48 protein-coding genes and 1 pseudogene (2 of these 49 cut by a window edge) are annotated in these 56247 nt (G+C 75.9%); 26 read left to right on the forward strand and 23 right to left on the reverse strand.

Going from position 1 to position 56247, the window contains the following annotated elements; genetic code table 11:
- Both mmuM and D459_RS37345 read left to right on the forward strand, forming a co-directional pair.
- Positions 1 to 532: the 3' portion of a homocysteine S-methyltransferase gene (mmuM, locus tag D459_RS0110915; RefSeq protein ID WP_017593044.1), read on the forward strand. The gene continues 362 nt to the left of window position 1, outside the view; 532 of the gene's 894 nt are visible here — the last part of the coding sequence; its start codon lies off the left edge, out of view; the stop codon is at positions 530 to 532.
- A gap of 257 nt (positions 533 to 789) precedes the next feature.
- Complete coding sequence (locus D459_RS37345) at positions 790 to 2853, forward strand: serine/threonine-protein kinase (protein ID WP_051065402.1); 2064 nt, start codon at positions 790 to 792, stop codon at positions 2851 to 2853.
- Positions 2854 to 2971: 118 nt separating this feature from the next.
- On the opposite strand, the gene D459_RS0110925 is transcribed toward D459_RS37345, so the two are convergent.
- The 3 genes from D459_RS0110925 to D459_RS0110935 form a co-directional block, all read right to left on the reverse strand.
- On the reverse strand, positions 2972 to 3889 hold the full coding sequence (locus D459_RS0110925; protein ID WP_017593045.1) for a LysR family transcriptional regulator: 918 nt from the start codon (positions 3887 to 3889) through the stop codon (positions 2972 to 2974).
- Between the two features lie 112 nt (positions 3890 to 4001).
- Positions 4002 to 4595 carry a DUF4291 domain-containing protein gene (locus D459_RS0110930; protein WP_017593046.1) on the reverse strand — a complete coding sequence of 198 codons (594 nt, stop codon included), beginning with the start codon at positions 4593 to 4595 and terminating at the stop codon, positions 4002 to 4004.
- A 141-nt stretch (positions 4596 to 4736) separates the two neighbouring features.
- Entirely contained in the window at positions 4737 to 5273 is a 537-nt protein-coding gene (locus D459_RS0110935) for a MarR family winged helix-turn-helix transcriptional regulator (RefSeq protein ID WP_017593047.1), read from the reverse strand.
- Between the two features lie 112 nt (positions 5274 to 5385).
- Between D459_RS0110935 and D459_RS0110940 the strand changes: the two genes are divergently transcribed.
- Entirely contained in the window at positions 5386 to 7656 is a 2271-nt protein-coding gene (locus tag D459_RS0110940) for an LLM class flavin-dependent oxidoreductase (protein WP_017593048.1), read from the forward strand.
- Positions 7657 to 7681: 25 nt separating this feature from the next.
- Here D459_RS0110940 and D459_RS0110945 read toward each other — a convergent pair whose 3' ends face one another.
- Positions 7682 to 8113 (reverse strand): hypothetical protein, encoded by a 432-nt coding sequence (locus tag D459_RS0110945; RefSeq protein ID WP_017593049.1) that lies wholly within the window; start codon positions 8111 to 8113, stop codon positions 7682 to 7684.
- Positions 8114 to 8512: 399 nt separating this feature from the next.
- Positions 8513 to 10021 carry an SIP domain-containing protein gene (locus D459_RS37350; RefSeq protein WP_017593050.1) on the reverse strand — a complete coding sequence of 503 codons (1509 nt, stop codon included), beginning with the start codon at positions 10019 to 10021 and terminating at the stop codon, positions 8513 to 8515.
- A 770-nt stretch (positions 10022 to 10791) separates the two neighbouring features.
- Here D459_RS37350 and D459_RS0110955 point away from each other — a divergent pair.
- Positions 10792 to 11619 carry a nitroreductase/quinone reductase family protein gene (locus tag D459_RS0110955; RefSeq protein ID WP_017593051.1) on the forward strand — a complete coding sequence of 276 codons (828 nt, stop codon included), beginning with the start codon at positions 10792 to 10794 and terminating at the stop codon, positions 11617 to 11619.
- A gap of 69 nt (positions 11620 to 11688) precedes the next feature.
- Here the strand turns inward: D459_RS0110955 and D459_RS0110960 are convergent, their stop codons facing one another.
- Entirely contained in the window at positions 11689 to 12213 is a 525-nt protein-coding gene (locus tag D459_RS0110960; protein WP_017593052.1) for a DUF1062 domain-containing protein, read from the reverse strand.
- 630 nt (positions 12214 to 12843) lie between these two features.
- Between D459_RS0110960 and D459_RS0110965 the strand changes: the two genes are divergently transcribed.
- Positions 12844 to 13578 (forward strand): PIG-L deacetylase family protein, encoded by a 735-nt coding sequence (locus D459_RS0110965; RefSeq protein WP_020380126.1) that lies wholly within the window; start codon positions 12844 to 12846, stop codon positions 13576 to 13578.
- Between the two features lie 51 nt (positions 13579 to 13629).
- Here the strand turns inward: D459_RS0110965 and D459_RS0110970 are convergent, their stop codons facing one another.
- The 3 genes from D459_RS0110970 to D459_RS0110980 all read right to left on the reverse strand — a co-directional run bounded on the left by D459_RS0110970 (position 13630) and on the right by D459_RS0110980 (position 17679).
- The gene (locus tag D459_RS0110970) at positions 13630 to 14805 is read right to left on the reverse strand and encodes an alpha-hydroxy-acid oxidizing protein (protein ID WP_017593054.1); all 1176 of its coding nucleotides are present in this window, start codon (positions 14803 to 14805) and stop codon (positions 13630 to 13632) included.
- An 88-nt stretch (positions 14806 to 14893) separates the two neighbouring features.
- Positions 14894 to 16222 (reverse strand): MFS transporter, encoded by a 1329-nt coding sequence (locus D459_RS0110975; protein ID WP_017593055.1) that lies wholly within the window; start codon positions 16220 to 16222, stop codon positions 14894 to 14896.
- Between the two features lie 200 nt (positions 16223 to 16422).
- A complete protein-coding gene (locus D459_RS0110980) occupies positions 16423 to 17679 on the reverse strand; it encodes an AI-2E family transporter (protein WP_017593056.1) in 1257 nt (418 codons plus the stop codon).
- Positions 17680 to 18083: 404 nt separating this feature from the next.
- Between D459_RS0110980 and D459_RS0110985 the strand changes: the two genes are divergently transcribed.
- The 5 genes from D459_RS0110985 (at position 18084) to fahA (ending at position 24190) form a co-directional block, all read left to right on the forward strand.
- Entirely contained in the window at positions 18084 to 19043 is a 960-nt protein-coding gene (locus tag D459_RS0110985) for an MBL fold metallo-hydrolase (protein ID WP_017593057.1), read from the forward strand.
- Between the two features lie 23 nt (positions 19044 to 19066).
- Entirely contained in the window at positions 19067 to 20752 is a 1686-nt protein-coding gene (locus D459_RS0110990) for an FAD-dependent monooxygenase (protein ID WP_017593058.1), read from the forward strand.
- The gene (locus D459_RS0110995) at positions 20727 to 21929 is read left to right on the forward strand and encodes a homogentisate 1,2-dioxygenase (RefSeq protein ID WP_017593059.1); all 1203 of its coding nucleotides are present in this window, start codon (positions 20727 to 20729) and stop codon (positions 21927 to 21929) included. The genes D459_RS0110990 and D459_RS0110995 overlap by 26 nt, the downstream gene beginning before the upstream one ends.
- Positions 21926 to 22807: a hypothetical protein gene (locus D459_RS0111000; protein WP_017593060.1), complete on the forward strand. Its 882-nt coding sequence runs from the start codon at positions 21926 to 21928 to the stop codon at positions 22805 to 22807. Before D459_RS0110995 ends, D459_RS0111000 begins: the two co-directional genes overlap by 4 nt.
- A gap of 159 nt (positions 22808 to 22966) precedes the next feature.
- A complete protein-coding gene (fahA, locus tag D459_RS0111005) occupies positions 22967 to 24190 on the forward strand; it encodes a fumarylacetoacetase (protein ID WP_017593061.1) in 1224 nt (407 codons plus the stop codon).
- Between the two features lie 102 nt (positions 24191 to 24292).
- Here the strand turns inward: fahA and D459_RS36870 are convergent.
- Together D459_RS36870 and D459_RS0111015 are read right to left on the reverse strand one after the other, a co-directional pair.
- Positions 24293 to 24643: pseudogene (locus D459_RS36870) on the reverse strand (SAM-dependent methyltransferase); the annotation flags it as partial.
- 204 nt (positions 24644 to 24847) lie between these two features.
- Positions 24848 to 25324, reverse strand: a complete 477-nt coding sequence (locus tag D459_RS0111015; protein ID WP_017593063.1) for a winged helix-turn-helix transcriptional regulator — start codon at positions 25322 to 25324, stop codon at positions 24848 to 24850.
- 161 nt (positions 25325 to 25485) lie between these two features.
- On the opposite strand from D459_RS0111015, the gene D459_RS0111020 reads away from it, so the two are divergent.
- Positions 25486 to 26136: an NAD(P)-dependent oxidoreductase gene (locus tag D459_RS0111020; protein ID WP_017593064.1), complete on the forward strand. Its 651-nt coding sequence runs from the start codon at positions 25486 to 25488 to the stop codon at positions 26134 to 26136.
- 249 nt (positions 26137 to 26385) lie between these two features.
- On the opposite strand, the gene D459_RS0111025 is transcribed toward D459_RS0111020, so the two are convergent.
- The 4 genes from D459_RS0111025 to D459_RS0111040 all read right to left on the reverse strand — a co-directional run bounded on the left by D459_RS0111025 (position 26386) and on the right by D459_RS0111040 (position 29923).
- On the reverse strand, positions 26386 to 26724 hold the full coding sequence (locus tag D459_RS0111025) for a DUF6204 family protein (RefSeq protein WP_017593065.1): 339 nt from the start codon (positions 26722 to 26724) through the stop codon (positions 26386 to 26388).
- Positions 26725 to 28380: 1656 nt separating this feature from the next.
- The gene (locus tag D459_RS0111030; RefSeq protein WP_017593066.1) at positions 28381 to 28914 is read right to left on the reverse strand and encodes a GNAT family N-acetyltransferase; all 534 of its coding nucleotides are present in this window, start codon (positions 28912 to 28914) and stop codon (positions 28381 to 28383) included.
- Positions 28915 to 29047: 133 nt separating this feature from the next.
- A complete protein-coding gene (locus D459_RS0111035; RefSeq protein ID WP_017593067.1) occupies positions 29048 to 29578 on the reverse strand; it encodes a GNAT family N-acetyltransferase in 531 nt (176 codons plus the stop codon).
- A 141-nt stretch (positions 29579 to 29719) separates the two neighbouring features.
- Positions 29720 to 29923: a cold-shock protein gene (locus tag D459_RS0111040; protein WP_017593068.1), complete on the reverse strand. Its 204-nt coding sequence runs from the start codon at positions 29921 to 29923 to the stop codon at positions 29720 to 29722.
- Between the two features lie 323 nt (positions 29924 to 30246).
- On the opposite strand from D459_RS0111040, the gene D459_RS0111045 reads away from it, so the two are divergent.
- On the forward strand, positions 30247 to 32550 hold the full coding sequence (locus tag D459_RS0111045) for an FdhF/YdeP family oxidoreductase (protein WP_017593069.1): 2304 nt from the start codon (positions 30247 to 30249) through the stop codon (positions 32548 to 32550).
- 63 nt (positions 32551 to 32613) lie between these two features.
- On the opposite strand, the gene D459_RS0111050 is transcribed toward D459_RS0111045, so the two are convergent.
- The 3 genes from D459_RS0111050 to D459_RS0111060 all read right to left on the reverse strand — a co-directional run bounded on the left by D459_RS0111050 (position 32614) and on the right by D459_RS0111060 (position 34424).
- Positions 32614 to 33150 (reverse strand): dihydrofolate reductase family protein, encoded by a 537-nt coding sequence (locus D459_RS0111050; protein WP_026120280.1) that lies wholly within the window; start codon positions 33148 to 33150, stop codon positions 32614 to 32616.
- A gap of 149 nt (positions 33151 to 33299) precedes the next feature.
- Positions 33300 to 33449: a hypothetical protein gene (locus tag D459_RS35830; RefSeq protein WP_017593071.1), complete on the reverse strand. Its 150-nt coding sequence runs from the start codon at positions 33447 to 33449 to the stop codon at positions 33300 to 33302.
- A gap of 93 nt (positions 33450 to 33542) precedes the next feature.
- Positions 33543 to 34424: a helix-turn-helix domain-containing protein gene (locus D459_RS0111060; protein ID WP_017593072.1), complete on the reverse strand. Its 882-nt coding sequence runs from the start codon at positions 34422 to 34424 to the stop codon at positions 33543 to 33545.
- A gap of 85 nt (positions 34425 to 34509) precedes the next feature.
- Here D459_RS0111060 and D459_RS0111065 point away from each other — a divergent pair, with 85 nt between their 5' ends.
- Entirely contained in the window at positions 34510 to 35484 is a 975-nt protein-coding gene (locus D459_RS0111065; RefSeq protein ID WP_017593073.1) for an alpha/beta fold hydrolase, read from the forward strand.
- A 46-nt stretch (positions 35485 to 35530) separates the two neighbouring features.
- On the opposite strand, the gene D459_RS34985 is transcribed toward D459_RS0111065, so the two are convergent.
- Both D459_RS34985 and D459_RS0111075 read right to left on the reverse strand, forming a co-directional pair.
- On the reverse strand, positions 35531 to 36112 hold the full coding sequence (locus tag D459_RS34985) for a hypothetical protein (RefSeq protein WP_152522947.1): 582 nt from the start codon (positions 36110 to 36112) through the stop codon (positions 35531 to 35533).
- A 113-nt stretch (positions 36113 to 36225) separates the two neighbouring features.
- Positions 36226 to 36441 carry an EF-hand domain-containing protein gene (locus D459_RS0111075; protein ID WP_017593074.1) on the reverse strand — a complete coding sequence of 72 codons (216 nt, stop codon included), beginning with the start codon at positions 36439 to 36441 and terminating at the stop codon, positions 36226 to 36228.
- 131 nt (positions 36442 to 36572) lie between these two features.
- Between D459_RS0111075 and D459_RS0111080 the strand changes: the two genes are divergently transcribed.
- From D459_RS0111080 to D459_RS31405, 6 genes are all read left to right on the forward strand, one after another.
- Entirely contained in the window at positions 36573 to 37394 is an 822-nt protein-coding gene (locus tag D459_RS0111080; RefSeq protein ID WP_026120283.1) for a hypothetical protein, read from the forward strand.
- Positions 37395 to 37587: 193 nt separating this feature from the next.
- Positions 37588 to 38646 carry a Swt1 family HEPN domain-containing protein gene (locus D459_RS35835; RefSeq protein WP_026120284.1) on the forward strand — a complete coding sequence of 353 codons (1059 nt, stop codon included), beginning with the start codon at positions 37588 to 37590 and terminating at the stop codon, positions 38644 to 38646.
- A complete protein-coding gene (locus tag D459_RS35390; RefSeq protein WP_152522948.1) occupies positions 38601 to 39479 on the forward strand; it encodes a right-handed parallel beta-helix repeat-containing protein in 879 nt (292 codons plus the stop codon). The genes D459_RS35835 and D459_RS35390 overlap by 46 nt, the downstream gene beginning before the upstream one ends.
- Positions 39480 to 40819: 1340 nt before the next feature.
- Positions 40820 to 42016 (forward strand): GNAT family N-acetyltransferase, encoded by a 1197-nt coding sequence (locus D459_RS31395; protein ID WP_017593077.1) that lies wholly within the window; start codon positions 40820 to 40822, stop codon positions 42014 to 42016.
- Entirely contained in the window at positions 41950 to 42777 is an 828-nt protein-coding gene (locus D459_RS35840; RefSeq protein WP_017593078.1) for a class I SAM-dependent methyltransferase, read from the forward strand. The genes D459_RS31395 and D459_RS35840 overlap by 67 nt, the downstream gene beginning before the upstream one ends.
- The gene (locus D459_RS31405; protein ID WP_017593079.1) at positions 42744 to 43793 is read left to right on the forward strand and encodes a phosphotransferase enzyme family protein; all 1050 of its coding nucleotides are present in this window, start codon (positions 42744 to 42746) and stop codon (positions 43791 to 43793) included. The genes D459_RS35840 and D459_RS31405 overlap by 34 nt, the downstream gene beginning before the upstream one ends.
- Here the strand turns inward: D459_RS31405 and D459_RS33605 are convergent.
- Entirely contained in the window at positions 43741 to 44475 is a 735-nt protein-coding gene (locus D459_RS33605) for a class I SAM-dependent methyltransferase (protein ID WP_017593080.1), read from the reverse strand. The two genes, D459_RS31405 and D459_RS33605, sit on opposite strands and share 53 nt — an antisense overlap.
- A gap of 271 nt (positions 44476 to 44746) precedes the next feature.
- Here D459_RS33605 and D459_RS31415 point away from each other — a divergent pair, with 271 nt between their 5' ends.
- From D459_RS31415 to D459_RS33610, 3 genes are all read left to right on the forward strand, one after another.
- Positions 44747 to 46126 carry a glycosyltransferase family 2 protein gene (locus D459_RS31415; protein ID WP_275041852.1) on the forward strand — a complete coding sequence of 460 codons (1380 nt, stop codon included), beginning with the start codon at positions 44747 to 44749 and terminating at the stop codon, positions 46124 to 46126.
- Positions 46127 to 46178: 52 nt separating this feature from the next.
- Positions 46179 to 47417, forward strand: coding sequence for a radical SAM protein (locus D459_RS0111120; RefSeq protein WP_017593082.1), 1239 nt, complete (start codon positions 46179 to 46181; stop codon positions 47415 to 47417).
- A gap of 91 nt (positions 47418 to 47508) precedes the next feature.
- Positions 47509 to 50247 carry a DegT/DnrJ/EryC1/StrS family aminotransferase gene (locus D459_RS33610; RefSeq protein ID WP_017593083.1) on the forward strand — a complete coding sequence of 913 codons (2739 nt, stop codon included), beginning with the start codon at positions 47509 to 47511 and terminating at the stop codon, positions 50245 to 50247.
- Between the two features lie 117 nt (positions 50248 to 50364).
- Here D459_RS33610 and D459_RS0111130 read toward each other — a convergent pair whose 3' ends face one another.
- Both D459_RS0111130 and D459_RS0111135 read right to left on the reverse strand, forming a co-directional pair.
- On the reverse strand, positions 50365 to 50793 hold the full coding sequence (locus D459_RS0111130; RefSeq protein ID WP_017593084.1) for a hypothetical protein: 429 nt from the start codon (positions 50791 to 50793) through the stop codon (positions 50365 to 50367).
- A 79-nt stretch (positions 50794 to 50872) separates the two neighbouring features.
- On the reverse strand, positions 50873 to 51907 hold the full coding sequence (locus D459_RS0111135) for a sugar-binding transcriptional regulator (protein WP_017593085.1): 1035 nt from the start codon (positions 51905 to 51907) through the stop codon (positions 50873 to 50875).
- 220 nt (positions 51908 to 52127) lie between these two features.
- Between D459_RS0111135 and D459_RS0111140 the strand changes: the two genes are divergently transcribed.
- The 4 genes from D459_RS0111140 to D459_RS0111155 form a co-directional block, all read left to right on the forward strand.
- Positions 52128 to 53132 carry a zinc-dependent alcohol dehydrogenase family protein gene (locus D459_RS0111140; protein ID WP_017593086.1) on the forward strand — a complete coding sequence of 335 codons (1005 nt, stop codon included), beginning with the start codon at positions 52128 to 52130 and terminating at the stop codon, positions 53130 to 53132.
- An 81-nt stretch (positions 53133 to 53213) separates the two neighbouring features.
- Positions 53214 to 54539: an ABC transporter substrate-binding protein gene (locus D459_RS0111145; protein WP_051065408.1), complete on the forward strand. Its 1326-nt coding sequence runs from the start codon at positions 53214 to 53216 to the stop codon at positions 54537 to 54539.
- A complete protein-coding gene (locus D459_RS0111150) occupies positions 54536 to 55501 on the forward strand; it encodes a carbohydrate ABC transporter permease (protein ID WP_017593088.1) in 966 nt (321 codons plus the stop codon). Before D459_RS0111145 ends, D459_RS0111150 begins: the two co-directional genes overlap by 4 nt.
- Positions 55498 to 56247, forward strand: the 5' portion of a protein-coding gene (locus D459_RS0111155) for a carbohydrate ABC transporter permease (RefSeq protein ID WP_017593089.1). It continues 147 nt past the right edge of the window; the window shows 750 of its 897 coding nt (coding positions 1-750); it begins with the start codon at positions 55498 to 55500; the stop codon falls past the right edge of the window. Before D459_RS0111150 ends, D459_RS0111155 begins: the two co-directional genes overlap by 4 nt.

Here is a 56247-nt window from a genome sequence, read left to right on the forward strand (position 1 = left end):
GTACACCGGCGACTACGGGCTGGGCGCCGGGGAGCTCGCCGACTGGCACCGGGACCGCTGGCACCTGCTCGCCGGCTCCGGCGCCGACCTGCTGGCGTGCGAGACGATCCCCTCCTGCGCGGAGGCGCGGGCGCTGGCCGAGCTGGTGCGCGAGACGCCGGGGGTGCGCGCCTGGGTGAGCTTCTCCGGCCGCGACGCCGGGCACATCAGCGACGGGACGCCGATCGCCGAGGCGGCGGCGGTGTTCGCCGGGCTGCCGCAGGTGGTCGCGGTGGGGGTGAACTGCACGGCGCCCGAGTACGTGCCGGGGCTGGTGCGCGGGGCGGTGCGGGGCAGCGGGCTGCCGGCGGTGGCCTACCCCAACTCCGGGGAGTCCTGGGACGCCGAGCGGCGGGAGTGGAACGGCCGCGGCGCCCCCGAGGAGTTCGGCCCCCGCGCGGAGGAGTGGGTGCGGGCCGGCGCGCGGCTGGTCGGCGGCTGCTGCCGGACCGGCCCCGAGCACATCCGCCGAATCCGCGAACGGATTGCGTGAAACGCAACGGAATGGCCCGGACCGGACGCGCGGCGGTTGTGCCGAGGGTGGCCGCCGGACCGCTCCGGTTTTTCCGGGAATTCCTTTTCTTTCGGCGCTGACCTGCTGGTTTCCCGGCTGTGAGGGGGTTGCGGAACACGCATGAGGCTGCTCGGGCGCCGCTTCGGCCATTAGGGTTGATTTCTGGGACGTGGCCATTGGGCGGTGCCGGCTCCGGCGGCGGGCGGAACCGGGCGCGGCAGCCGATAGGGGAGAGCATGACGAAGGAGCCCAGGCGACTCGGCGAATTCGTCCTCTACCGGGAGCTCGGCCGGGGCGGGTTCGGCACCGTGCACCTGGGCGTCGACCCCCGCGGGCGCCGGGCCGCGGTCAAGGAGCTCCACCCGCACATGGTCGGCGACCCCCGGGCGCGCGAGCTGTTCCGCCGCGAGGTGGTGGCGGCGCAGGGGGTGCGGGGCTTCTGCACCGCGGCGGTGCTGGCGGCCGACCCGGACGCGCCGCGCCCCTGGATCGCCTCGGAGTACGTGGAGGGGCCGACGCTGCGCTCGGCGGTGGAGCGGGAGGGGCCGCGCCGGGGCGCCGACCTGGAGCGGCTGGCGGTGCACACCGCGACCGCGCTGGCCGCGATCCACGCCGCCGGGGTGGTGCACCGGGACTTCAAGCCGGACAACATCATCCTCGGCGAGGACGGGCCGCGGGTGATCGACTTCGGGGTGGCGCGGTTGGCCGAGGTGGGCGCGGCCGGCACCGCCCCGGTGGGCACGGTCGGCTACATGTCCCCCGAGCAGCTGGAGGAGCAGCAGGGCGACCGCCCGGTCACCGGCAAGGCCGACGTCTTCGCGTGGGGCGCGACGATGGTCTTCGCGGGCACCGGGGCGGCGGCGTTCCCCGGCGACAACGAGTACGCCCGGATGCTCCGGGTGCTCAGCGGGGCGCCGGTGCTGGGCGGGCTGAGCGGGGAGCTGCGGGCGCTGGCCGCGGCCTGTCTGGCGAAGGACCCCGATCGGCGGCCGACCGCCCGGGCGCTGGTGGACATGCTGGTGGGGGCGGCCGCGCCGCCGGAGCCCCCGGTGGCGCCGGCGACGGTGCACACGGTGCCGGTGCGCCCGCCCGGCCCGGAGGGGACCGAGCCCGTCTCCACTCGGGCCGCGAAGGTGCCGTTCCAGGCGCCGCCGGACGGCGCGTCGGACGCGCCCGCGCAGCGGGCGCCGGCGCTCCTCGCCGCGGCGGGGCAACGGCTGCTGGACGGCGACGCCGAGGGCGCGGAGGGGCCGCTGCGCTCGGCGATCGCCGCGTTCGCCCGCGGCGGTGACGCGGGCCGGGCCGACTACGGCCGGATCCTCCTGGGCGACCTGCACAACGTGGCCGGACGGCACCCCGAGGCGTGGCGGCACCTGGAGGGGCTGCGCGCCCGGTTCGAGGCGACCGGGCAGCGGCTGCACCTGGCGCGCTGCCTGCGCGGTCTGGCGCTGCTGGACCACGGGACCCTGTGGGGCGAGCCGTCCCGCGGCCACCTGGCGGGGCTGGTGGGGCGGCGCCGGCAGGCGCCGGCGCGCGGGCGCCCGTGGGAGGTGCACGAGCGGGTGGCGCTGGCGGAGCGGTCGCTGGAGCTGTTCGCCGAGGCGGGCCAGGGGCGGGAGTGCGCCCGCACCCGGCTGGTGCTGGGGCAGGTGCTGAGCGAGGCGGGGGAGTCGGAGCGGGCGGTGGACGCCTTCTCCCAGGCGATCGGGGCCTACCAGGGACTGGGCCGGGAGGCCCGGTGGTGGGAGGCGCGGGCGCGGCGGATCGCCGGGCAGACCCGGTTCCACGCGGTGATGGCGGTGAACATGGCGGTGGGCATCCACACCGGCCCGGAGAAGGAGGGCTGGGAGCTGTCGCTGGTGCTGGCCAACGCGCGGCGGGCGGCCAAGCTGAGCGGGCAGGCCGGCGACCAGCGGGGGCGGATCTCGGCGCAGATCCTGCTGGCGCGGGTGGTGTGGGCGTCGCTGGGCCACGCCGACGTGGATGTCGGGCCGGCCCCGGCGTCGGGCACGGTGAGCGGTTCGCCCTCGGGCCCGTCCACGCCGGGGGCGGCGGCCCACTCGGCCTGGTACGACCGGATCACCACCTCCGGGGAGGTCAGCGGCCTGCTGGAGGCGAGCCGGGCGGAGGCCGAGGAGAACGGGCTGCCCGGCCTGGTGGCGGAGGCCGCGCTGTGGCAGGAGCGGTTCTTCGAGAAGAGCCCCGGCCTGTACGCCACGGGGTGGGAGATGAGCAAGCGGTCCCGCCCGGTCCCGTTCCGGGAGAGCGGCCTGGGGCGCGGGGACCGCTGCGCGGTGTGAGCCGGGCCGGTTCAGGGGCCTTCCGGGGTCCTGGCGCGTGCGGGCGGCCCGCCCCGGGCCGGCGGGACCGGCGGCCGCGCCCCGCCTCCGCCAGGGGCCGGGCGGCCGCCCGGGAGCCTCAGCCGAGACCGCCGCGGGACTCGCAGAAGCGGAGGAACTCCCGGGCGCGGTGGTTCAGGCTCATGTGCCGGGGCCACGCCAGCAGCACCGGTTCGGCGCGGATGGGGTCGGCGATCTCCTTGACCACGACCCGCAGGCCCTCGTGGGTGCGGTCGTGGGCGGGCCGCTGGACCAGGATGCCGTAGCCCATGCCGCGGCCGATCAGGGCGCGCGCGGTCTCGTAGGTGGTGGGCCGGTGCCGGACCCGGGGGACGACGCCGAAGCGGTGGAAGAGCGAGAGGGTGTGGTGGGCGCTGGGAGCGGTGTCGAGCAGGACCATGGGCTCCTCGGCCAGGTCGCGCAGGGACACCTCGGGCAGGTCGGCGGCGGGGTGGCCGGCGGGCAGCAGCACGTGCGGCCGCACCGAGAACAGCACGGTGCGCGCCATCTCCGGCATGACGTCCATGTCGTAGACGACGGCGAGGTCCAGTTCGCCGCGGAGCAGCCGGCGCTGCAGAACGTCCTGGGTGTCCTCGGCGAAGTCGACGGTGACCTCGGGGTGCAGGGCGGCGAACCCCTGGAGCAGCGGTGGCAGCACGGCGGGGGCGAGGGTGACGTAGCAGCCCAGGGAGAGCACCCCGGTGAGGGTGCCGGCCCCGCTGGCCTCGGCCTCCAGGTCCTCGGCCTCGCGCAGCAGCCGGCGGGCCCGGACGAGCAGGCTCGACCCCGACGGGGTGAGGGTGATGCCGTGCGCCTTGCGCCGCACGCACAGCTGCACCTTGAGCGCGCGCTCCAGGTCGTTGAGGGCCAGGGAGACGGCGGGCTGGGAGATGCGCAGCCGCGCCGCGGCCTCGCTGAGGGTGCCCGCTTCGGCGATCGCGACGAAGTAGGCGAGCTGCCGGAGCGAGAAGCGCGGCGGCGCCGGGGGTTCGGCCATCCTGCTCACCGGGTCTTTCCGAGTGCTCGGTGCATGCGGGCGGCGGCCGCCGCCCGGGGTCCCCTGAGCCTGCCATGCCGGGCCGGAGGGCGCCGCGCCGGGGCGGCCGCGCTCACCGGCGCAGGTGGTCCAGGAGCCCGTCCGGCTCGGGGTAGGGGGTCTCTTCGGGGAGGAGCCGGCGGGCGGCCTCCAGGTCGCCGTCGCGCACATGCCGGTGGATCTCGCGGGCGAGGGCGGTCGCGTCGGTGATGGAGACCGTCCACTCGTCGGCGTAGCGGCGGGCGGCCTCGCCGGCGAGCCCGAGCTGCAGCGAGCGGTGGGGGAGGGGCCGGAGGAGCAGGTCGCGTTCGGGGTCCCACTGGACGCGGGCCGGGGCCCGGTGCAGTCGCCGCCTCCAGTCGTCCCGGTCGGCGTGCAGCCCGGGCGCGTAGTGGGACAGGCAGGCGCGCTCCAGCGCCCACTCGAAGCCCTCGCGGGTGATCTCGACCGCGAGGACGGTCTCCTGCCTCTCCTTGGTGGTCCACCCGCACCGGTACATCATCCAGAGGAAGGACGGCTTGATCCAGGTCATCCGGTCCCGCTTCCAGGCGGCGGGGAAGGCGCCCTCCCGGGCCGCGGGCAGGCCGATCTCCGGGGCGTAGGCCTGGTAGACGGTGACGGTGGTGTCGGTGCGGCGGGCGCGGATGCGGTGTTCGGGTTCTGTCACGGGGACAGTGTGCGGATTCGGCCCGGCGTGCGCCACCGGATAACCGGCCGCCGCCCGGCGGCGGGGCTCCCTCTCGGGGGTCCTAGGGTCCGCGCCTCGGTCGTTGCCGCAGGCGGGGAGGTCCTCGGTGCTCCTCGGTCCTCAGGGGGCGCCGGGGCCCAGGCCGTCGGCGGCGAGGACGGAGCGGATGGCGGCGCAGGGGTCGATGTGCGGGGAGTCGGCCCGGACGTAGAGGGCGGCGCGGTGGGCCAGGTCGCCCAGGAGGGCCTGCTCGTCGTCGCCGAGGGCGGCCAGGACGGCCTGCTGGGCGCGGGCGACGCGGCGGGCGGCGTCGGAGAGGACCGAGCGGCCGTGCCCGGTGGCCACGATGCGCCGGGCGCGGCGGTCCCCGGGGGCCGGGACGCGCTCGACCAGGCCGGCCGATTCCAGGGTGTCCAGCACGTAGGTCATCACGGTGCGGTCGATGCCCAGGTGCGCGGCGAGCGCGGCCTGGGTGGGCAGGTCGCGCTCGGCGACGGCGGAGAGCACGTGGTAGCCGCGGCTGCCCTCGGGGAGGTCGGACAGGACGAACTCGGCCGCCTCGTGCCAGCGGCGGAGCAGCACGGCCAGCGCCCAGCCGAGGTCTCCCGGGGCGGCGCCGGTCTGCGGGGTGCCGTGCTGGACACCGGTTTCGGCCATAGCGCGATCGTACCGGAATACCCGGACCAGGAAATAGGTTGGCTGGAATATTATCTGCTGAGCAACGCAGTTGCCGGGGACGGCCCCCGGCGGAGCGCGGAAGGGACCCGCCATGCCCGACTACGGCCACGACCTGCTGTTCGGCACGTTCATCACCCCGGACGCCGCCGACCCCGCCGCGACGGTCGCCCGCGCCCAGGCCACCGAGCGGGCCGGACTGGACTTCGCCACCTTCCAGGACCACCCCTACCAGCCGCGCCACCTGGACACCTGGACCCTGCTGAGCTGGGTCGCCGCGAGCACCGAGCGGCTGCGCATCGCCCCCAACGTGCTCAACCTGCCGCTGCGCACGCCCTCGGTCACCGCCCGCGCCGCCGCCTCCCTGGACCTGCTCTCCGGCGGTCGGGTGGAGCTGGCCCTGGGCTCCGGCGCGTTCTGGGACGCCATCGAGGCGATGGGCGGCAGGCGGCTGACCCCCGGCCAGGCCGTCGACGCGCTGGACCAGGCGATCGACGTGATCCGCGCGCTGTGGGACGCCGGAGCCCGGGGCGGCGCCCGGGCCGGCGGCGAGCACCACCGGGTGTCCGGCGCCAAGCGCGGCCCCGCCCCCGCCCACGGCATCGGCCTCTGGGTCGGCGCCTACAAGCCCCGCATGCAGCGGCTCACCGGGCGCAAGGCCGACGGCTGGCTGCCCTCGCTGGGCTACGCCGACCTCGCCGCGCTGGCCGAGGGCAACCGGGTCGTCGACGCCGCCGCCCGGGAGGCCGGCCGCGCCCCCGGCGAGGTCCGCCGGCTGCTCAACCTGACCGGCGCCGAGATCGGCCCGGCCTCGCGCGGCTTCCTGCAGGGCCCGCCCGAGCAGTGGGTGGACGAGCTGCTGCCGCTCGTCACCGAACACGGCTTCTCCGCGTTCTTCCTGGCCACCGACGACCCCGGGCAGATCCGGCGGTACGGCGAGGAGGTCGCCCCGGCGCTGCGCGAGGCCGCCGCCCGGGAGCGCACCGCCCCGGCCCGGCCCGCCGGCGCCCGGCCCGCCCGGGCCCGCGCCGCCCGCCGGGACGGCATCGACTACGACGCGGTGCCGGACTCGCTCGCCCCCGGCGCGGTCGAACCCGGCGACCGGGAGTACGACCGGGTCCGGCACACCTACATGCGCTCCGGCTCGCCCGGCCTGGTGCTGCGCCCCGCCGACGCCGACCAGGCCGCCGAGGCGCTGCGCTACGCCCGCGAGCAGCGGGCCCCGCTCGCCGTGCGCAGCGGCGGGCACGGCATCAGCGGCCGCTCCACCGGCGACGGCGGCGTGCTCCTCGACCTGTCCCGGATGAACCGGGTGGAGCTGCTGGACCGCGGGTCCGGGCTGGTGCGGATCGGCGCCGGCGCCCGGTGGAGCGAGGTCGCCGCGGCGCTCGCCCCGCACGGCCTCGCGATCGGCTCCGGCGACCACGGCGGCGTCGGGGTGGGGGGCCTGGCCATCACCGGCGGCCTCGGCTGGACCGCGCGCCGGCACGGGCTGACCATCGACCACCTGGCGGCGGCCGAGGTGGTGCTGGCCGACGGGACCCGGGTGCGGGCCGACGCCGGCACCGACCCCGACCTGCTGTGGGCGGTGCGCGGCGCGGGCGCCAACATGGGCCTGGTCGCCTCGGTCGAGCTCTACGCCCAGGAGATCGGCGAGGTGGTCTTCGCCGACTTCGCGATGGACGCCGCCGACACCGCCGGCCTGCTGCAGGCCTGGGGGGCGGCGGTGGAGGAGGCGCCGCGCGAGCTCACCTCGTTCCTGCGGCTGCTCCCCGGCCGCCGCGGATCGGGGCCCGTCGCCGGCGTCCAGGCGGTCTACGCCGGCGACGACGTCGAGGCCGCGGGCAAGGCCCTCGCCCCGCTCATGGCCGTCGGCCCGGTCCTGGACCAGCAGGCGGTGCTGGCCCCCTACCGGGCGCTGATGCCCGCCGGGCACGGGCCGCACCGCGGCGCCGCCGAGCCGGTGATGCGCTCGGCCCTGCTGGACCACCTCACCGCGGAGGCGGCCGAAGGGGTCGCCGCGGTCGCCGGGTCGGGGCAGAGCCTGGGCGTGCACATCCGCGCGGTGGGCGGCGCCGTCAACGACGTCGCGCCGGACGCCACCGCCTACCCGCACCGGCACCAGAACTTCTCCCTGGCCGCGATCGGCGCCGGCCCGCGCGTCCCGGCGATGGAGCGGGCCTGGGAGGCGCTGCTCCCGCTCACCGACGGCATGTACCTGAGCTTCGAGACCGGCACCGGCCCCGAGGTGCTGCGCCGGGCCTTCCCCGAGCCGGCCCTGTCCCGGCTGCGCGACCTCAAGCGCCGCTACGACCCGGACCAGGTCTTCTCCACCAACTTCCCGATCCCGCCCGCGGACCGCTAGCGCGCACCCGCCCCGCCCGCCCCCGCTAGATCTCCAGGTCCCGGGCCAGCTCCTCCCAGCGGAGGCCGCGGAGGGCCGGGTCGGCGCGGGCGGCGGAGGGGGCCTCCGGGGCGCCCTGGAACCAGACGACGGTGAGGGAGGAGCGGTACAGCGCCGGGTCGCGGCCGGGCCCGACCGGCGCCGAGCGGAAGGAGCCGGTGCAGGCCACCGCGGGCAGCAGCTCGACCGGGCCGAACCCGCCCGGGCTCTGGTCCGGGTAGGTGCGGGAAGGGGGGACGAGGTGGACCGGTGCGGACGGGAAGGCGTCCTCGGCGGCCCGCAGGAGCCCCCGGATCCGCATCTCGTTGACCGGCCCGCACGGGTAGCCCTCCGGCATGGCGCCGTAGGTCGAGGTGAGCCGCAGCTCGGTGAGCTCGACCGGGCGGCCGGAGGCGAGGGTGAGGCGGGTCGGCGGCATGCCCGCACCCTACGGGGCCGCCCCCTCGGCGCGGGCCCGGTCTCCGGAGGGCCGGGCGGAGCGCCGGTCGGGGCGGGGACGGGCGCCCCGGCGGAGGGAAGGCCGCCGAAAACGCTCACGGTGTGCGACATTCTGTAGACATAAAGCGATATGTGAGTCAGAATCGACAACATCGGTCGTCGAGGCTGAACACTCGTACACCGGATGGAGCCGCCATGAGCCCGACCGTCCACCGCACCCGGTGCCGCGCCGCCGGAGCGGAGGGCGCCCTCCTGACACGGTCCTGATCCCCCGAGGGGCACCCGCGTTCCCGCCGTCGACGGGTGCCCAAGGCGTGGGGCCCGCGCTCCGGCCGGCCGCCGGCCGGAGCGCGGGCGTGTCCGCCCCCGCGCGGGCCCGTCAGAGCCGGCGGGCGGTGGCGAGCCAGGCGGGAAGCGTCCCCAGCCGCTCCGGGGACCCCTCCGGACCGGTCACCCCCTCGTAGCCGGTGCGCTCCAGGCGCTCCAGCTCCCACCCCTCGCCGAACGCCTCCCGGATCGCCTCCGCCCCGACCTGCGGGCCGAAACCGGGGCCCTCGTCGGAGAGGGCGAGCACGTGCACCCGCCCGCCGGGCCGGCAGACCCGGTGCAGCGAGGCGGTGTAGCGGGGCCGCTCCCCGGCGTCGAAGACGTGGAACAGCGCGCTGTCCACGACCGTGTCGTAGTCCCGGCCGGCGGGCAGGTCCAGCGCGTCGGCCTGCTCGAACCGGACCCGCGCGCCCCGGGCGGCGGCCTTGGCCCGCGCCCGCTCCAGCGCGGCCGGGGAGAAGTCGACGCCGACCACGTCGTGGCCGCGCTCCGCCAGGTGCAGGGCGTTCTCCCCGGTGCCGCAGCCGACGTCCAGCACGGCCCCGCGGACCAGCCCGTCCTTCTCCAGCCCGACCACCGCGGGCTGCGGGCGGCCGGTCTCCCAGGGCGCGGCCCCGGAGGAGTAGGCGCCGTCGAAGGCGGCCCGGGCCGGCGAGGGCGCCGGCTCCGCGGCCTCCGCCGAGGCATTCTCCGGTTCGGCCAGGGCGAGCCGCTCCCGCGCCTCGGCCATGTCCTCCTCGGTGGGGGCGTCGTCCTGGGTCAGCCGCCGCCGCCAGTAGCCGGTGAAGTCGATGGAGCGCTTGTCGGCGCCGCGCTCGCCGACCAGGTGGCGGCGGAGCGACCGGACGGCGCCCGCCTCGCCGGCCAGCCAGGCGAAGAGCGGGCCGCCGCCCAGGTCTGCGGCGCGGACCGCGTCCAGCAGGGCCGTGCCCGAACCGGGCCGGACGTGCCGCCCGCGGTGCGCCCAGTGCACCTCGGCCCCCTCGGGGAGGGGCAGGCCGATCTCGTCCTCGGCGTCGGCGACCTCGGCGAACACCGAGGCGCGGGTGCCCGCGGGCAGGTGCTCCAGCACGGTGCCGATCGCCGGCAGCGCGGTGTCGTCCCCGGCCAGCAGGATGCGGGCGCCGGTGCCGAAGGCCCGCTCGATCGCGAGGGGCGCGGCGAACTCGTCCGAGGGGCCGAACATGCCCAGCAGGTCCCCGGGCGCGGCGGTGCGGGCCCAGCGGGTGGCGGGCCCGTCGTCCGGGCCGCCGCCCTCGGCGCCGTGCAGGACGAAGTCGATGTCGGCGGTGCCGGCGGCGGGGTCGTGGGAGCGCAGGGTGTAGCTGCGCATCCACGGCCGCACCTGCTCGGGCAGCGCGGTGAAGGCGGAGTACCAGCCCATCGCGCCGCCCTCGGCGGGGGCCTCGGGCAGCACGGGCCGGTCCTGCCCGGGGCGGGGGAAGAGCAGTTTCACCTGCGAGTCGGGCCGCCGGACGGAGAGGTCGGCCAGGTCGGGGCCGTCGAAGGTGACCCGGACCATGTGCGGGCTCAGGCGCCGGACGGCGGCGGTTCGGAGCATGCGGACGGGAAGCTGACGTGCCACGGCTGTCTCCCGGAGGGGCTCGGAGCGAAGAAGAAGGAAAGGAGGGCGTGCGGACCGGCCTGGCCAGGGCGGGCCCGGAGCCTCTGCCTTCCATTGTTTCATTGAACTGCTATTTGAGACTTTTTCCAGTGCCGTCCGGGTCGCGGGGGATAGGGGCGGGGAAAGTCTCGAACCGCGGTCCCGGGTCGGCGCCGCCCTCCCCGCCGGCCGACCCGGACCGGCCGGCGGGGAGGGCGGCGCGCGGCCGGAGCGGAGGCCGCCGCGCGGCGGGGTGCGGCGCGGGCGCGCCCGGCGGCGGAACCGGATCGGGGGCGGAACCGAATCGGCGGTGCGCGGGAAATCCGCCCCCGACTTGACAGCGGCGAATTGCGGTCCCGATAATCAGATCCGTGTCGTGCTGCCCCGACCGAGTGAACGGCGGGCGCGGCCGGCGCCTTACCTTGGAGATGTGGTCACCGACATGGGCCTCATAAAGAAGATCTGATCGCCGCCGCGCGTGCGCGCTCTGCGCGCCCGGTGCAGGCTCCGCCGCACCGTCCAGCGCGGTGATTCGCGTTTCCGGCCGGGTTCCGGTTCTGCTCCGACCCTGCCGTGCCGCGCTCCGCGGGCGTCCCCGCGCCGCGCCGTCCTTCACCTTTCACCGGCCGCGCCGCCGTTCCCCGTTTCCCTTTCCCGTGGAAAACGGCTGCTCCGTGCTGCGCATTGCGCCGGTTCCCTTGAGCATTCCCGAAAAAGGAGAGACTTTCTTGACCCTGGATTTCAACCGTTCCGTCATCGAGGAATTCCGCGCCAACAACGGGCGCGTGGGCGGCATGTTCGAAGGCGCCCGGCTGCTGCTGCTCACCACCACCGGCGCGCGCAGCGGCCGGCCGCACACCGTCCCGCTGGGCGCCCTGCCGGACGGCGACCGCACCCTGGTCATCGCCTCCGCGATGGGCTCCGACCGGCACCCCGCCTGGTATCGCAACATCCTCGCCGACCCCGAGGTCACCGTCGAGGACGGGCTCTTCGTGCACCGCGCCCGGGCGGCCGTCCTGGAGGGGGAGGAGCGGGACCGGCTCTTCGCCCGCGCGGTCGAGGCCGACCCCGGCTGGGGCGAATACCAGGCGCGCACCTCCCGGGTGCTCCCGGTGGTCGCGCTGACCACCGTCTCGGTGGAGCCGCCGCAGGTGTCCGGCGGCGAGTTCCTCGCCGCGGCGCACGCCGGGATCCGCCGGGAGCTGGAGCTGATCCGCGCCGAGGTGGCCCGGTCCGGCCCGGGCGCCCTCGGCGCGCAGCTGCGCGCCAACTGCCTGGCGCTCTGCCGGGGGGTGCACGCCCACCACACCGGCGAGGACACCATGATGTTCCCGGCGCTGGCCGAGCGCCACCCCGAGATCCGGCCGCAGCTGGACCGGTTCGCCGCCGAGCACGAGAAGGTGGCCGCGATGATCGCCGCCCTGAAGGAGGCCGTCTCCGACCCCGGCGGCGAGGGGGAGGCGGTGCTGGCCGAGGTGGACCGGCTCATCGCCGACCTGGGCGCCCACTTCGACGAGGAGGAGCGGTGGCTCACCGCGCTCCTCGACGGGGCGTGACCTCCCGGCCCCGGCGGCCGGGAGGCCCGCGCCCTCACCGGCCGCCGGAGCCCGGCGGCGGGCCCGCCCCTACAGGTCCGGCTCTGCCAGGACGAACGAGAAGCCCTGCTTCGTCCTGCGCTTCAGCGGGACGTCGGCCTCGACCCGGCGGACCACCTCGCCGCGGCTGATGCCCAGCCCATGGGCGATGAGCCGTTCAGGGCGGACCGGAACGGGGTCGTCGAAGGCGACCGCGATCCGGAGCGGCCCCTGGTCCTCGAGGACGGGAGGCGCATGGAGCTCCCAGCGCCCGTCCCAGTCGAGCTCGAACCGGTTGCGCTGCGCGAACGACGGATCGAGGAGGGTTTCCACGGCGAGCGAAGGCGAATCGTTCCAGTAGCCGTCCAGCAGGTCGGCGGGCAGCGATCGGACCGGGACGCGCCTGTGCACCCGGAGCTTTCCGGTCTGACCGCAGGCGACGCAGTCGACCAGGAGCCAGGCGCTGAAGAGCCTGCCGTCGGAGACGGCGCGGAACCTCCCGTCGCCGATGGTGAGGCGGTCGGACGGGCAGACCGCGCACTCCAGCCCGATCAGGGGCAGGCGGGTCCGCCGCACGGCCCAGGACGGTGCGGTATGAGGAAGTGAAGACATGATCTCTCTGAAAAACCGACGTGGAGCATGGGAAAGAGAGCCGGCGACGGCGTCGCCGGCGGCCGATGCGCGGGAAGCGTCAGGTTCAGAGAGCGGGCGGCATCATGTGCGCGGAGTCCTCACATAGGGGAGGCACCAGGCTAGGCGAGCACTCCGGCGGGGTCCACCCGTTTTCCCGCCCGCCCCAGGCCGTTGATCTCGGCGTTGTCGCTCTCTGAGGCGCCCCGAGGTTTCCGGTGTCCGCCGCAACACCGCACACCAAGAGAAGGGAAGGGGCGACGCCGGCAGCAGCGAGGACAGGGCGGACACCCCACCCGAGCGCGGCGCCCCACGGAGCGGGGGTTCAAGCGGGCGGCGAGGGCAGGGAGGGGACCGGCCAGTCGGTCGGGCGCGGCGCCCCACGGGGTCGGGGTTCAAGCAGGCAGCGAAGGCGGCGGTGGGAGCCGACTGGTCGGTCCGGCGCGGAGCGTGCCGGCGGTGAAATGCGGAATCGCCTCCGGAAACGCCGCGGGAATGGCCGCAAGCGGTCACCGGGCGGCGCCGGGGGAGGTCCCTGGGCCCCCCGTGCGGGCCGGGCGCACTAGAGTTCGGTGCATGGCCGAAGAAAAGGTGTCTCTGCAGCAGCTCGACGAGGACTGGAACCGGGCCCTGGCAGTGGTGGCGCACCCCGACGACCTGGAGTTCGGGACGGCGTCGGCGATCGCGCGGTGGACCGGGCAGGGCAAGGAGGTCACCGAGCTGCTGGTGACCCGGGGCGAGGCCGGGATCGACTCGGTGCACCCCGCCGAGGCCGGTCCGCTGCGCACCGAGGAGCAGCTCGCCGCGGCCCGGGTGGTCGGGGCGAGCGGGGTCGAGTTCCTCGACTTCCCGGACGGCACCCTGGAGTACGGGCTCGACCTGCGCCGCGCGCTGGCCCGGGCGATCCGCGCCCACCGGCCCGACGTCGTCGTCTCCATCAACTTCCGGGAGGCCTTCGACGGCGCGGACTTCTACAACCACGCCGACCACCGGGTGCTCGGCCCGGCGCTGCTGGACGCGGTGCGCGACGCCGCCAACCGGTGGGTCTTCCCGGAGCTGGCGGAGGAGGGGCTGGCCCCGTGGAAGGGGGTCCGGTTCGCCGCCTTCTCCGGTTCCCCGCGCAGCACCCACTACACGCCCTTCACCGAGAAGGAGCTGGAGACCGGCATCGCCTCGCTCGACGCCCACGAGGCGTACATGGGGGCGCTGGAGGGCTTCGACCACCCGGCGCTGCTGCGCGGCAACGCCGAGCGGACCGGCGCGCGGGTCGGCGCGGACTACGCGGTGCCGTTCGAGGTCATCGGGGTCTGACGGGCCTCCGGTGCAGGGCCGGGACGGTCCCGCACCGGCCCCGCACCGCGCTCACGGCACCCGGCGCAGGGCGTCGGGGGTGAGCTCGGCCGGGGTCCGGTAGCCGTCCACCGCCATCAGCAGGTCGGCCTCGGCCAGCAGCGAGCGGACCACGTGCTCCACGCCGTCCGCGCCGCCGACGGCCGCGCCGTAGGCGACCGGGCGGCCCACGCCCACCGCGGTGGCGCCCAGTGCGAGCGCCTTGACCGCGTCGGCGCCGCTGCGCACCCCGGAGTCGAACAGCACCGGGAGCCCTTCGGCGGCCTCGACCACCCCGGGCAGCGCGTCCAGCGCGGGGAGGCCGCCGTCGGCCTGCCGGCCGCCGTGGTTGGAGCAGTACACCCCGTCCACCCCGCCGTCCCGGGCGCGCCGCACGTCATCCGGGTGGCACAGGCCCTTGACGATCAGCGGCAGCGAGGTGAGGGAGCGCAGCCACGGCAGGTCGTCCCAGGTGAGGGGGTTGCCGAAGATCTGCGCCCAGTGCAGTGCCGCCGCCACCGGGTCCTCCTCCGGCGGACGGGCCAGCCGGGACCGGAAGACCGGGTCGGCCAGGTAGTTGGCCAGGACCCCGCCGCGCAGCGGGAGGAGGTTCCCGGTGGCCAGGTCGCGCGGCCGCCAGCCGGTGACCCAGGTATCCAGGGTGACCGTGATCGCCGCGAACCCGGCCTTCTCGGCGCGGTGCACCAGGCTCTCAGCGAGTTCCCGGTCGGTCGGGGTGTACAGCTGGAAGAAGCCGGGGGTGCCGCCGAACTCGGGGACCAGCTCCTCCATCGGGGCGGCGGACAGGGTCGACGCGGTCATCGGGACCCCGGTCCGGGCGGCGGCCCGCGCGGCCGCCAGGTCCCCCTGCCCGTCCTGCGCGCAGACGCCGAGCACGCCGATGGGCGCCAGGAACAGCGGTGAGGGCAGGGCCAGCCCGAACAGCTCCACGGAGAGGTCGCGCTCGGCGGCGCCGACGAACATCCGCGGCATCAGCCCCCACCGCCGGAAGGCGGCGGTGTTGGCGTTCTGGGTGTGCTCCGCACCGGCGCCGCCGGCGACGTAGGCGAACACCGCGGGGTCCATCGAGGCCCGGGCCCGGGCCTCCAGCTCGGTGAAGGCCATCGGGAACCGCGGCGGTCGGCCGCTCATGCCCGCGGCGTAGATCTCGTTCTGGTAGTCGCCGTATCCGCTGGGACCGGGGGCCATGGGCCGCCTTTCCGTCGGGCCCCGGACGGTTCCGGGGCGGTGGTGGAGGCGGGGCCGCGTTCGGCAGGGCGCCGCCCCGCCCCGGAGGTCAGCGGTGCCCGGCGGGGTCGGGGGCGCCCTCGCCGCCGCGGTGGGTCAGGTCCGCTCCGCGCCGGTCGGCGAAGGTCATCGCGGTCGCCCCGCTCACCGCCACCAGCACCGCCAGGTAGGCGGCGACCGCCAGCACGCTGTTGAACTCGTCCTCCAGCCAGACCGAGACGGCGGGCACGAACGCGCCGCCGAGGATGGCGCCCAGGGCGTAGCTGATCGAGGCGCCGCTGAGCCGGATCGAGGCGGGGAAGTGCTCGGCGTACATCGCCGACAGCGCCCCGTAGGACAGCCCCAGCAGCAGCCCGAAGACCACCAGCGCCAGCAGCACGAGCGCGACCTCGCCGGTGCCGATCAGCCAGAACATCGGGAACAGCCAGAGCAGCAGCAGGCCGTAGCCGCCGCCGATCGTCCGGGGCCGGCCCAGCCGGTCCGACAGCACCGCCCCGTACCAGGTGGAGGCGAACCACGCCACCGAGCCCGCCATGAGCATGTTGAGCATCAGCGAGCTGTCCAGGCCGAGCCGGGTCGTCCCGTAGTTGAGCAGGTACCCGCCGACCAGCATGTACCCGGCGCCGTTGTTGCCCACGAAGACCAGCGAGGCCTGCAGCACCTTCACCGGGTGGCGGCGGAACAGGGTGCTCAGCGGCGCGTGCTCGGTGGCCGCCGACTCCTCCATCTCGGAGAAGACCGGGCTCTCCTCCACCCTGCGGCGGATGTAGTGCCCCAGGGCCAGCAGCACGATGCTGAGCAGGAACGGGATCCGCCAGCCCCACTCCAGGTACCGCTCCTCGCCCAGCGGCATGATGACCGCGGCGCTGACCGCCGCGGCGAGCAGCATCCCGGCGGGCACGCCCAGCTGGGGGAAGGACCCGAACCGGCCGCGCCGGTCGGCCGGGGCGTGCTCGACGGCCATCAGCGCCGCCCCCGCCCACTCGCCGCCCGCGGAGAAGCCCTGCACCACCCGGAGCAGCACCAGCAGGACCGGCGCGGCGGCCCCGATCGAGGCGTAGGTGGGCAGCACGCCGATGAGGGTGGTGGCCGCGCCCATCAGCACCAGGGTCAGGACCAGCACCGCCCGGCGGCCGTACCGGTCGCCGAGCCGGCCCATCAGCGCGGCGCCCAGCGGCCGCACCAGGAAGCTGATCCCGATGGTGGCGAACGGGACGAGCTGCTGCAGCGGCCCCTCCAGCGGGGAGAAGAAGAGGCCGCCGAAGACCAGGGCGACGGCGTTGGCGTAGATGAAGAAGTCGTACCACTCGATGGTCGTGCCGACCGTCGTGGCCATGGCGACCCGGCGCTGCTGCCGGGTCATCCGGGGTGCGGCCATGCCTGGCTCCAAGGGGGGTGCGGACCGGGGAGGGGGAGGCGCGGGCCGGCGCCGCGCTCTCCGCAGGAAGTCTGTGGCGCAGGTCTCACCGTGTCAAGATCGCCGCCCCGGCGGCCGCCTTCCCCCTCCCCGGCCCGCACCCGGTGCCGTGCCCGCCCGCCCCCGCCCCGAGGGGGAGGCGGAGCGGGCGCGGGCCGGGGTCAGTCCCGGGCGGCGGGGCCGTCCGCCTCCCCCTCGGCCGGGCCGGAGGCCTTCCCGTTCCGGCCCTTGCCGCCGCCGGCCGCCCGGCCGGCGGGGGAGGAGCCGCGCGCGCCGGCCTTCGCCGGGGCGGCCCCGGTCTTCTCCGCGGCGGGCCTGCCGCCGCCGGAGTCCTCCCCGTCCTGCTCAGCGCGGTGCTCGCCGGCCTGCTCGGCCACGGCGAAGGGGCGGTCCCGCAGCAGCCCGGCGACCACCGCCACCACCGGGGTGGCCAGGAACATGCCGAGGATGCCGCCGACCACGGCGCCCGCGCTGACCGACACCAGCACCACGGCGCCGGGCAGGTCGAGGGCCTTGCCGTAGACGCGCGGCGCGAAGACGTGGCTCTCCAGCTGCTGCACCAGCAGCACCACCCCGATCACGATGAGCGCGGTGACCAGCCCCTCGGTGACCAGGGCGACCAGGACCGCCAGCAGGCCGGTGAGGAAGGCGCCGACGATCGGCACGAACGCGCCGAGGAAGGTCAGCACGATCAGCGGGACCGCCAGGCCGGGCTCGATCAGGAAGAGCAGCGGGACGCCGATGCCGATCGCGTCGATCAGGCCCACCCAGGCCACCCCGCGGATGTAGCGGCCCACCACGCCGTAGGCGGTGTCGGCGGTGGCCCGCATGCCGGCCCGGGAGGAGCCGGGCAGCAGGGTCGAGCACCACTGCATCAGCGTGTCGCCGGAGTGCACGAAGTAGACGGTCAGCACCAGCACCAGGATGATGCCGACCAGCACCTCGGCGGCGGCGGCGCCGGCCGTCCACACCCCGGTGACCAGCTGCTGCCGGTTCTGCTCGATGGCCTGGAGGATCTCCGCGGTTGCCTGGTCGATCGTGTCGTCCAGCAGCACCGGGTCGACGCCCAGGCCGGTGAAGGTGGTGCGGAGCGAGTCCGGGGCCTGCTGGAGGCTCTCCACCAGGCCGGGGAAGCCGGCCACGGCCGGCTGCACGATCAGCGTCATCACCCCGGCCAGCAGGATGAGCGCGCCGAGGAAGGCGACCGCGGTGGACGTGCCCCGGCCCAGGCCCAGCCGGCGCAGCCGGTTGGTCGACGGCATCAGCAGCGCGGTCAGGAAGACCGCCAGGATGATCGGGATGGTCACGACCTTGATGTAGGCCAGCGCCCACAGCAGGATCACGAGGACCGCGCCGATCAGGAGCGTCCGCCAGGCGGCGTCGCTCAGTCGGTGCAGCAGGGTCGAGCGGTCGTTCACGTGCGCCCCCGGTCTTCGGTCCGCCCGCCGCGCGGCCCCGGCGGGCGGGACGGTCTCATCGGTTCTCCAACGCTGTCTCCCCGGCAACGTCCGGCGCGGGCCGCGGGTGCCCGGCGCCCCGGGGACGGTCCGCCCGGCCCGCCCGGCCGCCGGAGGGCCGCTCCGGGGCGGTGCCGCGGGCCGTGCCCCCGATCATCCCGGATTCCGGCGGCCGGCGCGCGGCTCCGGGCGGGGCCGGGTCCCGCCCCGCCTTATAAGTTCCGCAAATGAAGAACCGAGGTTTCTTGTGCTTTACCTATAGGTGTGACCGGTGACACCGTGAGGGCGAAGGCGTGGTCCGGATCACGCCCGCGACCGATCCGCGCCCGGCGAAGCGGCGCGGAGGGAACGGAGGAGTCCCCACCATGGCCAAGCCCTTCGCCTCCTCGGCCGACCTCGCCGAGAAGGAGCAGACGCTCGAGGTCCTGGCCGACGGGGTGTACGCCCTCACCGCCGAGGGCGACCCCAACATCGGCGCCGTCGAGGGCGAGGACTTCCTCGTCTGCTTCGAGGCGCTGGCCACCCCCACCGCCGCCCAGGAGTGGCTCGCCCGGCTGCGCGAGCACACCGACAAGCCGATCCGGTACCTGGTGCTCTCGCACTACCACGCGGTCCGGGTGCTGGGCGCCAGCGCCTTCGGCGCCGAGTCGATCGTCGCGCACGAGAAGACCTACGAGCTCATCGCCGAGCGCGGCGAGCAGGACTGGGCCAGCGAGTTCGGCCGGATGCCGCGGCTGGCCAAGGACGCCGCCTCGGTCCCCGGCCTCACCTGGCCCACCGTCACCTTCGCCGACCGGATGACCATCGACCTCGGCGGCGACCGCGGCGACCTGGTGCTGCAGTACTGCGGCCGCGGCCACACCGAGGGCGACATCGTCGCCTGGCTGCCCGAGCGGCGCATCCTGTTCGCCGGCGACCTGGTCGAGGCCGAGGCCGCGCTCTACACCGGCGACGCCTTCCACCGCGACTGGGCCGGCGCCACCCTGGACCGGGTCGCCGCGCTGGAGGCCGAGACCCTGGTCGGCGGCCGCGGCGCGGTCACCCGCGGACGCGCCGCGGTGGACGCCGCCATCGAGCAGACCCGCGGCTTCCTCCGGGTGATGCTGGAGCAGGTCGGCGGGGTGCACGAGCGCGGCGGCACCCTCAAGGAGGCCTTCGAGGCCGCGCACGCCGCGCTGGCCCCCGACTACGGGCACTGGCCGATCTTCGAGCACTGCCTGCCCTTCGACGTGTCCCGGCTCTGGGACGAGCTCTCCGGCGTCGAGCGGCCGGTCATCTGGACCGCCGAGCGCGACCGCGAGGTCTGGGACCGGCTCCAGGGCTGACCCCGAGGAAGGCTAGGAGTGACATGCCGAACCCACCGCACCCCCCGGGCATGCGCACGCCCGTCCTCGTCCTCGGAGCCGGCCCGGTCGGCCAGACCGCGGCGCTGCTGCTGGCCCGCTGGGGCCTGGAGCCGGTCGTCGTGGACGGCGCCCCCGAGCGCGACCCGGTCGGCTCCAAGGCCATCGTCCAGCAGCGCGACGTGCTCGACGTGTGGCACACCGCCGGCGCAGGGGCCGTCGCCGAAGAGGGCCTGACCTGGGACACCGCCCGCACCTTCTACCGCGACCGGGAGCTGTTCGCCACCCGGCTCAACGACCGCGGCGCCAGCCCGCTGCCGCCGTTCGTCAACATCTCCCAGGCCCGCACCGAGGAGATCCTGGACGCCCGGCTGGCCGAGGAGGGCGTCCGGGTCCGGTGGGGCCACCGCCTCACCGGGATCGAGCAGGACCCCGGCGGCGTCACCGCGGTCTGCGAGACCCCGCGCGGCGAGGTCCGGCTGCGCGGCGGCTACGCGCTGGCCTGCCTGGGCGCCCGCGGGAGCGCGGTGCGCGACGCGCTCGGCGTGGAGCTGCACGGCAGCAGCTACGACGACCGCTTCCTGATCTGCGACATCCGCGCCGACCTGCCCGGCTGGGAGCGCGAGCGGCGGTTCTACTTCGACCCGGTGTGGAACCCCGGCCGGCAGGTGCTCATCCACCCCTGCCCCGGGTCGGTGTTCCGCATCGACTGGCAGGTCCCGCCCGGGTTCGACCTGGAGGCCGAGGAGGCCGGCGGCGGCCTGGACCGCCGGATCCGGCAGATCATCGGCGACCGCCCCTACGAGGTGGTGTGGCGCTCGGTCTACCGGTTCCACACCCGGGTGGCCGACCGGATGCGCGTCGGCAGGGTGCTGCTCGCCGGGGACTGCGCCCACCTGGTCGCCCCGTTCGGGGCGCGCGGCCTCAACTCCGGGGTGCAGGACGCCGAGAACGCGGCGTGGAAGATCGCCTTCGCCGCCGCCGGGTGGGGCCCCGAGGAGGCCCTGCTGGAGAGCTACCACGCCGAGCGCGCCGCCGCGGCCGGGGAGAACGCCGAGATCACCTCCGCCACCATGCGGTTCCTGGTGCCGCCCGGCCCGCAGGAGGCCGAGCACCGCGCCGCGGTGCTGGAACGCGCCCTGCACGACCCGGCCGCCTACCCCGAGGTCGACTCCGGCCGGCTCGCCGAACCGTTCTGGTACACCGAATCCCCGCTGACCACCCCCCACCCGCGCCGGGTGTTCGGCGGGCGGCCGCCGCGCGGCGAGGCGCCCGACCCCTGCCCCGGGGTGCTGGTGCCCGACGCGCCGGTGCGGGTGCCGGACCGGGCGGACCCGGTCCGGCTGCGCACCCTGGCCCGCGCCGGGCTGACCTTCCTGGTCGCCGAGCCCGGCGACCCCGGCGCGGTGCGCGCCGCCGCGGCCTCGGCCACCCGGGCGCCGGTGGCCGTGCTCCCGCTCGGCGCCGCCGACGCCGGCGGCGTACTGGCCCGGGCCCTGGCCCCCGAACCGGGCGAGGCGTGGCTGCTCCGCCCGGACGCGCACATCGCCGCCGTCGTCGACGCGGCCGACCCCGCCGCGGTGGCCGCCGCGGTCCGCACCGCGCTGGGCGCGCACCCGGCGCCCGGCGTCCCCCGGCAGAGCACCCCCCGAGAGGAGAACACCGATGGCGTACTACCGGCGGCTGGGTGAGGTCCCGCGCACCCGGCACACCCAGCACCCCAACCCCGACGGCGGGCTGTACTACGAGGAGCTGATGGGGGAGGAGGGCTTCTCCTCCGACTCCTCGCTGCTGTACCACCGCAACATCCCCTCGGCGATCACGGACGCCCGGGAGTGGGAGGTCCCCGACCAGCGGCGCACCCGCAACGCCCCGCTCGCGCCGCGCCACCTCAAACTGCACGCCCTGTTCGGCGACGAGTGGAAGGACACCGACGCCGTCACCGGCCGCCGCCTGGTGCTCGGCAACGACGACGTGCGGATCTCCTACGTCGCCGCGGGCGCCGCCTCCGAGCTGTACCGCAACTCCATCGGCGACGAGTGCGTCTACATCGAGTCCGGCGGCGGCCGGGTGCAGACGGTCTTCGGCGAGCTGGAGGTCGGCGCGGGCGACTACGTGATCCTGCCGCGCGCCACCACCCACCGCTGGGTCCCCGAGGGCGACGAGCCGCTGCGCGCCTACGCCATCGAGGCCAACGGCCACATCGCGCCGCCCAAGCGCTACCTGTCCCGCTACGGCCAGCTGCTGGAGCACGCCCCCTACTGCGAGCGGGACCTGCGCGGCCCCGCCGAGCCGCTGCTGATGCAGGGCACCGGCGTCGACGTGCTGATCAAGCACCGCGGCGACGGCCCCGGCGGGATCTCCGGCACCCGCTACACCTACCCCGAGCACCCCTTCGACGTGGTGGGCTGGGACGGCTGCCTCTACCCCTACGCCTTCAACATCGCCGACTTCCAGCCGATCACCGGCCGGGTGCACCAGCCGCCGCCGGTGCACCAGGTCTTCGAGGGGCACAACTTCGTGGTCTGCAACTTCGTGCCGCGCAAGGTGGACTACCACCCGCTGTCCATCCCGGTGCCCTACTACCACTCCAACGTCGACTCCGACGAGGTGATGTTCTACTGCGGCGGCGACTACGAGGCGCGCAAGGGCTCCGGCATCGGGCAGGGCTCGGTCTCGCTGCACCCCGGCGGCCACTCGCACGGCCCGCAGCCCGGCGCCTACGAGCGCAGCGTCGGCGTGCAGGCCTTCGACGAGCTGGCCGTCATGGTGGACACCTTCCGCCCGCTGGAGCTGGGCGAGGGCGGCACCGCCTCGGAGGACCCCGGCTACGCCTGGACCTGGGCGGGCGGAGGGCCGGCCCGATGAGCGCGCCCGCGCTCTTCGCCGGCCTGCTGGACGACGCCGCCCTGTTCCCGCCGGGGGAGGCGCCGATGGCGCGCGCGGTGCCCGCGCACCGCGCGCACCTGGCCGGGCCGCACGCCGGCCACCTCGGCGTCTTCGTGGTGGCCGCCTCCCGGCTGGACGAGCTGGAGCGGGTGCTGGCCGCCGAGGACGGCGGCGGCGCCCCGCTGGAGCTGGGCGTCACCGTCCCGGACGGCCCCGCCGCGCTGGAGGCGGCGCTGGAGCGGGCCGGCCGGATCGAGGGCGCCCGGGTCGCCGCGGTGGAGCTGGCGGCCGGGCCCGGCGCCGACCCGCGGGCGGCGGTCGTCCGGGCCGCGGCCGCGCTCGCCCGCGCCCTGCCGGCGGGGGTCGCCGGCTACGTCGAGGTGCCGCGCGGCACCGACCCGCGCCCGCTGCTGGAGGCCGTCGCCGAGCAGGGCCGGCGCGCCAAGTTCCGCACCGGCGGCACCACCTCCGGGGCCTTCCCGGACGAGGCGGAGCTGGCCGCCGCGGTGCACGCGGCGGTCGCCGGCGGCACGCCGTTCAAGTGCACCGCCGGGCTGCACAACGCGGTCCGCCGTACCGACCCGGGGACCGGGTTCGAGCACCACGGCTTCCTCAACGTGCTGGCCGCGACCGGCGCGGCGCTGCGCGGCGCCTCGGCGCCCGAGCTGGCCGGGGTGCTCGCCGAGCGGGACGGCGCCGTGCTGGCCGCGGCGGCCCGCGCGGAGGAGGCCCGGGCCGCGGCGATCCGCACCGCCTTCACCGGCTTCGGCACCTGCAGCGTCACCGAACCCCTCGCCGACCTGGCCGCCCTGGGCCTGCTCCCGCCCCCCGCCCCGCCCGGAGAGGCCCCCGGCTGACCCGCACCCGGCGCGGCGCCGGCCCCGCCGGCGGGCGGCGGGGCCGGCGGCCCGCCCGGTTCGGCGCGGGGCCGGGCGGCGGTACCGTCCGGCACCGCCGCGGATCCCGACCGAGTACCGACCACCCCTGAGAACGATCCACGACCCGGAGGACACCACGTGCCCGACACCTGGCTCGACATCGCACCGGACGCCCGCTTCGGCCCGTCCTGCCTGCCCTACGGGGTGTTCAGCACCCCCGACCGGTCCGAGCGGCGGGTCGGGGTGGCGATCGGCGGCCACGTCCTGGACCTGGGCGCCGCCGCCCGCGCGCTCGGCGCGCCGTTCGCCGGCGCGGTCTCCGGGGCGTCGCTCGACCCGCTCCTGGCCGCCGGCCGGCCGGTCTGGGAGCAGGTGCGCGCCGCCGTGCAGGAGTGGCTGGCCGACCCGGCCCGGGAGGGCGACATCCGCCCGCACCTGGCCGACCGCGCCGGGGTGATGCTGCACCTGCCCTTCACCGTCGGCGACTACGTCGACTTCTACTCCTCGGAGCACCACGCGTCCAACGTCGGCCGGATCTTCCGCCCCGAGCAGGAGCCGCTCACCCCCAACTGGAAGCACCTGCCGATCGGCTACCACGGGCGGGCCGGCACGGTGGTGCCCTCGGGCACGCCCGTGGTGCGCCCGGTCGGCCAGCGCAAGCGGCCCTCCGACGCGGCGCCGCTCTTCGGCCCGTCGGCGCGGCTGGACATCGAGGCCGAGGTCGGCTTCGTGGTGGGCGCCCCCAGCGCGCAGGGCGAGCGGGTGCCGGTCGCCTCCTTCGCCGACCACGTCTTCGGGGCGTTCCTGGTCAACGACTGGTCCGCCCGGGACCTGCAGGCCTGGGAGTACGTCCCGCTCGGCCCGTTCCTGGGCAAGTCCTTCGCCACCTCGGTGTCGCCCTGGGTGGTGCCGCTGCAGGCGCTGCAGGCCGCCCGGACCGCGCCCCCGGCGCGCGACCCCGAGCCGCTGGAGTACCTGCGCGACGCCGAGGGCGACCCGTGGGGCCTGGACATCTCGCTGGAGGTCCGGCTCAACGGCCACCTGCTGTCCCGGCCGCCGTTCTCCGGGATGTACTGGACCCCGGCCCAGCAGCTGGCGCACATGACGGTCAACGGGGCCTCGCTGCGCACCGGCGACTTCTACGCTTCGGGCACCGTCAGCGGCCCCGGGAGGGAGCAGTGCGGGTCGCTGCTGGAGCTGTCCTGGGGCGGCAAGGAGCCGGTCCGGCTGCCCGACGGGACGGAGCGGACCTTCCTGGAGGACGGCGACACCGTCGCCATCACCGCGACCGCGCCCGGCCCGGACGGCGCCGTGATCGACTTCGGCGAGGTCTCGGGCACGGTGGTCCCGGCCCGCGGCTGACCTGCGGCCGGCTCGAGGCCCCGGGCCCGGCGGACGGAGCCGGACCCGGGGCCGCCCGGGGCGGGGTCAGGGCTTGCGCCCCACCCCGCCGAAGTCGTCCACCGGGGCGCGCAGGTCGGCGTGGAGGTGGTCGGCGGCGCCCGCGTCCGAGCCGGTGAGCAGGGCGCGGGCGTGCGCCAGGAACATCAGGTCGTTGTCGGCGCAGACCACCCGGGCCTCCGGTGCGACCGCCTGCGCCACCTCGTGGGTGTCGCCGTGCGCCGGCGGCCCGGTGCCGAGGTCCGGGAACCGCCGGATCCCCGCCTCGGCCGCCGGGTGGATCACCGTCCGGCGCAGGAACGCCCGCTGCGCGCGGGCCACCGCGGCGATCCCGGGGAACGCCGCCCTGATCTGCTCGCCGACCTCCCGGTCGGCCGGGTAGCGGTCCTTGCCGCCCAGCCAGTGGTTCCAGATCCGGGCGGAGTGCGCGGTGCGGGCGTCGACCCCGGCGGGGGCTCCGCACCGGTGCCTCCGGGGGCGGGGGCGTCGTCCATGGGGCCTTCTGCGTCGCGGTCGGCTGCGGGGCCCATTCGACCAGCCCGGCCCCGACGGAGCGAGGGCCCGGCCCCGGCCGCTACCGGACAGCGCCGCCGGGGCGCGCCGCGGGCCGTCCGGGCGTCAGTCCGCGCCGTCGCCGCGGTGGTCGCCGCCGCCGTCGCGGGCGCGGTCGTAGGCGTCGCGGGCGGCGACGACCTCGTCCATCCGGCCCTCCAGGAAGTCCACCAGGCCCAGCAGGTGGCGCGCGGTCTCCCGGCCGAGGGGGGTCAGGGAGTACTCGACGTGCGGCGGGATCGGGCGGAGCACCCGGCGGTCGACGAAGCCGTCGCGCTCCAGCGTCTGCAGCGTCTGGGAGAGCATCTTCTCGCTGACGCCGTCCACCCGGCGGCGGAGTGCGCCGAAGCGGGCGCCGCCCTCGCCCTCGGTGAGCGCGCTCAGGACGAGCACCGCCCACTTGGCGGTGGCGTGCTCCAGCGCGGACCGGGACGGGCAGCGCTTCTGGAACACGTCGAAGGCGACGTCCTCGAAGTGCCCGGCCTGCTCGCCGGCGGCCTCGGCGGGGGAGGCGTCCTCGGATGCGGGAGGGGTGGTGCTCACGGTCTGAACCCTACCGCCCGCCGGTCCGGCCCCGGTGATCACACTCTCCTTTAGTTAGTACTAACCATAAGTTAGTGTAAGGTCGGTCCACGACGGGCGGAACCGCCGCCCGCGGGAGAGCGCCGCCGATGCACCGGCGGCGCACGAGAGAAGGGGGAACCATGGCCGACATCGCCGTCTTCGGAGCCGCCGGCACCATCGGGTCGCGCATCCTCGACGAGGCGTTGCGCCGCTCGCACCGGGTCACCGCGGTGGTGCGCGACCCGGCCAAGATCACCCGCACCGACGAGCGGCTCACCGTCGCCACCGGCGACGTGCTGGACCCGGCCTCGGTCGCCGAAGCGGCGAAGGGCAAGGACGTCCTGGTCAGCGCGGTCGGCGGCGGCGACGGCGCCGGGCACCGCGCGCTCATCGGACCCTCCGCCCGCGCCCTGGTCGAGGGGCTGCGCCGGCTCGGTGCGGACGCCCCGCGGCTGATCGCGGTCGGCGGCGCGGGCAGCCTGCGCACCCCGGACGGCAAGCGGGTCTGGGACGCCCCCGGCCTCCCCGACTTCCTCCTGGAGATCATGCATTCGCACGGCGACGCCCTGGACTTCCTGTGCGGAGTCGGCGACGTCCGCTGGACCAGCCTCAGCCCGGCCGCGCTGATCGAGCCGGGCGAGCGCACCGGCTCCTACCGCACCGCCCTGGACGACCTGGTGGCCGACGCCGAGGGGGAGAGCCGGATCAGCGCCGAGGACTACGCGGTGGCGCTCCTCGACGAGATCGAGCACCCGGCGCACATCGGCGAACGGTTCACCGTCGGCTACTGACCGGCCGCCGGGGGCGCCGGGACCACCAGAGCCGCCGGGCCGCCGAGGTCGCCGGAAAGAGGGCGGAGCGGGGCCGGTCGGCCCCCGCCGGGCGGCGGGGCGGCGGGGGCGGTGCGGCCTCCACTCGGAAAGCAGGTCGGGAAGGAGGCGGGGCGTCCCCCCGCGCTTTCCCTGCCACCGGTGGTCCGAGGGGCTGGCCGGGAGGAGAGGAGAGGGGCGGCCGGGCCCGGCCGCCCGGAGCTCCGGCGGTCAGGCCTTGCGGGAGCGCACCTTGCGGTGGACCTTGATCTGGTCCATGTCGACCAGGTCGCAGCGGAGATCGCGGTGGCCGGCGCCGAACGCGGCCACCGACCGGCGGGCCAGCGCCCCGGCCCGCTCCTCCGCGGCCTCCGCGCCCTCCTCGGGGGAGACGCGCACCTCGCAGCGGAACGAGAACCAGGACAGCGCCCGGTCGTAGGTGAGGGTGCCGGCCTCGGTGAAGGCGGCGGAGTACATGTCGTGCTCGTCGGCGGCGGCGAGCAGCGCGGCGCGGGCCTCCTCGCCGAGTCCGTCGAAGCGTCCGCGTACGGTCGCCCGGTAGGTCTGCATGCGCGCCTTCCTTCCTCATCGCGTCGGCCGCCGCGGCTCGGGGCGGCCCGAGAGGAGAGCCTCCCCGACCCCCCGCGCGGAAGGCAACACGATTACGGCCCGACACGCCGCGTCCCCAGGGGCCGCCGTCGCGGGACGCCTCCGAACCGATGATCTCGACGCTGCGGCCCTATCAGAGCGGGTGGTTTCCAGCGTCTGCTGCAACACCGCACACCAGAGGAGAGGAGAGAGGAGGGGGCGGCCGGTCGGTCGGTCGGTCGGGTGCGGCGTCTCGCGGAGCGAGGGTTCAAACGGGCGGCGCCGGCGGAGGAAGGGACGTGGTCGGGCGCCTCGGCCGGGTGCGGCGTCTCGCGGAGCGAGGGTTCAAACGGGCGGCGACGGCGGCGGTGGGCACCGGCCAGTCGGTCGGGCGCGGCGCCCCACGGGGCCGGGGTTCAAGCGGGCGGCGAAGGCAGCAGCGGGGACCGGCTGGTCGGTCCGGCGCGGCCCCCCGCGAAGCGAAGGTTCAAACAGGCGGCGACGGCAGCGGCAGGGGCGGGGTCAGGCGCCTCGCCCGGGTGCGGGCCCCACGACGCCGGGGTTCAAGCAGGCGGCAAAGGCGGTAGTGGGGGACCGGCCGGTCGGTCCGGCGCGGCGGGGCAGGGTGGGGCGGCAGAGGTGGGGCAGGGGGCGGGGTCGCCGTTCCCGCGTCGCCCGGGCGTCGGGGCCGGCCGGTCTTGAAACCGCTACCCCTCTCTGACCTGGGTGAATACGCAGGGTGATGGTGGTGTGGGGTGCCCTGCGCACCGCGAGAGCACTCCGGTGATTCCCGGGCGCGCATCCCGGCCCGGATCGGCCCCCGGGAGGCCCGAATCGCCTTGATCGGCCTGGTGGTGAGGGGTTCGAGGCGCTCGGAAGGCAGCAAAGCAGGGGGCCGGAACCAGGGAAGAGCAGGGATGGGGGTGAGATGTCGCTTTTGTCCTGCCGGGAGGGCCCACCCTGGCCACTCTGGGTAATCGGGGAGGGGGCGGTGGGGGCTTCGAGGCTTACTACTCGCTGGTAGATGTAATCGGGGTGCTGTGGAGGTGTGCAGGGCACCCCCGCCCCTGCCCGATCCCCGCCGCAAACCCGTCATACGGGATATAACCCGCCCTTGGCGGGGGCGCGTGCCGGGCCTGGCCGGTGAACGCGGCGCCCGGCCCCTCCCGCCTTCGCCGCCCGTTTGAACCTTCGCCCCGCGAGGCGCCGCACCCGGGTGAGGCGCCCGACCACGCCCCTGCCGCTGCCGTTGCCGCTCGTCTTGGCCTTCGCTCTGCGGGGTGCCGCGCCGGACCGACCGACCGGCCGGTCCCCTGCCCGCCGTCGCCGCCTGCTTGAACCTCCGCTCCGTGAGGCGCCGCACCCGGGTGAGGCGCCCGACCACGCCCCTGCCGTTGCCGCTCGTCTTGGCCTTCGCTCTGCGGGGCGCCGCACCCGACCGACCGGCCGGTGTCCCCCTCCCGCCGTCGCTGCCGGTTTGAACCCTCACCCCGTGGGGTGCCGCGCCTGACCGACTGGCCGGTCTCCCTCCCCGCCCCTCGGCCTTCCCCGGGTTCCTCGTTGCAGCGACCACTTGACGGCAAGGCGCTCCGGCAGGGCCGCCAGGGCCGCAGCGTCGTGACCAGCGGAGGAGGCGGGCTAGGCGAGTGCGCGCTGCATGATGACCGTGTCCACCCACATGCCGTGCTTGTAGCCGACCCGCTCCATCCGGCCGACCTCGGTGAAGCCCAGGCGCGCGTGCAGGGCCCGGGAGGCTCCGCCCTGGGCGCCGTCCGGGGTGTCGGCGATGACCGCGACGACCTGCTTCAGGCCGGCCTCGGTGCAGGCCTTCAGGAACCGCTCCATCAGCAGCCGGCCCAGGCCGCCGCCGGTGCGGCCGGGGGCCAGGTAGACCGAGTTCTCCACGGTGTAGCGGTAGGCGGCCTTCGGCTTCCACGGCGAGGCGCCGGCGTAGCCGGCGATCTCGCCGCCGACCTCGGCGACCAGGAAGGGCAGTCCCCGCTCCGCGCTCTCCTTGAACCGGGCGCGCCAGTCGTCGGCGGAGCGCGGCTCCTCGTCGAAGGTGGCGACGCCGCTCTCCACATAGTGCGCGTAGATGCCGGCCACGGCCTCCATGTCGCCGATCCCGGCCTCCCGGACGACCGGCTCCGGCGCCCCGTTCCGCTCCGCCAAGGTGTCCCCCCGTGTCTCCTGCTCACCGGTGCTGCGGCGGCCATTCTCCCGCGCGCGCGTTAAAACCGTGTTACACGGGAGGAATGCCGTGAATCACCATGAACGGGACAGGCTCGGAAGAGCGGGGGAGCGGTCAGCCCAGGTCGGACGGGCGCATCCGGAACACGGTGAGCCGGGTCCCGTAGTACTTGTCGGTCTCGCCCACCCACTCCATGCCCAGCCGGCGGGCGGTCGCCGCGGCCCGCTCGTTGTCCGGACGGGCGACCGCGAACAGCTCCTCCAGGCCCTGCTCGAACGCCCAGCCGGCCAGCGCCCGGGCGGCCTCGGTGGCGTAGCCGCTGCCCCAGGCGTCCGGGCGCAGGTGCCAGCTGAGCTCGAAGTCCTCGTCGTAGGGCGGCAGCTGGCGCAGCGCCAGGCCGCCGATGGGCTCCCCGTCCTCGGCGCGCACCACCGCCCAGCGCCCCGCCGGCGGGACCAGGCTGGGCTGCGCCTCGCTCCAGGCCTGCAGCACCGTGCGCATCGCCGCCTCGTCCCGGACGGCGCTCATCTCGGGCGTCAGCCGCCCGGTGACCTCGTCCGCGCCGTAGATCCGCAGCGCGGCCGGGGCGTCGGCGGGGTCCCAGGCTCGGATGATCAGGCGTTCGGTGCGCAGCTCAGGCGTCATGGGGAAATGCTAGATGACCGAGGTCACGGCGGAGCGGAGGAGGACCGGGCGAGCCGGGGGAAGCAAGGAGGGAGCACAAGAGAAGGGGCCGACCGGGCGAACCCGGTCGGCCCCTCGTCACCGCCGCTGCGGGCGTCCGGCTCAGATGGCCTGGACGTCCTGGGCCTGCGGGCCCTTCGGGCCCTGCGTGACCTCGAACTCGACGCGCTGGTTCTCCTCGAGGTTGCGGAACCCGCTGCCCGCGATGTTGCTGTAGTGGACGAACACGTCCGGGCCGCCCTCGTCCTGGGAGATGAAGCCGAAGCCCTTCTCGCTGTTGAACCACTTGACGGTACCGGTGGCCATGGGGCCTCCCCATTCCTGCGATCGGATCGGCGCCGCGGGTCGCAGCGCCGAGGGTGTGCTCGCGAACCCTCTCCGAAAACGGAAAAGCGCCCGCCGGCCGGAAACTCCGCGGGCGATCAAGCGATCAAGCGAAATCCAGACTGCAACCCGCCTGTGACATTAGCACAGAAGCCCCTGCCCGACACCGGCCCGGAGACCCCGCCGCCGCCCCGCGCGGCCCTGGTGTCGGCCGACCCCGCGAGTGGGAGGATGATCACCGAGGGAACTCCGAAACAGCAGCTGAGACCGCGCCGGTCCGCCACCGGCGCCGCAGGGGGCCGGACATGTCCAACGCACCCATCGACGACCCGCGCCAGGACGCCCCGAGCGTCACCGCGCCCAAGGAATCCGCGGTGGGGATCCCCGCCATCGCCGGCAGCGCACGGGTGACCGGAGCCCAGTCCGGCGCCCGGCGCGGACTGCTCACCCTCACCGCGGTCAACCAGAAGCGGGGCTTCGACTGCCCCGGCTGCGCCTGGCCCGAACCCGACCACCGGCACCCCGCCGAGTTCTGCGAGAACGGCGCGAAGGCGGTCGCCGAGGAGGCCACCCGGCGCGAGGTAGGACCTGAGTTCTTCGCGGCCCACTCCATCGCCGAGCTGGCCGAGCGCTCCGGCTACTGGCTCGGCCAGCAGGGCAGGATCACCGTGCCCGCCTACGCCGCCCCCGGCGCCGAGCACTACGTGCCGGTCTCCTGGGACGAGGCCTTCGGCATCATCGCCGACCGGCTCAACGGACTGGACTCCCCGGACGAGGCCCTCTTCTACACCTCGGGCCGCACCAGTAACGAGGCCGCCTTCGCCTACCAGCTCTTCGCCCGCAGGTTCGGCACCAACAACCTGCCCGACTGCTCCAACATGTGCCACGAGTCGTCCGGGTCGGCGCTGGTGGAGACCCTCGGCGTCGGCAAGGGCAGCGTCCTGCTGGACGACATCTACCAGGCCGACCTGATCATCGTCGCCGGGCAGAACCCGGGCACCAACCACCCGCGGATGCTGACCGCCCTGGAGAAGGCGAAGCGGGCCGGCACCCGGATCATCACCGTCAACCCGCTGCCCGAGGCCGGCATGCAGCGGTTCCGCAACCCGCAGACGGCGCGCGGCCTGGTCGGCGCGGGCACCCTGCTCACCGACCTGTTCCTGCAGGTCCGGGTGGGCGGCGACCTGGCCCTGTTCAGCGCCCTCAACCGGATCCTGCTCCAGGTCGACGAGGCCGGCGGCGAAGCGCTGGACCACGAGTTCATCGCCGAGCACACGCACGGCTTCGACGCCTACGCCAAGTCCCTGCTCGACCAGGACGAGGAGGCGTTCTGGGCGGCCGTGCGGCGCGCCACCGGCCTGCCGCGCGAGCGGATCGAGGAGGCCGCCGCCATGGTGCTGGCCTCGCAGCGGATCGTGGTCTGCTGGGCGATGGGGCTCACCCAGCACCGGCACGCGGTGCCGACCATCCGCGAGGTGGTGGACTTCCTGCTGCTGCGCGGCAACATCGGCCGCCCCGGCGCCGGGGTCTGCCCGGTGCGCGGGCACAGCAACGTGCAGGGCGACCGGACCATGGGCATCTGGGAGCGGCCGCCGGCGGAGTTCCTGGACGCGCTGCGCGACGAGTTCGGCTTCGAACCCCCGCGCGAGCACGGCCTGGACACCGTCGATGCGATCCGCGCCATGCGCGACGGCCGGGCCAAGGTGTTCTTCGCGATGGGCGGCAACTTCGTGTCCGCCTCCCCGGACACCGCGGCGACCGAGGCGGCGATGCGCCGCTGCCGGCTGACCGTGCAGGTCTCCACCAAGCTCAACCGCTCGCACGCGGTGACCGGCGAGCACGCGCTGATCCTGCCCGCGCTGGGCCGCACCGACCGGGACGTGCAGGGCGGCGCCGAGCAGTTCGTCAGCGTCGAGGACTCCATGGGCCAGGTGCACGCCTCCCGGGGCCGGGTGGAGCCGCTCTCCGCCGAGATGCGCTCGGAGGTCGCCGTCGTCTGCGGCCTGGCCCGCCGGGTCCTCGGCGCGGACGACCCGCTGCCCTGGGAGGAGTTCACCGCCGACTACGACCGGCTGCGCGACCGCATCTCCCGGGTGGTCCCCGGCTTCGAGGACTACAACGAGAAGGTGCGCCGCCCCGGCGGGTTCACCCTGCCGCACGCCCCGCGGGACGACCGCGCCTTCCCCACCGCCACCGGGAAGGCCAACTTCACCGTCAACCCGATCACCGCCCCGGAGGTCCCCGAGGGCCGGCTGCTGCTGCAGACGCTGCGCTCGCACGACCAGTTCAACACCACGATCTACGGGCTGAACGACCGCTACCGCGGCATCCACCACGGCCGCCGGGTGGTCCTGGTCAACCCCGAGGACATCGCCGAGCTGGGCCTGCAGGCCGGCGCCTACGTGGACCTGGTCAGCGAGTGGAGGGACGGCGCGGACCGGCGCGCCCCGCACTTCCTGGTGGTGGAGTACCCCACGGCCAAGGGGTGCGCGGCCGCCTACTACCCGGAGACCAACGTGCTGGTGCCGCTGGACTCCACCGCCGAGGTGTCCAACACCCCGACGTCGAAGTCGATCGTGGTCCGCCTCGAACCGGACTCCGGCCTCTAGCGCGCCGTCCGATCGCGCCCGGCGGACGTTCGGGGCGGCGCACCGGCCGCCGGAGGGCCGCGCCTACTTCCGCACGCGGAAGCGGAGCGTGGTGACGGCGCCCGACCGGGTACTGCTCAACGGCTCCAGGTCGATCCTGCCGAGGCCCGGGGGCGAGAAGCGGACGCCGTCGCCGAGCAGCACCGGCAGGACGTACACCAGGATCTCGTCGACGAGTCCGCGCTGCAGGCACTGGGCGGCCACGTCGGCGCCGAGGACCTCCAGGTTCCTGTCGCCGGCGGCGCTGCGCGCCGTGGCGACGGCCTCCTCGATCCCGCAGGTGAGGAAGGTGACGGCGGGGTCCGGTTCGTCGGGGGGTTCGTGGGTGAGGACGAACTGGGCTCCCCCGTCGTAGGCGATTCCCTGGCCGGACATGCGCTTGGCGGCCTCGTAGGTGCCCCGGCCGACGAGCATGGCGCCGGTGGCCGCCATGACCTCCGGGACCGCGTCCGCGGTCAGGTGCTCGAAGATCCAGTCCATCGCGTGGTCGGGGCCGGCGATGAAGCCGTCCAGTGACATCGCCCTGTTCACGACCACTTTGCCGGTGCTCGTATCGCTCATGCGCCTTCTCCGGGGATCGTGGAGGCCTGAAGTCGGATCATAGTCCCGCCGGCGGGGGCCGGAGCCTCCGAAGGGGGTGTCGGCCTGCGGCACGGCCGGACCCCGCCCGGAAGGAACCGGGCGGGGTCCGGCCGTGCGCCGGCGGCGGCTCAGTCGTTCGCGCAGAACAGCGGCGGCAGGAGCCCGACCTTGCACACGATGTCGTGCGGGGTGTCGTCGTCGGCGGCGGCCGCGGGTGCGGCCCCCAGGGCCAGCAGGGCGGTGGCGGACAGGGCGAACACGGCCAGGAGACGGCGCATTGAGATCACTCCAATATGTCTCTGTGTAGCGACTGCGTCACTCTATGTACCCAATGTGGGGGATGGGCAACCTCCGGGAACCGGTCCCGGTGCTCAGCCGGAGCACCCGGGCCCCGGCAGCGCGGGGCCGGGCCGGCGGTCGGCCCAGGCGGTGCCGTCCACCGCGAGGAACGGCTCGCCGGCCAGGGTCGCGGGGGTCGTCCCGGCGAACTCCGCGACGTCGCGGTGGAGGTGGGACTGGTCGGAGTAGCCGCCCTCCGCGGCCACCCGGGCGGGGTCGGCGCCCGCGGACAGGCGGTGGGCGGCGCGGTCGAACCGGACCAGGCGCGCGGCGCGCTTGGGCGGCAGGCCGACCTGGGAGCGGAACCGGGACCACAGGCGCTTGCGGCTCCAGCCGACCTCGGCCGCCAGGCCGTCGACCCGGACCCTGCCGCGCCCGGCGGTGATCCGGCGCCAGGCCCAGGCGACCTCCGGGTCCACCGGCGGCCCCGCCGCGCTCCGGCGGGCGAGCACCGCGTCCGCCAGCGCGAAGCGCTCCTCCCACGAGGAGGCCCCGGCCGACCGCTCGCGGATCCGCGCCGCCTCCCGACCCCACAGGTCGTCCAGGGAGACCACGGCGCCGCCCGGCTCGGCCGGGGAGATCCCCAGGGCGGCCCGCGCGACCAGCGGGGAGAGGCGGATCTGCACGGCCTCGAAGCGCTCGCCCCGCACCCGGAGCGCGCTCGACCCGAACCCGAGCCCGACGACGAGGCTCCCGCGGTGCTCCCGCCCGGCCGGGCCGTCCACGACGAGCGGGCCGGCGCCGAACTCAAGCACCAGCGTCACGCCCGGGTAGGGGACCGCCCGCAGGCCGCCCGGGTTCCCGCCGAGGTCGCGGAAGCCGGCCATGCGGACGCCGGCGGCCCGGCCGGGCCGCGCCGGGCGCGCCACGTCCCACACCGCCGCGCCGCGGCGGTCGCGCCAGGTGACCTCCATCCCCTCATGCTAGGCGGCTCCCGCCCGGGCGGGCCGGGAACATTCGTCCAATCCGGCGGGGGCACGGGGCGGGGACGGTGGCCCCATGAACGCTTCACCGGAATCCCATGCCCGGCCGGCGGGGCGCCGCCGGAGGCGCCGGGCCATCGCCGCCGCCGCGCTCATCGCGGCCGCCGGGCTGCTCGCGGCGAACACGGCCGCGGTGTCGCGGCAGAGCGCCGAGGCCGAGGGCGGCTCGATCGCGCGCTTGGACGGCGGGGGCGTCCACGTGCGCCAGGACGGCCCCCGGGACGCGCCCGCCCTGGTGCTGATCCACGGGCTCGCCGGGTCGGTCCGCTGGTGGGACCCGGTGGTCCCGGCGCTGGCCGGGTCCCGCCGCGTCATCCGGGTCGACCTGCTCGGGCACGGCCGCTCGGCCAAGCCGGCCGGCGGGGGCTACGCGATCCAGGACCAGGGGCGCCGGGTCGGCCGGGTGCTGGACCGGCTCGGCGTGCGGCACGCCGCGGTGGTCGGCCACTCCACCGGCGGAGCGGTCGCCACCGCCCTTGCCGAGCAGCGGCCCGGCCTGGTCACCGCGCTCGCGCTCATCGGCTCCGGCCCGAGTCCGGACGCCTTCGTCTCGGACGGGTTCGTCGGCCGGCTCCTGTTCGTCCCGGTCGCCGGGCAGCTGCTGTGGCGGGCGCGCACCGACGGCGTGCTCCGCCGGGGCCTGGAGACCGCGTTCGCCGACCCCGGCCGCGAGGCCCCGCAGCCGCTCGTCGACGACGTGCGCGGCATGACCTACCACTCGCTCACCGCGACGTCGCGGGCGGCCGACGAGTACCTGGAGCGGGGAACCCTCCCCGACCGGCTGGCGGCCCTCGGCGGACCGCTGCTGGTGCTCTTCGGCGAGGAGGACCGCCGGTGGCGTGCCTCGGCGGCCGAGGAGTACCGGGCCGTCCCGGGCGCCAGGATCGAACTGCTCCCCGGCGTCGGGCACTCGCCCATGATCGAGGACCCGGACCGGACCGCCGGGGCCCTGCTGGCCTTCACCGCGGGGGCCGCCGGCCCGGAGGCCTGAGCGGGGCGCCGGGGCCGGGGGGCGGGCGGCCCGGTGCGGGGCCCGCTCACTCGCCTCCGCCGCCGTCCCCGTCCCCGCCGCCGTCCCGGGAGAAGAGGCTCCTCGGATCCCAGACCCCCAGCAGCGGGCCGCAGGTGTACCAGGTGAGCCAGCCGGAGAACCCGAACACGAAGAGGCCCTCGAACGGCCGGTCGTCGAAGAAGAGGCCCGTCCCGACCGCCAGGGTGAACAGGATCAGCAGCGCCATGAAGGCGGCGGCGACGGCGAGCGCGGTCCGCTTCATGAACCGGAAGGTGCCCGCTGCGGATTCGGCCACCGCCTCCGCGAACTCCTCCCGCTCCGGCGGCGCCGCCGGAGCCGCCGGCCCGGGAGAGGCCGGGGCGGGGGCGGAGACGGGGACATCGGAGGCGGAGGCGCCGGGGGCGGCCGGCGGAGGGCCCTGCGCCCGCCCGGCCGCGGCACCGCCCCACAGGGCGCGGACGCCCTGCCAGGCGGAGTAGGCGGTCCCCGCCCACAAGGCGAGCGCGATGTACCAGATCACCGGCGCGTACAGCGCGAGCAGCGCGCACGCCGCGGAGATCCCGAACAGCACCAGCGCGATGCGGACCCGGTTTCCCACTCGGTTCACCCCTGCCGTCCTCGTTCCCGACCCGATGGGATGCGGGCTCCGCCCCCGGCGGTTCCCGGAGACTACCCCTGGGCGGAGAAGAGCGGAACGGCCCCCTGGGCCGGGCGGCGGGCTCAGGCGCGTTCGTTCATGAAGCGGGTGTACTCCTCCAGCGTGATGAGCCGGTCGCCGTCGGTGTCCATCAGGGAGATGAGCGCCTCGGCGCGCTCGCGGGTGACCGCGTCGCCGGACGACCCCATCAGCCGGGCCAGCTCATCGGCGGAGATCCGGCCGTCGCCGTCGGCGTCGACCAGGTCGAAGGAGGCGGCGTAGTCACTGCTGTCGGGCATTGCGGAAGGGGCTCCTGTCTCCTCGGAAGGGCGGCGGGCCGCGGGGCTCCGCCGGGGCTGACGGGCCGGAACGGTACCAGCAGCGCGGCCGCCGCGCCGACGGCGTCGGCCCCTTCGGCTACCGTGCCGCCATGTGCATCTCCGCCGCCCCCGCCGAATTCTCCGGGACGACCCTCTACGCCGGCAGGCTCCACCACCCCGAGCACGGCCTGGTGCACATGCTCGGCTACCAGAACTCCGCGGTGAACCTCGCGTCCGGGCCCAACGCGATGCTGCTGCACATCCCGGCGCGCTCCATGGGCAGGCGGAACTTCATCTCCGCCGGGCGCCACCAGGACCTGCTGTCCCGGATGGTCGAGGCCGTGAAGCCGAGGGCGGTCGGCGCCGCGGCCATGGACTGGATGGGCGGGCCGCAGGCCCGGTCCGGGGTGGAGGTGTTCGAGCACGACGTCTACACCGTGCTGCTCACCGGGAACGCCGCGCTGATCCCCGCCGAGCTGCACCGGGTCCCGGCGCACAAGCGCCCGCGGATCGACCCCGGGCTCCTGGAGTTCTACGCCGAGCACTACCCGGAGCACACCTTCGCGGTCTGCTGCTTCGACAACGCCCAGGCCCGGCGGGCCAAGCCGCTGCTGCTCTGGTACGAGCCGCACGACCCCGACCTGCTGACGGCCCCGGCGCTGGACGCGCACACCGGCGGCCCGCCGGCCCTGGACGAGCGGGTCCCGGTGGACCACTGGACGATCTTCGGGACCGACGAGGCGCCGGACGGGTGGGGGCGGCCGGTCGAGTACCCCGCGATGCTCCGGCAGCGGCTGCGGGCCTTCCTCCCGGCCGAGGTCATCGGAGAGCGGCACACCGGGGCCCTGCCCAACGGCGACTTCGCCCTCTCCCACGCCGACCTGCTCCGCGGTGACCTGGACGCGGTCCGCCGCATCGGCCCGCCCCGCTGACCGGCGCCGCAGCGGCGGGCGGCGCGGAACAGCACCCCGGAGGGCCCCGGGCGCTCCGGTCCCCTTCCCGTCCCCGGACCGGCGGCCGGACGCCCGGTGACAGCGGGATCTCCTGCGGCTAGGGTCTTCTCGTTCGTTTTCCGGTACCGGGCCCGCGCCGCGCGCAAGCCCAGGGACGCAGGGCGGGGGAGAGATGGAACCGACCGACCGGGAGCGGCTGGGGCGGGGGTTCGAGCGGCTGACGCCCCTCCTCGGCGCGTTCGTGGACGCCCGGATGAGGGCGGCGGCCGGGCCGGAGTGGCTGGCCGGAACCGAGCGGGAGGACGCCGAGCGGTTCGGCGGCGAGCGGAGGAACAGCCTGAGCGACCCGCGGTTCCTGCTGCGCATGGTCACCGAGAAGCGCGAGGTCTTCGCCGGCGACCTGGGCGGGGGCGACTTCGCCGCCGCTTCCGAGCTGCGCAGGGCCGGCAACGCCTACGCGCACGCCTTCGGCGGCGGGATCGACGGGGTCGACGTCGACCGGTGCCTCCGGCTGATCGACCGGTTCGCGGAGATCGCCGCCCTGGCCGGAACCGCGGAGCCGGGGCCGGCCGCGCAGGACCCGGGCCGGGCGGACGGGCGGCGGGACGCTCGGGGAGAGGAGACCGCGCTGCTCGAAGAGATCATGGAGGCGGTCCTCAAGGACGAGGAAGGGGGCGGGCAGGGCGCGGCCCCTCAGCCCGCCGCGCCCCCGGCGCCCCCGGCGCCCACCGCGTCCGCCGCCAGGGTGCGGATGCCGACCGCGCCGCCGCCGCCCGAGCACATCGCCCCGGACCCGCGGGGCGCCCCCTGCACCGTGCGGGTCTCGCCGGACGCCCCCGGTGCCCACCGCGGGATCCAGCAGGCCCTGGACGCTCCGGTGCCGGAGGGGCGGCTGCTCGTCGTTGAGGTGGACCCCGGCGGCTACCCCGGCTTCCACGCGCCGCGCGGGCGGGCCCCGTTCGTGCTGCGGGCGGTGCAGGGGCCGGGAACCGTCTCCATCACCCAGGGCCCCCGGGGCCCCAGGGCTGCGCGGTGCGGATCGGCTGCGCCGCGGTGCTGGAGGGCGTGCACGTCACCGCCTCGGAACCGGAGTCGGTCGCCCTGCTGGCCGAGTACGGCGCCAACGTCACCGCGCGGGACTGCGCGTTCGAGAGGGGGCCCGGGGCGTCCGGCTCCACCAGGGCCGTGCACGCCGTCGCCTGCCGCCTCGTCCTGCAGGGGTGCGCGGTGACCGGCGGCGGGGTGCGCTTCCACGCCGCGGAGGGTGCGGTGCGGGGCAGCAGGATCGCCGGCCGCCCGGGCGTGCTCGCGGAGCACATCGCGGCCGTGTACGGGGCCCGGGTGACGGTCGAGGACACCGGCACCGAGGGGAGCGGGCGCACGGCGGTGACCGCCCTGGAGAACGCCTCGGTCCTGGTGCTGCGGAGCCGGCTGGAGGGCGGGATGTCCGCCGGCCGGTTCGGCTCGGTCGAGGTGCGAGAGTCCTCGATCGGCGGCGCGGAGAACCGGTTCGGCGCCTTCGCGGGGCAGGACGCCTTCATCGCCCTGCAGGACAGCACGGTCAGCGCGCCCGCCGGGTACGGCCTGCAGGCCGAGCGGATGCACGCGCAGATCCGGGCGGTCCGGGTGCGGCTGGAGGGGTTCCGCCAGGGGGCCGTCACCGTCGGGGAGCACGGCTACGTGTCGCTGGACGACTGCCGGGTGCGCGGCGCCGGAGGAGACGGAGTCACCGTCGGCAGAGGGGGCGGTGCCGACCTCACCGGATCGTGGGTGGGCGAGTGCGGGGACCCCTCCGATCCGCTGGGGTCGGGCGTGCGCGTGCAGTCCGGCGGCTGGCTGCGGATGAATGGCACCGCGGTCTCCGGCAACCGCGGCAGCGGCGTGACCGTCCACCCCGACGGCCGGCTGGAGGCCGCCCGGTGCCGCTTCGAGCACAACGCGCGGGCCGGGGTCATCGGAAACGAGTCCCCGGGGGTCCGGCTGGGCTTCTCCTCGGTCTCCGGCAACGGCGCCGGCGACAAGGTCGCCTACCGGCAGGCCGCCCTGTGGAGCTCGCCCCGCTGAGGAGTCGCCGCCCTCGGACTCCCCGGTCGGCCGAGGGCCATCGGCACGGCACCGAGGGAGCGGGCGGACAGGTGGCGCCGACAGAGGCAGGGACGGGGCCGGGCGCCTCGGTCGGGTGCGGTGCCTCGCGGAGCGAAGGTCAAGACGGGCGGCGACGGCAGCGGTAGGGGCGGGGCGAGGGCGGTCGCCCGGGTGCGGCGCCCCACGGAGCGAAGGTTCAGACGGGCGGCGACGGCGCAGGCAGGGGCGGGGTGGGCGCCCCGCCCGGGCGCGGCGCCTCGCGGGGCCGGGGTTCAACCGGCGGCGAGGGCAGGGAGAGGGGACCGGCTGGTCGGTCGGGTGCGGCAGAGCGGGGCGGGGCAGCCAGGGCGGGCCGGGGTGGCGGGTTCGCCGTTCCCGCGTCGCCCCGGGCGCCGTGGCCGGCCGCCCTTGAAACCGCTTCACCTCCCTGACCTGAGTGAATACGCAGGGTGATGGTGGGGTTGGGTGCCCTGCGCACCGCGAGAGCACCCCGGTGATTCCCGGGCGCGCATCCCGGCCCGGATCGCCCCCCGGGAGGCCCGAATCGCCCTGTCCGGCCCGGTGATGGAGGGTTCGAGTCGCCCGCAAGGCCGCAAAGCAGGGGCCCAGAACCCGGGAGGAGTAGAGGCGGGGTGGAATGTCGCATTCATCCCCTCGCAAGGCCCCACTTTGGCCACTCTGGGTGATCACCGAGGGGGTGGTGGGGGCTTCAAGGCTTACTACTCGCCGGTAGATGTAATCGGGGTGCTGCGGAGGTGTGCAGGGCGCGCCCACCCCTGCCCGTTCCCCGCCGCGAACCGGGCATAGGGGATATGGCCACCCCTGGGTGGGCCCGCCTGCCCCGCCGGGGCGCCGCCCCCGCCGGGACCACGCGCCGGGCCGGGCCGGTGAACACGGCGCCCGCCCTCGCCGCCCGTTTGAACCCCACCCCGTGGGGCGCCGCGCCCGGGTGAGGCGCCCGGCCCCGGCCCCACCGCTGCCGTCGCCGCCCGTCTTGACCTTCGCTCCGCGAGGCGCCGCACCCGACCGGTCGGCCGGTCCCCCTCCCGTCTTCGCTGCCCGCTTGAACCCCGCCCCGTGGGGCGCCGCGCCTGACCGGCCGGCCGGTCCCCTTCCCGCCTTCGCTGCCTGCTTGAACCTTCGCTCCGCGAGATGCCGCGCTCAGGTGAGGCGCCCGGCTCTGCTCGGCCGGGGCTCGGCCGGGGCCTTTCCGGGTGGGGCGGCCGGGTGGCCGGAAGCGGACGGCTTGGTGCGGTCACCGAGCGGGTACCCAGGGTGACGGACGGTTCTCCGCCGGACGGACGAATGCGAGGGCGCCCATGGACCCCACCCCGGCCGCGCCCCCCATCCGGGCCGCGTCGAGGAGCGAGGTCCCCCCGTCCGCCTGGGACCGGCTGTGCGGGCCGGGCGACCTGTACTCCACCCACCGGTGGCTGGGCGTGGTGGAGCGGGCCGACGGCCGGGCGACGCGGCTCCTGCTCGCCGAGGACGGCGGCGCGGCCGCCGGGCTGGCGGCGGTCCTCGCCGACGCGCGCACCGAGCGCACCTCGGACCGGGCGGACCGGCTGGTCGCCGAGGCCGACCCGGCCGGCGTCCCCGAGGAGTGGCGCCGCGACCCCGCCTCGCTGCTGCCGGTGCTGGTCTGCGGCGGGCGGCACAACGGCCGCAGCCGGGTGCTGACGGCGGGACGGGGCGCGGACGGCCTGACCGGCGCCCTGGTGGCCCGCGCCGAGCGGGAGGCCGCCGAGGCAGGCGCCGCCTCCGTCTGCTTCCCCTACGTCGACGCCGCCGACACCGCGCTGCGGGAGGTGCTCGCCCGGCGCGGCTACACGGCCTTCCCGGTCGGCCCCGACCACCGGCTGGACGTCGCCCCGGACGGCTTCGAGGGCTACCTGGCCGGCCTGTCCCGGGTCCGGCGCAAGAGCGTGCGGGCCGAGCGGCGCCGGATCGAGCGGGCCGGGGTCGAGGTCCGGGCGGGACCGCTCGCCGGCGCCCCGCTGCAGGTCCTGGCCGAGCTGGAGCGGCTCGGCGAGGAGAAGTACGGCCGCCGCCGCGACCCGGCCCGGGCGGCGGCGCACCTGGGCGAGGTCGCCGAGGCGTTCGGCGACCGGGCGCTGGCGCTCACCGCGCACGCCGGGGGCGCGGTGCGCGGCTTCTCACTGCTGCTGAGCCACCGGGACCGCTGGTACCTGCGCACCTCCGGGTTCGACTACGCGTTCCAGCGGACGCTGCCGCTCTACTTCGAGCTGTACTTCTACCGGCCGGTGGAGCTGGCGGCCGCGCACGGGGCGGGCGCCATCGTCTACGAGCTCGGCTCGGACGAGGCCAAGCGCTCCCGCGGCTGCCGGGCGTTCCCGCAGTACTGCCACGTGCTGGAGACCCGCCCCCGGAGCGGGGCGGGAGAAGGGCGCGGCGCCCGCCGCGCACCGGCCGCCGAAGAGGAGGGTCCGTGGACGCGGAGGAGATCGACCGGGGCATCGCCGCCTTCCCCTACTGGCACTACGAGTTCGACCTGAACGGCCGCCGCACCCCGGTGTGGCGGGACGGGCACGGCAACCGGCACCGGCAGCGGCGGCGGTACCTCCTCGACCCGCTGGTGGAGTGGGCGGGCGGGTCGCTGCGCGGAAGGCGCCTCCTGGACCTGGGGTGCAACTCCGGGTTCTGGTCGCTGAGCGCGGTCGAGGCCGGGTGCGACTTCGTGCTCGGCGTGGACGGGCGCGCCTCCCACGTCGAGCAGGCCCGGTTCGTCTTCCGGGCCCGCGGGGTGCCGCCCGAGCGGTACCGGTTCCGCCGCGCCGACGTCGAGCGCTACGATCCGGCCGAGGACGGCCCCTTCGACGTGGTGCTCCTCCTGGGCCTGCTCTACCACCTGGCCCGGCCGGTGGAGGTGCTGGAGCGGATCGCCGCGCTGGAGCCCGAGGCGATCGTGATCGACACCGCGCTCTCCCGCGCCCCCGGGGCCTTCCTGGAGCTGCACCGCGAGTCGCCGGAGGTGCCGCACAACGCGCTGCGGGACTCCCTGGTGCTGGTCCCCACCGCGCAGGCGGTGCTGGAGCTGGCGGCGCTGGCCGGCTACCAGGCCCGGATGCTCGCCCCGGACTTCACCGACCACACCGGGGCGGAGGACTACCGCACCGGGGCGCGCCGGGCGTTCCTGGCGCTGCGGGACCCGGCGGGCTTCGGGCCGCCGTTCCGGTTCGAGGAGGCCGCCGGCCCGGCGGCCCGGTGGGAGGAGGAGCAGGGATGGGAGGGGGGAGCGGCCCGGTCGCCCGGCTGACGCCGGACCCGGGGACGGCCCGGGAGATCTGCCGGCGCTACGGCCTGCCGGAGCGCGGGGCCGCGCTGCACCCGGTGGCGCGCGGCGCCAACGGGCGGGTCTGGCGGCTGGAGTCGCCCGGCGGCCGCTACGCGGTCAAAGAGCTGTTCTGGACCGACGAGGTCGGCGAGGAGGAGGCGGCCCGCGCCGCCGCCTACCGCGATGCCGCCGCCCGGGAGGGGGTGCGCGCCCCGCGCGACGTGCCCGGCGCCGACGGCCGCTACCTGGCGCTGCTGGCGCCGGAGCACGGCGGGGCGCTGGTGCGGCTGTGCACCTGGGCCGAGGGGGTCCGGCTGCGCGGGACCGGGGGAGGTGCGGCGGCCTGGCTGGGCCGGGCCCTGGCGGCGCTGCACCGGGTGGGCGCGCCGCCCGCCGGCCCGGAGGGGGCGTGGTTCACCGAGGTGCCCGGGGAGGAGCGCTGGGCGGAGCTGGTCGAGGAGGGGCGGCGCACCGGCGCGGCCTGGGCGCCCGCCCTGGCCGGGGCGGTGCCGCTGATCCGCGAGCTGTCCCGGTGGGCCGCCCCGGCCGCCGGACCGCTGATCACCTCGCACCGCGACGTCAAACCGGACAACGTGCTCCGCGCCGGGGACGGCGGGCACGTGCTGCTGGACTGGGACGCGACCGGGACGGTCAGCGCCCGCCGGGAGCTGGCCACCGCGCTGATGGACTGGCACCACGGCGCCGGCGGCCTGGACGAGGGCGGCGTGCGCGCCACGCTGGCGGCCTACCGCGCGGCGGGGGGACCGGCGTCCGTCGGGGCGCCGGAGGACTTCGGCATGCACCTGGCGGCGCTGCTCAACTACGTCCACGTGCAGGCGCTGGGCGAGCGCGACCCGGGCCTGCCGGACGACGAGCGCCGCTACGCGCTGTCCCAGGTGGAGCGGTCCCTGCCCCGGCTGCCGGAGCCCGCGGTGCTGGAGCGCGTCATGGAACTGGCCCGGGGCCGGCCGCCCGGTCCGGACCCCACTCGCCGTTGAGCTCGGGTCCACCGACCGATCGAGGGCCGGTCGATGGGTCCGAGACCGATGAAGAGGCGGCGGCGGGGGCGCCCGGCCAGGTGTACAGGTGCAGCGCCTCGGCGACGGCGGTGCGCCGGAAACCGAGCCGCACCAGGCCGAATCCGTGCACCGGGTATTCGTAGGCGATGCGCATTTCCCGGGGCCTCCGGTCCAGGCTTTCCCGGATCCGCGCGAACACCTCCTCCATCTCCGGCCCTTCGATCGGGTTGTACAGATAAACGGCGGTCACCTCGGCCGGAACGGGGGTCCGGGCCGCGTCCGCGCAGAAAAGCCGGATGTCCGGGCAGCGCAGCCGGGGGCGCGCCGCGGAGAGGTTCGCCAGCGCTCCGACGTGCAGTCCCGGATCCTTTTCGAAACCGATGGCGGCGCTCATCCGGCCCCGGCGGGCCAACGCGAACACCGCGCGGCCCAGGCCCGATCCGATGTCGAGGACGGTGTCGCCGGGGCCCGGCCGCAGCGCGGCGGCGGCGCGGCGCAGCCGGTCCGGGGCGGCCGGCTCGTACCGGTCGGCGTCGCAGGCCAGGGCGGCGGCGTCCCGGGCGGACGTGCGCACCCCCAGGGCGCGGTCGAAGCGCCGCCCGGCGATGCGCTCCCGGAGCGGCCGCAGCGCGGCGGCGCCGCGGTCGGCGAAGGAAGCCATGGATCCCCCTTACCGCTCCGGTCGGTACCCGCGGCGGCGGCCGGCCATGCCCGGGATTTCGATTCCGCGCGGATTCGCCCCCGGTGCCGGCGTCGAATGAATAACAGGGGCACCACTGGCGGCATTATCCGACATATTCCATTGTTCGCCGCAAGTGCCGTGAATCCGCTCCCGGGTTTCTTGTCAGCCCGGACTTTCCGGGTTATGTTCGTGCTCCACCCCGTCGGCCGCAATGGCGTATGAACTCGACCCCTCAGGTGAACGGGTTTTCATGGGCGATCCAGAAGTGACAGTCGTCATTCCTGTGCACGACATGCGCACCCAGTTGCGCAACACATTGCGCGGGCTGCGCTCCCAGACGGTCCCAGCGGACCGGTTCGAGGTGATCGTGGTCGACGACGCCTCCGCCGACGGGACGCTCGACCCCGGCGAACCCGGCCCCGGGGCGCACTGGGAGGTCGTCCGGACCGACCCCGGCCGCGGCGCCGCCGCGGCGCGCAACACCGGCGCCGCCCGCGCCCGCGGTGCGGTCCTGGTGTTCCTGGACGCCGACTGCCTGCCCCACCCCGACATGCTCGCCCGGCACCGCGCGGCCCAGACCGGGGAGGGCGTCGCGGCCACCGGCTACACCTACGCCCGCGAGCTCACCCCCGAGCAGTGGGACCTCCTCTACGGCACCGACTGGGACTTCGGCGACCCCGCCGCGGTGTTCTCCCGGGCCGAGCGCGAGCCCCGGCTGCACGACGCCCGCGCCGACCTGCTCACCCGCCCCTTCGACTGCTCCTGGGCCTACTTCTGGTCCTCGGTGGTGAGCCTGCGCCGCGCCGACTTCGAGCGGGTCGGCGGGTTCTGCGAGGAGTTCCCGGGCAAGGGCGTGGAGGACATGGAGATGGGCTACCGGCTGCGCCGGGCCGGGATCCCCACGGTGCTCCTCGGCGACGCGCTCGCCTTCCACCAGCCGCACGCCCGCGACCGCCGCGCCGACCTGGTCCGCGACCGGTGCAACGACTTCCTGATGCTCCGCCTCCACCCCGGCATGGAGGTGGAGGCGGTCTGCGCGTTCGGCGCGCCCGGGGCCCGGGCGCTGGAGCCCGCGCTGCGCTCGTTCGCCGAGCGGCTCGACCCCGCCTCGGTGGACACCGCCCGCCTCGGCGAGCTGCCCCGGGCGGTGAAGGCGCTGGACGCCCCTGACGGCACCCTGCTGCTCGGCGACGACGCCGGCTGGCCGGAGCGGGCGCCCCGCCCGGCCCGGACGGTCTCCCCCGCGCGCCGGGGCGGGGACCGGCTGCTCGGCGCGCGGCTGCCCTTCGCCACCGGCGCCTTCGGAGCCGCTGTGGTCACCGACTACTGGCGGACGCTGCCCGAGCCCACCCTGTGCCGGGTGCTGGACGAGGCCGCCCGGTGCGCCCGGCGGCTGATCCTGTTGGACGGCGCCGCGACCCGCCCGCCGATCGGGCCCGACCCGGCCCTGTCCGCCGCCCTGGAGCACGGCGACCGCCCCTGGTGGGAGTTCTCCTTCCCGCTCCGCCGCGAGCTGCACCAGTTCCGCCTCACCGAGCTGGACTCCGCCCCGGGAGGGCCGCGCGCCCTGGAGGTGGAGCCGCTGCCCTGGAGCACCGGGTCCTTCTCCGGTGTGCTCGACGCGGTCTGAGCCGGCGGCCCGGCCGCAGCCCCCTGCCCGACACCGAAGAAGGGAGCCCGCCATGCCGACCGGGCGAGGCGCCGAGCGGCGCGGTGCGGATCCGCGCTCCGCCAACCGGGAACTGAACATCCGCGAGTTCGAGTCGGGGGCGACCGCGCTGGAGAGCCTGCCGCGGGTGCTCTTCGTCGAGCTCACCGAGAACTGCAACCTGTCCTGCCCGATGTGCCGCGCCTCCGGCCCGTTCGACCGGTCCAAGAACATGGACCCGCGGCTCTTCGAACGGGTCGCCGGCGAGCTGTTCCCCACCGCCGAGATCGTGGACCTGCGCGGCTGGGGGGAGAGCACCGTGCTCAAGGACTTCCCCGAGCGGGTCGCCCGGACCATCGAGTACGGCTGCAGGGTCCGCCTGGTCACCAATCTGACCGTGCCCAACGAGGAGCTGTGGCGCACCCTGGTGCGCAACGACGCGCTGATCCTGGTCTCCTTCGACGCCGCCCGCTCGCGCACCTTCGCCGAGCTGCGCCGCGGCGCCCGGCTGCCGGTGATCATGCGCAACCTGGAGATCCTGGTGGACGAGGGCCGCCGCAGCGGTGTCGGCACGGACGGGGTGCAGCTCAACGTCGTGGTGCAGGCCGCCGCGATCCCGGAGATCCCCGCCATCGTGCACACCGCCGCCGACGTCGGCCTGACCCGGATCAGGCTCAACCCGGTCACCGTCCCCGAGGACTCCCCGGAGCACCTGTCCCGGCACACCGCGGCGCTGGCCGACGCCCTGGAGGAGGCCGCCGGGGCGGCCCGGGAGCGCGGGGTGGCGGTGCAGCTCGGCGCGGCCCTGGACGAGTCGTGGGCGCTGCCCGAGCACACCGGCAAGACCTGCGTCCACCCGTGGATGTACTGCTACGTCAACCACCGCGGGCAGATCGGCTTCTGCGACCACCTGATCGGCGAGCCCGACAGCCGCTACCTCCTCGGCGACCTCGCCGAGTCCTCCTTCGCCGACATCTGGAACGGCCCGGAGTACCGCAGGCTGCGCGCCGAGCACACCCGCTGGCAGGAGGGCATCTCGCCGCGGTTCGAGGAGTGCGACTGGTGCTACCGGAACCGCTACGTGGACATGGAGGAGCAGAGCTACCCGCCCTACGCCGAGCACATGGTGAACCTCACCGGCCGCCCGCGGTGCCCGGTGGGGGCCGCGCCGCCCCCGCCTCCGCCGCCGGGCGGGGGCGGGCCGGCCCCGGAGGGGCGCCCGCTCCTCCCGCTCCTCGGCGCCCCCGGCCCGGCCGGAGGGACGTGCGGGTGAGGCGGAACGGCCCCGCCCCCCGGCGCCCGCCCGCCCCGCGCCCCCCGCGCCCCCGCCCCCCGCGCGGCCGGTCCTCCCCGGAAGGAGTCCGATGAGCCTGGCAGACGACCCCCGCCGCTGGCCCCGGTGGCCCGAGTTGGGGCCCGGCGCCCACCAGCACCTCTCCGCGGCGCTGCTCGGCGGCCGCCTCGCGTGCAGCGGGGCCCGGTCCCCGTGGCCGTCCCGCGGGGCGGAGGCGGCGCGCGCCCTGGCCGAGGCGTCGGGGCGCCGCAGCGCCGTGCTCACCGCCAACGGGTCCGGCGCGATCGTGGTCGCCCTGCAGGCGCTGGGCATCGGCCCGGGGGACACCGTGGCGATGCCCGCCACCACCTGGGTGGGGTGCGCCACCGCCGTGCTGCGCACCGGGGCCGCGCCGGTCTTCTTCGACGCGTCCCCCGACTCCCCGTGCCGGGGCGCCGAGCATCTGCCCGAGGCCCCGTCGGCGGTGCTCGCGGTGCACCTCTACGCCCAGCACGCCGACATCGCCGCAGTGCGCGCCGCCCTGCCCGGCGTCCCGATCGTCGAGGACGCCTCGCACGCCCAGCTGGCCCGGTCCGCCGGCGGCGCACCGATCGGCTCGCTGGGCGAGGTCAGCGTGATGAGCTTCCAGGAGACCAAGGTCCTCACCTGCGGCGAAGGCAGAGCGGCACTGACCTGCGACGATGACCTGGTGGCCCGGCTGGCGGCGCTCACCGCCGACTCCCGCCGCCCGGCGTCCCGCCCGGGGGAGGCGGACCGCACCGCCCTGGAGGCGTCCCCGGCCCCGGTGCACGGCGCCAACCACGCCCTGGCGGAGACCGGCGCGGCCCTCCTGCTGGACCAGCTCGAACGCTTCCCCGGCCAGGCCGCCGCGCGGAGCGTCGGCGCCGCCGCGTTCCTGGCGGAGCTGGCCGCCGGCCGGGAGTCCGGACGGGAGGCCGGCTGGGAGCCGCTGGCCGACGCCGCCGCCCTGGCCTCCGGCGCCTTCTACGGCCTGCTGCTGCGCCCGACCGGCCCCGCCCCGCCGCCGCGCGAGCTGATCGCCCGGGTGCGCCGGGAGGCCGGGGTCACCCTGGAGGAGGTCTACCCGCCGGTCCCGGAGGGTCCGCTGTACCGGCCGGAGACCGTCCCCGGCTACGCGGCGGCGCTGTCCGGGCGGCCCCGGCCCCCGCTCCCGGAGTCCCGCCGGCTGCACGAGACCGCCATCGTCGTGCCGCACCACGCCTTCCTGGCCGGCGCGGACGCGCTGCGCGGGCTCGCCGCCGCCCTGCGCGGCGCCGTCTCCGACCCGTCCGGACCGGCCCGGACGGCCCGCCCGGCCCGCCCGCTGCCGGGCCCGGCGCCCCGCCCGGTGGTCGACGTGGTCACCCTCACCCGGGGCCGCCGCCCGGAAGGGCTGGCCCGGGCCCTGAACAGCGCCGCCGCCCAGCGGACCGGCGCGGAGGTCCGGCTCACCGTGTGGATCGACGCCCACCTCGGTGCCCCCGCGGCGCTGCCCGGCGGCCTGCCGCCGGGGGTGCGCGCGGTGAGCGTCGGCGGCGACGGCTTCCTCCCCGAGGCGGCGGTGGAGCGGGTGGGCGCGCTGCGGCGGATGGCCGTGCAGGCCGCCGACGGGGACCTGATCGCCTTCCTGGACGACGACAACGAGTGGGAGCCCGACCACCTGGAATCCCTGCTGGAGGCGGTGGCCCCGGGTTTGCCCGCCGCGCACTCCTGGCGCCGCCTGGTCGGCCCGGGCGGCGGCCCCCACCCGGCGGACCGCTTCCCCTGGCTGCCGCCGGGGCCCGCGGGCGGCGCGCCGGCTGGCCGAGCTGGCCCGGCACGGGGTGATGGCGCCGGGCGACCCCGTGGTGCGCGACCGGCTCAGCTGGCCCCCGGGCGGGGCGGGGGACGGCATGGTCGACATGGGGGAGTGGCTGTTCCGCCGCGAGCTCGCCCGGATCCTGGAGTTCCGCAGGGAGCGCAGCGCCCGGGAGGTCGCCGACCGGCTCGGCGAGGACGACATCGTCCGCGAGCAGCTGGTCCGGCTGCGGGTGCCGGTCGGCTGCACCGGGCGGCCCACCCTGCGCTACCGGCTCGGCGGGATGTCGACGCCGGAGTACGCCGGCACCGCCCCGGCCGGGGTGCCGCGGTGACGGCGGCGCCGGAGGGCGGGACCGCCCGGACGGTCCGGACGCTGCTCTTCGACCGGTCGCCGTACGAGGGCCTCCCGGCCGGGGAGATCGGCTACGACCCCTCCGGCTGGGACTACGACCACCCGGTGTTCCGCGAGGAGATCACCCGGCTGCGCCCCTCCCTGATCGTGGAGGTCGGCACCTGGAAGGGCGCCTCGGCGCTGCACATGGCCGGCGTCGTCCGGGACCTGGGACTGGACTGCGAGATCGTGTGCGTGGACACCTTCCTGGGCAGCAGGGAGCACTGGCTGACCCCGGAGTGGAAGGCGGAGATGCACCTGAGCTTCGGCCGCCCCGGCCTCTACCCGCAGTTCCTCGCCAACGTGGTGCACGACGGCCTCACCGGCGTCATCACCCCGTTCCCCGCGACCAGCGCCACCGCCGCCGCGGTCCTGGGGCACCACGGCGTCCGCTGCGACCTGGTCTACATCGACGCCGGCCACGACCTCCCCGACGTCGCCCGCGACCTCGACCTGTACTGGCCCCTGCTGCGCCCGGGCGGCACGATGATCGGCGACGACTTCATCGCCCGCTTCCCCGGCGTGGTGCAGGCCGTCCGGGACTTCGCCGGGGCCCGCTCGCTGCCGCTCGACGTCCGGGAGGAGAAGTGGGTCCTGCGCAGGCCACCGGCCGGTTGAGGCCCGAGCCCCCGGCCGGCGGGGGCAGAGGGGCCCGGCGCCGCGGGGGAGCGGGCCTCAACCGGCCGGTGCGGCGCGCCTGCGGGCGCGGGCACGCGTCCCGGCGCCGCCCCGCCGTCAGCCCGCCCGGCCGGGAGAGACCAGGGCGCCGTCCTTGAAGGCGACGACGGTGGGGAGGAGGTCGTACTCCTCCCGGAAGGACCCGGCGTGGCCGTCTTCGGCGTAGGGGGCGATCAGGTCGAGGAAGAGGGAGAGCTGCCCAAGCTCGTCGTCGAGCCAGTAGCCGCGGGCGTGCAGGCCCCAGGAGTTCACGTCCGCCCCGGAGGGGGCGGTCCAGCGGTACTGCAGGCGGAGTTCGGCGACGTCCCCGCCGGGCAGCGGGCTCTCCGGGTCGAGCAGGAACGCGGCATGGGCGTGCTCCTCGGGGTCGAGCCCGGGCGGGCGCTCCTCGGCCAGGCCGATGTGCCAGCGCACCGCGTCCAGCACCTCGGGCGGGGTGTCCTCCCGCAGGAAGCAGGCGACGACGACTTCGTAGTGCAGGCTCATGTGCGGCTCCCGTGGCGGTCGGATGCTGCCGGGACGGTACCGCCGCCCGCCGACACGCCCGCGGCCGGCCCGGCGGCGTTCAGCCCTCCGCGCCGTCCCCCCGCTCCTCCGGGGACCCTGCGACCGGATCCGCGGCCGGGTCGCCGAGCAGGACGCGGGCGGTGAAGCCGTCGGTGACCAGGGTGGAGGGGATGCCGCTGCGCAGTGCGGCGCCGATCGCGCGGGCCTTGGCCCCGTCGCCGGCGCCGGCCACCGCGACCACCTCGGGAACCGCGCGCAGCCGGTCCACGGCGATGCCGAGCACCCGGTCGTCCACCTCGCAGCCGACCGGGTTCCCGTCGCCGTCGAAGAGCCGGCCGGAGATCTCGGCGCGCACGCCCAGCTCGGCGCAGCGCTCCCGCGACGCCGGGTCCAGCGCCTGGTAGACGGTGGAGTTCCGCTCGTCCCAGCCGCCGACCGCGACGACCGCCGTGGTCAGCCGGTCGTGCAGGGCGAACGCCGCGGCGATCCCGGGGTCGGCGCGCAGCGTCGCCGCGGTCGCCGCGTCCGGCAGGATCAGCGGCGCGTAGATCGGGTGCGCCGGGCCGCCGGACAGCGCCGCCGCGCGGCGCACCGTCTCCACCGACCCGCCCGACTCGGCGTACTCGCTGAGCACCCCGTTGAGCTGCACGGTGGTGCACCGCGGCAGCCGGGTGAGCTTGGCGCCCATCACCTGCAGGGCGCGGCTCCACGCCAGCCCCAGCACCTCGCCGGGGCGGACGATCTCGGCCAGCAGGTCGGCCGCCGCCGCGCCCAGGTCGGAGCGGGTCTGCAGCGGGTCCGCCGAGGCGTCCACGACGATGGCGCGGCGCAGCCCGTAGTGCTCGCGGAGCCGCTCGGACAGCTCGGCGTCGAGCCGGGCCGGCAGCCGGATCTCGATGTGCACGATCCCGCTGCTGCGCGCCGCCTCCAGGTCGCGGGCGACCTTGAACCGGCTCAGCCCGAACTCCTCGGCGATCTCCACCTTGGACCGGCCGTCCAGGTAGAACCGGCGCGCGATGGCGGCGATCCGGACCAGCTCGGCCGGGCCCCCGGCGAAGGCCGGGGCCTGCGTCTCACCTCGTTGCTCGCTCATATGAGCGCAACTCTACTCGATTGTGACGCAACCATTGACATCCGGTTTCCGGCGGGTCTTCAATGAGCGACGACAAATGTGATCCAGCTCGCTCATCTGAGCGAGGGGTGGCGCGGGCCCGTCCTCCGCACCGCCCGCCCGGGCGCCCGGCGGAGCCGGCCGGGCGCCCACGGCCCGGACCCGGGCGGTACCCAGCCGAAACACCGAAGGAGCCAGCCCCGTGCGAGCGGCCATCATCACCGAGCCCGGATCGATCACCGTCGGGGAGCGGCCCGATCCGGCCCCCGCCGCGGACGGCGTGGTCGTCCGCGTCGGCGCCTGCGGGATCTGCGGCACCGACCTGCACATCGCCGACGGAGAGTTCCCGCCCAGCCCCTACCCGCTGGTCCCCGGGCACGAGTTCGCCGGCGAGGTGGTCGCGGTCGGCGAGCGGGCCCCCGGCGGGCTGCGCCCCGGCGACCGGGTCGCCGTCGACCCCTCGCTCTACTGCGGCCACTGCTCCTACTGCCGGGCCGGCCGGGGCAACCTCTGCGCCAACTGGGGCGCGATCGGCGACACCGTCGACGGCGCGTTCGCCGAGTACGTCGCGGTGCCCGCGGTCAACTGCCACCGCATGCCCGACGGCATGACCATGCGCCAGGGCGCCCTGGTCGAACCGCTCTCCTGCGCGGTGCACGGCGTCCGCCGGATCGGCGTGCAGGCCGGCGAGCGGTTCCTCGTCGTCGGCGCGGGCACCATGGGCCTGCTCCTGCAGCAGCTGCTGCAGCGCTCCGGGGCCCGGGTCACCGTGGTCGACCGCAACACCGACCGGCTGGCCGTCGCCGCCGGGCTGGGCGCCGACGCCACCGCCGCCGGCACCGCGGAGCTGGACGGCGAGGCCTTCGACGCCGCGATCGACGTCACCGGCGCCCCGGCCGCCATCGAGGCCGCCTTCGGCGCGCTCCGCCGCGGCGGCCGGCTGCTCGTTTTCGGGGTCGCCGCCGACGACGCCCGCGTCTCGCTGTCGCCGTTCCGGATCTACAACGACGAGATCACCGTGGTCGGGTCGATGGCGGTGCTGAACAGCTTCGGCGCCGCCCTCGACCTGATCGCCGCCGGGGCGGTGCAGACCGCGCCGCTGCTCACCCACGCCCCGGCGCTGGAGGAGTTCCCCGACGCACTGAAGATGATGCGCTCCGGCACCGGGGTCAAGGTCCAGGTGGTGCCGGACGGCGCCGCGATCTGAGCCCGCCCCGGACAACCCCCCCACCAGGAGAAAGGCACCACCGTGCGAACGACCCTGCGCACCGCCCGGACGGCCGCCTCGATGGCCGCCGCGGGGGCGCTGCTCGCCGGATGCGCCGGGGCGGGCGCCGTCGCCGCGGACGGCGACGGCGTCCGGCTCGTCATCGCGATCGTGTCCAACCCGCAGATGCAGGACGCGATCTCCCTGGAATCCCGGTTCCGCGAGGAGAACCCCGGCATCGAGGTCGACTTCGTCTCGCTGCCGGAGAACGAGGCCCGCGCCAAGATCACCACCTCGGTGGCGACCGGCGGCGGCGAGTTCGACGCCGTCATGATCAGCAACTACGAGACCCGGCAGTGGGCCGAGTACGGCTGGCTGGAGAACCTCCAGCCCTACATCGACGCCTCCGAGGGCTACGACGACGAGGACTTCATCCCCTCCATCCGGGACGACCTCTCCCACGAGGGCGACATGTACTCGGTCCCGTTCTACGGCGAGTCCTCCTTCCTCGCCTACCGCACGGACCTGTTCGAGAAGGCCGGCGTGGAGATGCCGGAGAACCCCACCTGGGACGAGGTCGCCGCGCTCGCCGAGGAGCTGGACGGCGTCGAACCCGGGGTCTCCGGCATCTGCATGCGCGGCCTGGCCGGCTGGGGCGAGATGCTCAGCCCGTTCAACTCCATGCTCAACACCTTCGGCGGCCGCTGGTACGACGAGGACTGGAACGCCGAACTGGACTCCCCGGAGTTCCGCCGCACCGCCGAGTTCTACGTCGACCTGGTCCGCGAGCACGGCCAGCCCGGCGCCGCCAACAGCGGCTTCGGCGACTGCCTGAACCGCTACGCCCAGGGGCGGGCGGCCATGTTCTACGACTCCACCTCCATGGTCAGCACCATCGAAGACGAGGACGCCGGCACCGTCGCCGGGCGCAACGGCTACGCCCCCGCCCCGGTCGCCGAGAGCGACTACGGCGGCTGGCTCTACACCTGGTCGCTGGGGATCCCCGCCACCTCCGAGCACAAGGAGGAGGCGTGGCGGTTCCTGGAGTGGATGACCGACGAGGACTACATCCGGCTGGTCGCCGACGAGTACGGCTGGCAGCGGGTGCCCCCGGGCAACCGGCTCTCCACCTTCGAGGTCCCCGAGTACCAGGAGGCCGCCGGGGCCTACGCCGACACCATGCTGGACGGCATCGAGCGCGCCGACCCGGCCGACCCCGGCCTGCGCCCGGTGCCCTACGAGGGCGTCGGATTCCTCGCCATCCCCGAGTTCCAGGACCTGGGAACCCGGGTCAGCCAGCAGCTCAGCGCCGCGATCGCCGGGCAGATCAGCGTCGAGGAGGCGCTGGCCCAGAGCCAGGAGTACGCGCAGTCGGTGGGCGACACCTACAAGGAGGACGGCCGATGAGCGCGGCGACCGCGCCGGCGCGGCGCACCGCGGCGGAGCCCGGCGGCGGGCCCGCCGGGAGGAGGGGCGCCCGGGCGGCGGAGCGCGCCGACGGCTGGAGGCGCCGCGCGCCCCTGCTGCCCGCCCTGGTCTTCACCCTGGCCGTCACCCAGCTGCCGTTCCTGGCCACGGTGGTCTACTCGCTGCGCTCCTGGAACCTGCTCCGCCCCGACTCCCAGGCCTGGGTCGGCCTGGCCAACTACGCGGCGGTCCTCACCGACTCCCAGTTCCTCGGCGCGGCGCTGAACACCATCGCGGTCACCGCCTCCTGCGTGGTGGCCTCGATGCTGCTCGGCATCGGCCTGGCGCTGCTGCTGGACCGGAGATTCGCCGGCCGCGGGGTGGTGCGCACCCTCATCATCACCCCGTTCCTGATCCTGCCGGTGGCCACCGCGCTGCTGTGGAAGCACATCATGCTGGAGCCGGTGTTCGGCCTGGTGAACTTCGTGCTCTCGCCGTTCGGCGCGGGCGACGTCGACTGGGCCTCGCAGTACCCGGTGCTGTCCGTGGTGGTCGCCCTGGTCTGGCAGTGGACCCCGTTCATGATGCTGCTGGTCCTGGCCGGGCTGCAGAGCCAGGGCGGCGACGTGCTGGAGGCCGGCCAGGTCGACGGGGCGTCGCGGTGGCAGATGTTCGTCTGGATCACCCTGCCGCACCTGCGCCGCTACATCGAACTGGGCGTGCTGCTCGGCTCGATCTACGTGGTCAACACCTTCGACACGATCTACATGCTCACCCAGGGCGGCCCCGGCACCGCCAGCTCCAACCTGCCCTTCTACATCTACCAGCGCACGTTCCTCGGGTTCGACATCGGCCAGTCGGCCGCGATGGGCGTGGTGGTGGTCGCCGGCACCATCATCGTCGCCACCCTGGCGCTGCGGCTGATCTTCCGGACCTTCATGAGCGCCCAGGAGGCCAAATGACGGCGCACGCCCCCGAGCGCCCCGCCGCAGGCGGGTCCGCCCCGACCGCCCCGGCCCCGGGCCGGGCCCCGCGCCGCCGCCGCTCCGGTGCGGGGGGCGCCGCGCTGACGGTGCTCACCTGGGCCATCGGCCTGGCGTTCGTCTCCCCGGCGCTGTGGCTGCTGCTCACCGCGTTCAAGCAGGAGAACCAGGCCGCCACCGACCCGCCCACGCTGCTCTTCCAGCCCACCCTGGACCGGTTCTCCGCGGTGCTGGGCGCCGACTTCCTGCCCTACCTGGGCAACTCGCTGACCGCCACCGTGGCCTCCACGGTGCTGGTGCTGCTGCTCGGCCTGCCCGCCGCCTACGCCCTGTCGGTGGAACCGGTCAAGCGCACCCAGGACGTGCTGTTCTTCTTCATCTCCACCAAGATGCTGCCGGTGGTGGCGGTGGTGGTGCCGATCTACGTCGCCGCCGCCGAGCTGTCGGTGCTGGACAACGTGTGGACCCTGGTGGTGCTCTACACCGCGATGAACCTGCCGATCGCGGTGTGGATGCTCCGCTCGTTCTTCCTGGAGGTCCCGGTCGCCATCGTGGAGGCGGCCCGGGTGGAGGGCGCCGGGCTGCCCCGGATCCTGTGGTCGGTGATGCTGCCGATCATGGCGCCCGGCATCGCCGCGACCGCCCTGATCTGCATGATCTTCTCCTGGAACGAGTTCTTCTTCGCGGTGAACCTGACCGCCTCCCAGGCCGCCACCGTCCCGGTC

This window comes from Nocardiopsis potens DSM 45234 (assembly GCF_000341105.1).
GTDB lineage: Bacteria > Actinomycetota > Actinomycetes > Streptosporangiales > Streptosporangiaceae > Nocardiopsis_A > Nocardiopsis_A potens.

Excerpts from the sequence above, each read along its gene's own strand:
- D459_RS37345 (WP_051065402.1), top strand. The coding sequence starts at position 790 with ATGACGAAGGAGCCCAGGCGACTCGGCGAATTCGTCCTCTACCGGGAG.
- D459_RS0110925 (WP_017593045.1), bottom strand. The coding sequence starts at position 3,889 with ATGGCCGAACCCCCGGCGCCGCCGCGCTTCTCGCTCCGGCAGCTCGCC.
- D459_RS0110935 (WP_017593047.1), bottom strand. The coding sequence starts at position 5,273 with ATGGCCGAAACCGGTGTCCAGCACGGCACCCCGCAGACCGGCGCCGCC.
- D459_RS0110940 (WP_017593048.1), top strand. The coding sequence starts at position 5,386 with ATGCCCGACTACGGCCACGACCTGCTGTTCGGCACGTTCATCACCCCG.
- D459_RS0110945 (WP_017593049.1), bottom strand. The coding sequence starts at position 8,113 with ATGCCGCCGACCCGCCTCACCCTCGCCTCCGGCCGCCCGGTCGAGCTC.
- D459_RS37350 (WP_017593050.1), bottom strand. The coding sequence starts at position 10,021 with ATGCTCCGAACCGCCGCCGTCCGGCGCCTGAGCCCGCACATGGTCCGG.
- D459_RS0110965 (WP_020380126.1), top strand. The coding sequence starts at position 12,844 with ATGGCCGAAGAAAAGGTGTCTCTGCAGCAGCTCGACGAGGACTGGAAC.
- D459_RS0110970 (WP_017593054.1), bottom strand. The coding sequence starts at position 14,805 with ATGGCCCCCGGTCCCAGCGGATACGGCGACTACCAGAACGAGATCTAC.
- D459_RS0110975 (WP_017593055.1), bottom strand. The coding sequence starts at position 16,222 with ATGGCCGCACCCCGGATGACCCGGCAGCAGCGCCGGGTCGCCATGGCC.
- D459_RS0110985 (WP_017593057.1), top strand. The coding sequence starts at position 18,084 with ATGGCCAAGCCCTTCGCCTCCTCGGCCGACCTCGCCGAGAAGGAGCAG.
- D459_RS0110990 (WP_017593058.1), top strand. The coding sequence starts at position 19,067 with ATGCCGAACCCACCGCACCCCCCGGGCATGCGCACGCCCGTCCTCGTC.
- D459_RS0110995 (WP_017593059.1), top strand. The coding sequence starts at position 20,727 with ATGGCGTACTACCGGCGGCTGGGTGAGGTCCCGCGCACCCGGCACACC.
- D459_RS0111000 (WP_017593060.1), top strand. The coding sequence starts at position 21,926 with ATGAGCGCGCCCGCGCTCTTCGCCGGCCTGCTGGACGACGCCGCCCTG.
- D459_RS0111020 (WP_017593064.1), top strand. The coding sequence starts at position 25,486 with ATGGCCGACATCGCCGTCTTCGGAGCCGCCGGCACCATCGGGTCGCGC.
- D459_RS0111025 (WP_017593065.1), bottom strand. The coding sequence starts at position 26,724 with ATGCAGACCTACCGGGCGACCGTACGCGGACGCTTCGACGGACTCGGC.
- D459_RS0111035 (WP_017593067.1), bottom strand. The coding sequence starts at position 29,578 with ATGACGCCTGAGCTGCGCACCGAACGCCTGATCATCCGAGCCTGGGAC.
- D459_RS0111040 (WP_017593068.1), bottom strand. The coding sequence starts at position 29,923 with ATGGCCACCGGTACCGTCAAGTGGTTCAACAGCGAGAAGGGCTTCGGC.
- D459_RS0111045 (WP_017593069.1), top strand. The coding sequence starts at position 30,247 with ATGTCCAACGCACCCATCGACGACCCGCGCCAGGACGCCCCGAGCGTC.
- D459_RS0111050 (WP_026120280.1), bottom strand. The coding sequence starts at position 33,150 with ATGAGCGATACGAGCACCGGCAAAGTGGTCGTGAACAGGGCGATGTCA.
- D459_RS35830 (WP_017593071.1), bottom strand. The coding sequence starts at position 33,449 with ATGCGCCGTCTCCTGGCCGTGTTCGCCCTGTCCGCCACCGCCCTGCTG.
- D459_RS0111060 (WP_017593072.1), bottom strand. The coding sequence starts at position 34,424 with ATGGAGGTCACCTGGCGCGACCGCCGCGGCGCGGCGGTGTGGGACGTG.
- D459_RS0111065 (WP_017593073.1), top strand. The coding sequence starts at position 34,510 with ATGAACGCTTCACCGGAATCCCATGCCCGGCCGGCGGGGCGCCGCCGG.
- D459_RS0111075 (WP_017593074.1), bottom strand. The coding sequence starts at position 36,441 with ATGCCCGACAGCAGTGACTACGCCGCCTCCTTCGACCTGGTCGACGCC.
- D459_RS0111080 (WP_026120283.1), top strand. The coding sequence starts at position 36,573 with ATGTGCATCTCCGCCGCCCCCGCCGAATTCTCCGGGACGACCCTCTAC.
- D459_RS35835 (WP_026120284.1), top strand. The coding sequence starts at position 37,588 with ATGGAACCGACCGACCGGGAGCGGCTGGGGCGGGGGTTCGAGCGGCTG.
- D459_RS31395 (WP_017593077.1), top strand. The coding sequence starts at position 40,820 with ATGGACCCCACCCCGGCCGCGCCCCCCATCCGGGCCGCGTCGAGGAGC.
- D459_RS31405 (WP_017593079.1), top strand. The coding sequence starts at position 42,744 with ATGGGAGGGGGGAGCGGCCCGGTCGCCCGGCTGACGCCGGACCCGGGG.
- D459_RS33605 (WP_017593080.1), bottom strand. The coding sequence starts at position 44,475 with ATGGCTTCCTTCGCCGACCGCGGCGCCGCCGCGCTGCGGCCGCTCCGG.
- D459_RS31415 (WP_275041852.1), top strand. The coding sequence starts at position 44,747 with ATGGGCGATCCAGAAGTGACAGTCGTCATTCCTGTGCACGACATGCGC.
- D459_RS0111120 (WP_017593082.1), top strand. The coding sequence starts at position 46,179 with ATGCCGACCGGGCGAGGCGCCGAGCGGCGCGGTGCGGATCCGCGCTCC.
- D459_RS33610 (WP_017593083.1), top strand. The coding sequence starts at position 47,509 with ATGAGCCTGGCAGACGACCCCCGCCGCTGGCCCCGGTGGCCCGAGTTG.
- D459_RS0111130 (WP_017593084.1), bottom strand. The coding sequence starts at position 50,793 with ATGAGCCTGCACTACGAAGTCGTCGTCGCCTGCTTCCTGCGGGAGGAC.
- D459_RS0111135 (WP_017593085.1), bottom strand. The coding sequence starts at position 51,907 with ATGAGCGAGCAACGAGGTGAGACGCAGGCCCCGGCCTTCGCCGGGGGC.
- D459_RS0111145 (WP_051065408.1), top strand. The coding sequence starts at position 53,214 with ATGGCCGCCGCGGGGGCGCTGCTCGCCGGATGCGCCGGGGCGGGCGCC.
- D459_RS0111150 (WP_017593088.1), top strand. The coding sequence starts at position 54,536 with ATGAGCGCGGCGACCGCGCCGGCGCGGCGCACCGCGGCGGAGCCCGGC.